The sequence below is a fragment of the Pseudomonas sp. c313 genome, from assembly GCF_055407145.1.
On sequence record NZ_JBUZRD010000001.1, the window covers coordinates 677,206 to 731,715 of the forward strand.

A 54,510-nucleotide genomic window follows, 5' to 3' on the forward strand; every position below is an offset into this window, starting at 1 on the left:
GATGGCCCTCGGCCTGCTGTTGATCGCCGCCGTCGACGTCCCGGTGCAGTTGTGGGAAAGCCACAAGAAACTGCTGATGACCAAGCAGGAGGTGCGCGACGAGCACAAGGACCAGGAAGGCCGGCCGGAAGTGAAACAGCGCATTCGCCAACTGCAGCGCGAGATGTCCCAGCGCAAGATGATGTCGTCGGTTCCCGATGCTGATGTGGTCATCACCAACCCGACTCACTACGCCGTGGCCCTCAAGTACGACCCGGAGAAGGGCGGCGCACCGATGCTGCTGGCCAAGGGTAGCGACTTTACCGCCCTGAAAATCCGCGAAATCGCCGTGGCCAACGACATCCTGCTGCTGGAATCGCCGGAACTTGCCCGGTCGATTTTCTACTCCACCGACCTGGATCACGAAATCCCTGCCGGTCTTTATCTGGCCGTGGCCCAAGTATTGGCTTACGTCTATCAGATCCGCCAATACCGCGCTGGCAAGGGCAAGCGCCCAGACCCCCTCAAGGATCTGCCGATCCCGCCGGATTTGCGCCGCGATTCTTGAGGCTTCTGTTGCCAGCAATGACCCTTTCTAAGTCAGGCCCCCCGTCGTAGATACCGTCTTGAACCTCATCGGGCGAGAGAACGATCTGCACCTTCAAGCAAAAGTTGGAAGGCTTCTTGCAATGACGCCTTCACGTCGCCTTCTGGCGTCAAAAGTTTGCTTCAAGGAAACGAGGAATGCCGGTGGATCGTTCTCAAATGCTCAACAATGCCCGAGGCACGCTGACAGACCTTTCACGAGGCAATCTGGGCGTACCGTTGTTGCTGTTGGTCATGCTGGCAATGATGATGTTGCCAATGCCGCCGTTCCTGCTCGACGTGTTCTTTACCTTCAACATTGCCCTGTCCATCGTCGTGCTGCTGGTTTGCGTCTACGCCCTGCGGCCCTTGGATTTCGCGGTTTTCCCTACTATTTTGCTGGTCGCCACCTTGCTGAGGCTGGCGCTCAACGTGGCCTCCACGCGGGTGGTCATGCTTCACGGCCAGGACGGCCACGCCGCTGCGGGCAAGGTGATCCAGGCCTTCGGCGAGGTAGTGATCGGCGGTAACTACGTGGTCGGTATCGTGGTGTTCTCGATCCTGATGATCATCAACTTCGTGGTGGTGACCAAGGGCGCCGGGCGGATTTCCGAGGTGAGCGCGCGTTTCACCCTCGACGCCATGCCCGGCAAGCAAATGGCTATCGACGCCGACCTCAACGCCGGCCTGATCGACCAGAACCAGGCCAAGAACCGCCGCCTTGAAGTGGCCCAGGAAGCCGAGTTCTACGGCTCCATGGACGGCGCCAGCAAGTTCGTGCGCGGTGACGCCATCGCCGGCCTGCTGATTCTGTTTATCAACCTGATCGGCGGCATGGCGGTTGGTATCTTCCAGCATGGCATGACCTTCGGCGACGCCGGCAGGGTCTACGCCTTGCTGACCATCGGTGACGGTTTGGTGGCGCAATTGCCATCACTGCTGTTGTCCACCGCTGCCGCGATCATGGTGACCCGTGCTTCGGGCTCCGAAGACATGGGCAAGCAGATCAATCGGCAGATGTTCTCCTCGCCCAAGGCTCTGGCGGTGGCGGCCGGCATCATGGCGGTGATGGGTATTGTGCCTGGCATGCCCCATGTGTCCTTTCTTTCCATGGCAGCCCTCGCGGGGGGCGCGGCCTACCTGTTCTGGAAAAAGCAGAGCGGGGTCAAGGTCCAGGCGCTGCAAGAAGTTGCACGTCAGCAGGAACTGCTGCCATCGCCGTCCCGTGCCCAGGAAACCAAGGAGCTGGGTTGGGATGACGTGACGCCTATCGACATGATTGGCCTGGAAGTGGGCTACCGCCTGATTCCCCTGGTGGACCGTAACCAGGGCGGGCAATTGCTGGCGCGGATCAAGGGCGTGCGCAAGAAGCTGTCCCAGGACCTGGGCTTTCTGATGCCCACTGTGCACATTCGTGACAACCTCGACCTGGCCCCCAGCGCCTACCGCCTGACCTTGATGGGCGTGACCCTGGCAGAAGCCGAGATCTACCCGGACCGGGAGTTGGCGATCAACCCCGGCCAGGTCTTCGGCACCCTCAGCGGCATAACCGCCAAAGATCCGGCTTTTGGCCTGGAGGCTGTGTGGATCGAAGCCAGCCAGCGCAACCAGGCGCAGTCCCTGGGCTACACCGTGGTGGATGCCAGCACGGTGGTCGCCACCCACCTTAACCAGATTCTCTACAAGCACTCCCACGAGTTGATTGGCCACGAAGAAGTCCAGCAACTCATGCAGTTACTGGCCAAAGCCTCGCCGAAACTGGCTGAAGAACTGGTGCCGGGAATACTGTCGCTGTCGCAACTGCTCAAGGTGCTGCAAGCGCTGTTGGCCGAACAGGTGCCCGTTCGGGACATTCGCAGCATTGCCGAAGCCGTCGCCAACAATGCCGCCAAGAGTCAAGATACTGCCGCGCTGGTCGCCGCGGTGCGCGTCGGATTGTCCCGCGCCATCGTCCAAAGCATTGTAGGGCTTGACTCCGAGCTACCTGTGATCACCTTGGAACCAAGGTTGGAACAAATATTGCTCAATAGTATTCAGAAGGCAGGGCAAGGCCAGGAAGAGGGCGTTCTGCTGGAGCCAAGCATGGCTGAAAAGCTGCAGCGTTCGTTGATCGACGCCGCACAGCGCCAGGAAATGCAGGGCCAGCCGGTGATTCTGCTGGTGGCAGGCCCCGTTCGGGCGATGTTGTCGCGGTTTGGACGCCTGGCAGTACCGAATTTGCACGTTTTGGCTTATCAGGAAATTCCTGACAATAAGCAAGTGACTATCGTCGCGACAGTAGGCCCCAACGGCTGAGGTAGTGGGTTATGCAAGTGAAGCGTTTTTTCGCCGCCGATATGCGTCAGGCCATGAAACTGGTTCGTGATGAGCTGGGCGCCGACGCCGCGATTATCGGTAACCGTCGCATTGCCGGCGGTGTCGAGCTGACGGCTGCCCTGGATTACCAACCCTCGGCGCTGGCGCCGCGCGTACCGAACATGGAACTGGAAGACGAGCTGCGCAAGACTGCCTCGCGCATTGTCTCGGCCCAGGCCGAATTGAGCATGCGCGGCGACAGCGACGCCACCACCAATCGCCAGTTGTTCGCCGGCCTGCCGCTGACTGCCTCCGAGCCGCTGGTAGAGCCGACCTTTGTCGAGCCACCACGTCCTGCGGCGCCCGCACAGGCGGCGCCGGTCGATCAGCGTGTGTTCGACTCGATGCGTTTTGAACTCAACGGCCTGCGTGAGCTGCTGGAAGTGCAGCTTGGCTCGTTGGCGTGGAACCAATTGCAGGGCAGCAAACCGCAACAGGCCAACCTCTGGCGCCGCCTGCAACGCATCGGCCTGTCCGGCCCGTTGTCCCGCGATCTGTTGGCGCTGACCACCGAAATTGAAGAGCCTCGCCAGGCTTGGCGCATGTTGCTGGCCCATCTGGCGCGGATGATTGCTACCCCGGAAATCGAACCCCTGGAAGAGGGTGGCGTGATTGCCATGGTCGGCCCTGCCGGCATGGGCAAGACCACCACCCTGGCCAAGCTGGCAGCCCGATACGTGCTCAAGTACGGCGCGCAGAACATCGCGCTGGTGAGCATGGATAGCTACCGCATTGGCGCCCAGGAACAGCTCAAGACCCTGGGCCGCATCCTCAACGTGCCGGTGACCCATGTCGATCCAGGCCAGTCGTTGGCCAACGCCCTCGATCCGCTGCTGCGCAAACGCGTGGTGTTGATCGACACCGCTGGCCTGCAAGCCAGCGATCCGGCCCTGCGCATGCAGCTGGAAAGCCTGGCTGGGCGCGGGATCAAGTCAAAAAATTATCTGGTGCTTGCAACAACCAGCCAAAAACAGGTTCTCACCGCTGCGTATCACAGTTACAAGCGTTGTGGGCTGGCGGGCTGCATCCTGACTAAACTCGACGAAACGGCGAGTCTGGGCGAGGTGCTGAGTTTGGCAATTAGTCATGAATTACCGGTCGCCTACCTGACCGACGGGCCGCGGATTCCGGATGATTTACATCTGCCGCGCCGTCATCAGTTGGTCAGCCGTGCTGTCAGCGTGCAAATGCAGGAAGAACCCAGTGAGGAAGCGATGGCTGACATGTTCGCGGATCTCTACCACAGTCCGGCCAAACGGGTCGGCTGAGGGCAACATGGCCTTCAATTTTAAAACGACAGTGCAAAAAAGTACCTACATCGATGGTCTGCCAGCAGTTCGCGCGACCACCTCATGTAGCCTGCGTCTAAGCAAGACAAGGTAAAGAAATAAAATGGGCAGCATGCATCCCGTACAGGTGATCGCGGTGACCGGCGGCAAAGGTGGCGTCGGGAAAACTAACGTGTCAGTGAATTTGTCCCTGGCCCTGGCAGAGCTTGGCCGCCGCGTCATGCTGCTGGATGCCGACCTGGGACTGGCGAACGTTGACGTTCTGCTGGGACTGACGCCCAAACATACATTGGCCGATGTCATCGAAGGCCGCTGTGAGCTGCGCGACGTGCTGTTGCAGGGGCCCGGCGGGGTTCGCATCGTGCCGGCTGCCTCTGGCACCCAGAGTATGGTGCATCTGAGCCCGGCGCAGCATGCGGGCCTGATTCAGGCCTTCAGCGATATTGGCGACAACCTCGACGTGCTGGTGATCGACACCGCCGCCGGGATTGGTGAGTCCGTGGTCAGCTTTGTGCGCGCAGCGCAAGAAGTGTTGCTGGTGGTCTGCGACGAGCCCACCTCGATCACCGACGCCTACGCCCTGATCAAACTGCTTAACCGCGACTACGGCATGAACCGCTTTCGCGTGCTGGCCAACATGGCCCAAAGCCCGCAGGAAGGACGCAACCTGTTCGCCAAGTTGACCAAGGTCACGGATCGCTTCCTCGATGTCGCCTTACAATATGTTGGCGCAGTTCCCTATGACGAGTGTGTGCGCAAGGCTGTGCAAAAGCAGCGTGCAGTCTATGAAGCATTCCCTCGTTCGAAGTGCGCACTGGCGTTCAAGGCTATTGCTCAGAAGGTCGATACTTGGCCGTTGCCCGCCAATCCCCGGGGGCATCTGGAGTTTTTCGTCGAGCGATTGGTGCATCAGACGAGCGCAGGACCGGTGTTATGACAGCCAGCGGCTATAACCTTTACAAGAGTTCGGCTCGTGATAGCCAAGGCGAATTGATTGAGCGCTATGCGCCCTTGGTCAAGCGCATTGCCTACCACTTGCTGGCACGCTTGCCTGCCAGCGTCCAGGTCGAAGACCTGATCCAGGCAGGCATGATCGGCTTGCTCGAAGTGTCGACCAAATATGACGCGAGCAAGGGTGCGAGTTTCGAGACGTATGCGGGTATCCGTATCCGTGGCGCGATGCTCGACGAAGTGCGTAAAGGTGATTGGGCGCCGCGTTCGGTCCACCGCAATACCCGCATGGTAAGTGACGCAATTCGCTCAATTGAAGCAAAAACCGGTCGTGACGCTAAAGATCACGAAGTTGCGGCCGAACTCCAATTGAGTCTCGACGATTACTACGGGATTTTGAACGATACCTTGGGCAGTCGCTTGTTCAGTTTCGACGACCTGTTGCAGGACGGCGAACATGAAGGGCTGCATGAGGACGGCGCGAGTGCTCATCTTGAACCGTCGCGCGATCTGGAAGATGAACGCTTCCAGGGCGCACTGGCGGACGCGATTGCCAATTTGCCGGAGCGTGAGCGACTAGTGTTGGCGCTGTACTACGACGAAGAGCTGAACCTCAAGGAAATCGGTGAGGTCCTGGGGGTCAGCGAATCGCGGGTCAGCCAGTTACACAGCCAGTGCGCGGCCCGCTTGCGGGGGCGTTTGGGAGAGTGGCGAGCGCGCTGACAGGCAGTGTGGGGACACTGCGAACGACACCGTCCATGCTCTTGGTGTGGGCGGGTTAGCCCGTGGTGTACCCCAGCAGTCCTTTTTGTGTAACGCCTGTTGATTGAAATGGCGCGCCAGGTGCTGGACGCGTTTAAGACTGCTTGGAGGTCGAATTGGACAAGAACATGAAAATCCTCATCGTTGATGACTTCTCAACGATGCGGCGGATCATAAAAAACCTGTTGCGTGACCTTGGGTTCACTAACACGGTCGAGGCGGATGACGGCATTACAGCGATTCCGATCCTCAACAGCGGGAGCATCGACTTTCTGGTAACCAACTGGAACATGCCGGGCATGACCGGTATCGATTTGCTGCGTCATGTGCGCGCTGATGAAAAACTGCGCAGCCTTCCCGTGCTGATGGTGACCGCCGAAGCCAAGCGTGAACAGATCATCGAAGCCGCCCAGGCCGGGGTCAACGGCTACGTGGTCAAGCCATTCACCGCATTGGCCTTGAAAGAGAAGATCGAAAAAATCTTCGAACGCATCAACCATTGATGTCGCCACGGGGGAGCTATGGAGCATAACGAATCATCGCAGGCCGATTTCGAATCGACCCTGAAAAAACATGCTCACCAGTTGGTCGAAAGCCTTGAAAAAGGCCGGTTCGGCGATGCGGTGCAGTTGATCCATGAGCTTAACCAGACCCGTGATCGCGGCCTGTACCAGGAAGTGGGCAAACTCACCCGTGAGTTGCACAGTGCAATCGTCAATTTTCAGATTGACCCGCACATGCCCCAGGCCGAAGAAATCTCGCAAATCACCGATGCCACCGAACGCCTGTCCTATGTGGTCAGGCTGACTGAGGCGGCGGCGAACCGCACCATGGATCTGGTGGAAAACGCCACGCCTCTGGTCAACGGCATGTCCAATGAAGCCAAGGCGCTGGGCACCGACTGGGGCCGTTTCATGCGCCGGGAAGTGGGCGCCGAAGAATTTCGTGAGCTGGCGCGTCGGGTCGAAGGGTTTCTGTCGCGCAGTGAGCAGGAAAACCGCACGGTTTCCAGCAACCTCAACGACATTCTGCTGGCCCAGGATTACCAGGACCTCACCGGCCAGGTGATCAAACGAGTGACCCAACTGGTCACTGAAGTGGAAAGCAATTTGCTCAAACTGGTGCTGATGGCCGGGCAGGTGGATCGTTTTGCCGGTATTGAACATGACCGCGAAGCGATCCTCTCGGAAAAAGATCCACAAAAACACCTCGCCAAGGGTGAAGGTCCGCAGATTCATGCCGATAAACGTGAAGACGTTATGTCAGGGCAAGATGACGTAGACGATTTGCTGTCCAGTCTTGGATTTTAGGAGCACACGTACATGAGCTTCGGCGCCGATGAAGAAATCCTTCAGGATTTTCTTGTAGAGGCCGGCGAAATTTTGGAGCAACTGTCCGAGCAACTGGTTGAGCTGGAAAGCCGACCGGATGATGCGAACCTGCTCAATGCAATTTTTCGCGGTTTTCACACTGTAAAAGGGGGCGCCGGCTTCCTCCAGCTCCATGAGCTGGTGGAGTGCTGTCACATCGCCGAGAACGTGTTCGACATCCTGCGCAAGGGTGAGCGGCACGTCGACTCGGAATTGATGGACGTGATTCTGGAAGCATTGGACGCGGTCAACGGCATGTTCAGTGAAGTGCGCGAACGTGCACCGATCACTGCCGCCACCCCGCAATTGCTGGCCGCTCTGGCGCGCCTGGCAGAACCGGCTGCCAATGCACCTGCACCTGCACCGGTGGCTGAACCTGTGGCCGAGCCTGCGGGTGATGTCACTGACAGCGAATTTGAACAACTGCTTGACTCGCTCAATGCCGTCAAGGCCCAGGCTGAGGCTCCGGTAGCCGCGACACCAACAATGGTGCCGACTACCGAAGACATTACCGACGACGAGTTCGAGTCGTTGCTCGACCAGTTGCATGGCAAGGGCCAGTTTGCCCCCGACGCCGTGGCGGCGACGCCCGCTCCAGTGAAAGCGGCTGCACCTGCCAGCAATGAAATCACCGACGACGAATTCGAAGCATTGCTGGATCAGTTGCATGGCAAGGGCTCGTTTGCCGCTGAAGCGCTGCCGGCAGTCGCTGCGGCTGCTGCGCCAGCCGCACCCGCTGCCGATGGCCTGATCTCTGATCACGAGTTCGAATCCCTGCTCGATGACCTGCATGGCAAGGGCAAGTTCTCCGACGTCGCACCTGCCGCTGCTGCCACGGCCACGGCCGCTGTTGCCACACCGGCTCCGGTTGCCGCCAAGGCCGCTGCGCCAGTGGCTGCGAAACCTGTGCCTGCCCCGGCCCCAGCGCGAGCACCTGCTGCCCCCACCCCGGACAAGCAACCCGTCAGTGAAGCCGAAACCACCGTACGGGTTGATACCGCACGGCTGGACGACATCATGAACATGGTCGGCGAGCTGGTGCTGGTGCGTAATCGTCTGGTGCGCCTGGGGCTTAACAGCGGCGATGAAGCCATGCAAAAGGCTGTATCGAACCTCGACGTGGTCACCGCTGACCTGCAAACCGCCGTCATGAAGACCCGGATGCAGCCGATCAAGAAAGTCTTCGGCCGCTTCCCGCGCCTGGTTCGCGACTTGGCTCGGCAGTTGAAGAAAGAGATCAACCTGGAACTGGTGGGCGAAGAAACCGACCTCGACAAAAACCTTGTCGAGGCCCTGGCCGACCCGCTGGTCCACTTGGTGCGCAACGCAGTTGACCACGGCATCGAAACCCCGGAAGAACGTGAAGCAACGGGCAAGACCCGTGGCGGCAAGGTGATTCTGGCGGCGGAACAGGAAGGCGACCATATCCTGCTGTCCATCTCTGATGACGGCAAAGGCATGGACCCGAACATTCTGCGGGGCATCGCGGTCAAGCGCGGCGTGATGGACAAGGACGCCGCCGACCGCCTGACGGACACCGAGTGCTACAACCTGATTTTCGCACCGGGTTTCTCGACCAAGACCGAGATTTCCGACGTGTCCGGCCGTGGCGTGGGCATGGACGTGGTGAAAACCAAGATCAGCCAGCTCAATGGCTCGATCAATATTTACTCGACCAAGGGCCAGGGCTCGAAGATCGTCATCAAGGTGCCGTTGACCCTGGCGATCATGCCTACCCTGATGGTGATGCTGGGCAACCAGGCCTTCGCTTTCCCGCTGGTCAACGTCAACGAAATCTTCCACCTCGACCTGTCGCGCACCAACGTGGTGGACGGCCAGGAAGTGGTGATCGTGCGCGACAAGGCGTTGCCACTGTTCTACCTCAAACGCTGGCTGGTGGCCTCGGCCAAACATGAAGAGCAGCGCGAAGGCCATGTGGTGATTCTCTCCGTGGGCACCCAGCGTATCGGCTTTGTCGTCGATCAACTGGTAGGCCAGGAAGAAGTGGTCATCAAGCCTTTGGGCAAAATGCTGCAGGGAACCCCGGGCATGTCGGGTGCGACCATTACCGGTGACGGTCGGATCGCACTGATTCTCGATGTTCCGAGCATGCTCAAGCGTTACGCCGCACGGCGTATTTGATTCTGGCTGGGCGGGGCGGTTGTCCCTCGCCCCGCCTAACGGAGTGGTTATGGTAGTCAAGGTTCTGGTGGTGGATGATTCGGGTTTCTTCCGCCGCCGCGTCTCGGAAATTCTTTCAGCGGATTCCAATATCCAGGTGGTCGGTACGGCCACCAACGGCAAAGAGGCGATCGATCAAGCTCTGGCGTTGAAGCCGGACGTGATCACCATGGACTACGAGATGCCGATGATGGATGGCATCACCGCTGTGCGGCACATCATGCAGCGCTGCCCGACCCCGGTGTTGATGTTCTCCTCGCTGACCCACGAAGGCGCGCGAGTGACCCTCGATGCGCTGGACGCTGGCGCCGTGGACTTCCTGCCGAAGAATTTCGAAGACATCTCGCGTAACCCCGAGAAGGTCAAGCAGATGCTCTGCGAGAAGGTGCACAGCATCTCGCGCAGTAATCGCAGCAGTTTCAGGGCTGCGGCGCCTGCCCCGGTGGCAGCACCTCCCGTGGCGCCGAGCACGTTCGGTCGCGCGGCACCTGCACCGGTTGCGCGCGCTGCCGTGGCGCCGGCTCGTGCAGCGGCCCCCAGCACCCATTCGGCGGCCCCTAAGCGCAAGGCTTACAAGTTGGTTGCCATCGGTACGTCCACCGGCGGTCCGGTAGCCCTGCAACGGGTGTTGACTCAACTGCCGGCGAACTTCCCGGCACCTATCGTGCTGATCCAGCACATGCCTGCCGCGTTCACCAAGGCCTTCGCCGAGCGCCTGGACAAGCTGTGCCGCATCAGCGTCAAGGAAGCCGAGGATGGCGACATCCTGCGCCCTGGCCTGGCCCTGCTGGCCCCAGGCGGCAAGCAAATGATGATCGACGGCCGTGGCGCGATCAAAATCCTGCCCGGTGACGAGCGCCTGAACTACAAGCCCTGCGTGGATATTACCTTCGGTTCCGCCGCCAAGTCCTACGGCGACAAAGTTCTGGCGGTGGTGCTCACCGGCATGGGCGCCGACGGTCGTGAAGGTGCGCGCCTGCTCAAACAGGGCGGCAGTGCGATCTGGGCCCAGGATGAAGCCAGCTGCGTGATCTATGGCATGCCCATGGCCATCGTCAAGGCTGACCTGGCCGACGCCGTCTACAGCCTGGACGACATCGGCAAGCACCTGGTGGAGGCCTGTCTCTGATGGATGTGTTGAGCCTGTTGGGCATCATCCTCGCATTTGTCGCCATCATCGGCGGCAACTACCTGGAAGGCGGCCATCTCGGCGCCCTGGCCAACGGCCCGGCGGCGTTGATCGTGATAGGCGGTACCGTGGGGGCGGCGTTGTTGCAGTCGCCCCTGAGTTCGTTCAAGCGCGCCATGCAGATCCTGATATGGATTATTTTTCCGCCGCGTGTGGATTTGCCAGGCGGCATCGACCGGGTGGTCAACTGGAGCCTCACGGCGCGCAAGGAAGGCCTGCTGGGCCTTGAGGGCGTGGCAGATGCCGAGCCCGACAACTACGCGCGCAAAGGCCTGCAATTGCTGGTGGATGGCGCCGAGCCGGAAGCCATTCGCAGCATCCTGGAAGTGGACTTCTGCACCCAGGAAAGCCGCGACATCAATGCTGCCAAAGTCTTTGAAAGTATGGGCGGCTACGCGCCGACCATTGGTATCATCGGTGCGGTCATGGGCCTGATCCATGTGATGGGCAACCTGGGCGACCCTTCGCAACTGGGCAGCGGTATCGCCGTGGCGTTTGTCGCCACCATCTATGGCGTGGCCAGTGCCAACCTGCTGCTGTTGCCGGTGGCCAGCAAGCTCAAGTCTATCGCCATGCGCCAGTCCCGTTATCGCGAGATGCTGCTCGAAGGCATCCTGTCGATTGCCGAGGGCGAGAACCCGCGCTCCATCGAATTGAAGCTCCAGGGCTTCATGGATTGATGGGAGGTATGTGTTGTGAGTCGTCGTCGCCGCGAGCCTGAAGAACACGTCAACCATGAACGCTGGCTGGTGTCCTACGCCGACTTCATCACCTTGCTGTTCGCTTTTTTCGTGGTGATGTACTCCATCTCGTCGATCAACGAAGGCAAGTACAAAGTTATCTCCGAAGCGCTGGTGGGCGTGTTCAACGACTCGGACCGCGCCCTCAAGCCCATCCCCATTGGTGACGAACGCCCGAAGACCGTGACCCCGGCCAAGCCCCTGGTCAAGGATAGCGATGAAACCGACGCCGGCGTCAGTGGCGGCAGCGATCCGCTCAAAAGCATCGCCGATGACATCAGCGCCGCCTTTGGCGACCTGATCAGCTCCAACCAGATGACTATTCGCGGCAACGAGTTGTGGGTCGAAATCGAGCTCAACTCCAGCCTGCTGTTCGCCAGCGCCGACGCCATGCCCAGCGATATGGCCTTCACCATTATCGACAAGGTGGCGACGATTTTGAAACCTTTCGACAACCCGATCCACGTCGAAGGTTTTACCGATAACCTGCCCATCAGCACGGCGCAGTACCCGACCAACTGGGAGCTGTCCTCGGCCCGCTCGGCGAGCATTGTGCGGATGATGGCGATGCAGGGTGTGAACCCTGGGCGCCTGGCGTCTGTGGGTTATGGCGAGTTCCAGCCAGTGGCCAATAACGCCACTGCCGAAGGTCGCGCGCGCAACCGCCGGGTGGTGTTGGTGGTGTCGCGCAACCTGGATGTGCGCCGCAGCTTGACCGGCACCGGCACCGCCAATGCGCGACCGGATGCCGCATTGAAGCGGGCTGGCACACAAACTGCACCGACGCCTGTAAAGCCGCCGGGTCGAGAGAGTGCCGTCAATTCTCCGTCACCGGTTCTATAACCCCATGCTATTTCTCGGTCGAGCCTGTGCCTGCCGGGAGGAACAATCCGAATGAGAGTCTGGGCAGTTGCCAATCAAAAGGGTGGAGTCGGCAAGACCACCACCTCCATCGCCTTAGCCGGCTTGCTGGCCGAGGCGGGCAAGCGTGTGGTCGTGATCGACCTGGACCCCCATGGCTCGATGACCAGCTATTTCGGCTACGATCCCGACGCTCTGGAGCACAGCTGCTACGACCTGTTCCTGCACAAGGGCAGCGTACCCACCGGCTTGCCGGGGCAACTGCTACTGCCCACCAGTCATGACAAGGTTTCCCTGTTGCCGTCCAGCACCGCCCTGGCCACCCTTGAGCGCCAGTCGCCGGGGCAGAGCGGCTTGGGCCTGGTCATCGCCAAGACCCTGGCGCAACTGTGGCAAGACTTCGACTACGCCATTATCGACAGCCCGCCGTTGCTCGGCGTGCTGATGGTCAACGCCCTGGCGGCGAGCCAGCAACTGGTGATTCCGGTACAGACCGAGCACCTGGCAGTCAAAGGCCTGGAGCGGATGGTCAGCACCCTGGCGATGATCAACCGTTCGCGCAAACAGGCGCTGCCCTACAGCATTGTCCCGACGTTGTTTGACCGTCGCACCCAGGCGTCCCTTGGCACCTTGCGCGTTTTACGCGATGCCTATCCAGAGACCATCTGGCAAGGCTATATCCCGGTGGACACCCGGTTGCGCGATGCCAGCCGTGCCGGGCTTGTACCTTCGCAGTTCGACGGTAAAAGCCGTGGCGTGCTGGCGTATCGGGCATTGCTCAAGCACTTGCTGTCGCAGCAGCTTGTTGCGCAGGTGGCGTGAGATGACCGTGAATTCAAGTCTGCGGGCCATTGTGCCGATAACCTTTGAATACAGGGTTAACGGGGCTTGCGCGTGGGCATACAGATGAATCGTCCTGTCGACCTCAAGACTCGGCCGCAGCTGGCTTTGCAGTCCTATCTGGACGCGTTGTTGCAGGATGCGACCGAGGATGAACTGCCTGAGCCGATCCTGGTGCTGGACGAAGTCGTCGAGCTGCCAAGCGTCGAGCCGGAAACCGTCCTGGATGAGTTTCAACTGGCCGTATTGGAAGAGCAGGCCCGTGATGCCCTGGTTGTTCCGGTTCCGGTCCTGGTTCCAGTGACGAAACCTGCCAAGGAGGCGCCTGCGCCTTTGGCACTGGTGCCGTCTGTTGTGGTGACACCGGTGGCTGATGTTCACCTGCCGCCGAGCATCACCCCGCCGCCAGTAGAGGGCGATGGCCGGCCAGCCTGGGCCGCCGAGCCGTTCGAGTGCCTGCTGTTCGACGTGGCTGGTTTGACCCTGGCGGTGCCGTTAGTGTGCCTGGGTTCGATTTACTCGCTGGAAGGCCAGGAGCTGACACCGCTGTTCGGTCAGCCAGAATGGTTCCTCGGCATTTTGCCGAGCCAGGCAGGCAACCTGAAGGTGCTGGACACCGCGCGCTGGGTCATGCCTGACCGGTATCGCGATGATTTTCGCCAGGGCCTGCAATACGTGATCTCGGTCCAGGGCTACGAGTGGGGGCTGGCGGTGCATCAAGTCAGCCGCTCGCTGCGCCTGGACCCCAACGAAATCAAATGGCGCAGCCACCGTGGCCAGCGGCCATGGCTGGCGGGCACCGTGATCGAACATATGTGCGCGTTGCTGGACGTCGCCGAACTGGCGGAGCTGATTGCCAGCGGCGCGGTTAAAGCTATGCCGGGTAACAAACGTACTTGAATAAAAAAGCGCAGCACCGTTGTGCTGCCTACGAACACACACCGTTATCAACGGTTCTTGAAGGGGTCAGGGTATGAACAAGTCAGCGTCCGCACAGGGTTTGGATGATCCGATCCTGCAATGGGTTACCTTCAAACTGGACAACGAGTCCTACGGCATCAACGTGATGCGCGTGCAGGAAGTGCTGCGCTACACTGAAATCGCCCCGGTGCCGGGCGCGCCAAGCTACGTGCTGGGTATCATCAACCTGCGCGGCAACGTGGTGACGGTCATCGACACCCGCCAGCGCTTCGGCTTGATCCCGACCGAAGTCAACGACAACACCCGTATCGTTATCATCGAAGCCGACAAGCAAGTGGTCGGGATCATGGTCGACAGCGTCGCTGAGGTGGTTTACCTGCGTCAATCGGAAGTGGAAACTGCGCCGAACGTCGGTAACGAAGAATCTGCCAAGTTCATCCAGGGTGTGTGCAACAAGAACGGCGAACTGCTGATTCTGGTTGAGTTGGACAAGATGATGAGCGAAGAAGAATGGTCGGATCTGGAGAACATCTGATTGATCCTTGAGGTAGCGGTGATCGTCCTGGCCCTGCTGTGGGTCGGGACACTGGTTATTTTGCTGCGCTACATGCGCCAGCAACGCGAATTGACCCTGCAACAGGCCGAGCGCGATGCTGTGCGCGACCAGCGTATGCGTGAACTGGCCAAGCGAGTCGACAACTACCAGCAAAGCGCTGTGCGCGTCGGGGAGGACGTGCACGAGTTGCGTTCAGTGCTGGCGCCATTGCCGGACAAACTGGCTGCGCTTGAACAGCGCGATCCGTCGAACCTGTCTTTTGCCCAAGCGGCGAAGTTGGTGGGCATGGGCGCTACGGTCGATGAGCTGACCCAGTCCTGCGGCTTGACCCAGGCTGAGGCACAGTTGATGAGTAAGTTGCACAAGAGCTGACATGGATTTTTGGTTGTAACGATCAAATTGTCGACAAAAAAACCGCTGACCAGACTGGCTCAGCGGTTTTTTTATTGTTGATCATTCAATCCGGGCAAATCGCTCTATTTTTGGTTGCTCCCGATGCTCCGCCTGCCACAGGTCGTAACCACTTTGCATCGACAGCCACAATCGCGCGGTGCTGATGCCTGCTCGTTCCAGCCTTACCGCAAGGTCAGGGCTGACTGGGGCATGACCATGCAGGATTCTTGAGAAAGTTTCTCTGGCGAAGCCGAGACGACGAGCCACTTCCGTGATGGTCATTCCCAATCCGGGGATCACGTCCTCAAGAAGAATTTCTCCTGGGTGAGGAGGGTTGTGCATACCCATATAGGTACCTCTACTCAGTGGTAGTCAAGATAATCAACGAGTTCGACCTGGTCATCGAGCATGCGAAAAATGATGCGCCAGTTGCCACTGATACTCACAGACCAGTAGTCGACAAGGTCGCCTTTCAGCCGATGAAAGCGCCAGCCTGGTAATGCCAAGTCACTCCAGTGGCCGGCGCTGTTCAGAATCAGCAAGGCGCGACGCAAGCGATTTGCATGGTTCGCGTTGATTCCTTTAGTTGAGCCAGTCTCATAAAACGCCCTGAGGCCTTTATGCTTCCAACTGACGATCATGGCGCAATTGTGATGTGATACATCACGCCGTGCAATGACCGCTTATCTGATTGGGTGGACAGGTTCATAACGCCCCGCTGCTGATGTGATTCAAACTACTGAGGCTAGAGGGGCGGGTTCTGAGCGACAACCCTATATGCCTGTCGGAAGACTCCGGGTTGGCCGTCAGCGAGCGCACTCTGAGTCTTCCTGGAGTTATTACCATTGCGCTGGACCTGCTGGTTTTAGGCTTTCTTACCCGTCAGTAAGTTATGTCCTACATGCAGTACAGGGCTCTCCCATTATGTTTCCATCTTGATCAATCAAGGTGGTCCATATGCCTACTAATAGTCTTGGGAATATACCGGTCGCACATCCTGCTGCTTGGGTGCCTGACAGTATCGATAGCAAACAACGCAGTGACGATCTGAGGCTTAAGAGCAACACCGCAAATGGCCATTTGGGCTGTGGCCTCCATGACGCAGGATTGGCTTACATCAACCAAGACAACTCCCGGTCAGTGTTGAGCAATCTGCTAAAGCTTGCGCGCGGCGAAAATACCTATAACGCCCGCCTGGCTTGCCTGAAAGCAGATCCCAGCATCGAGTCATGGCAGGCACTTACCCGCGATCCCGAGGCGCTGAAGGCTCTGCAAAAAAGCGACTGGGGTGGCTTTACAGCGCGCTTGATGGGCCCCGGCGTCTGGCTGCCGGAAGTCGATAGCCTCAATGCCAATATTCTGAAAAACCTCACCACCACATTGAGCAGCCAATACGCGGCAACCTTCCAGTCATTGCTGCTCGGCCCGGACCCCATCGAGAAAAAAGACATTGCGATTGTTCGGGGTGCGCCTTCGGCGGGTAAAACGTCGTTCCTGAAGGGCCGATTTGCCTTGGGCGCCGACGATGTCAAAAACATGATCCAAAATCGTCTGCCAGGCCTGACGATGCCCCAGGTTCACACCCAGGGGGCCGCTCTTTTGCAAAGTTTTCTGGGTTCAATGGAGCGCAAGTTTGATCAGGCGCTGACCCGCGATGCGCTTTATCTGTGGCCCAAAGACTTTGATGGCAAGCTGGGCGTAGCGGTATCCAGAGGCGAGCAAAAAGTGGCAGTGCACGATATTCAGGTGGACTTGGCTACCTTGTGTTGTCGCATCCTCAAGCGCTCCACGGATGAGGCGTTGATGAACTTCGATACCTTGAGCATTTTTTTCAAGGCCTCCCTGGAAAACAGGCAAGGGACTATAGAGTCGGTGGAGAACAACCGCGATGTCGTCAGCGAGTACTCGTTAACCGCCTGGGATGGCACCAAGCCGGTAACGGTCGCCGAACGTGTTCCTGGCTCAAACACCATTGAAGTCAAGGATGCAGCGTTATTTGCCGAGCATGTTGCCCGTGATCCAGCCGCGATATCGGCAGAAATACAACGGGTGCGCGATACCGTGATCGCCCCAGGGTTTATCAACCTGTTTGTTCGCGATCTGGATCCGGCAACGGCGAAGGTATTCACTCAGGCGCTGAGCCGCTATGAAGGCAAGACGTTGAGCCAGGCGCTGGAGTTGCACGCCAACAAGGCACATGTGCCGACTTCGATTGCGGCAAGGGTACTGGAGCAAGTGCTACCGAGTGGATTGCACTGCGGGAGGGCTCAATAATCGTCCCCACGCTCCGTCACATCCCGCTCCACCGGCCTCGCATCCGGGTCGTACCCCACCGGGAACTTGCCCTTCAACGTCCAGGCAAACGCAATGATCTCAGCGATGGTGCGATACAACTCCTCGGGGATGCTGTCGCCCAATTCCATCCGCGCCAGCAATTTGACCAGTTCGGCATTTTCATAAATCGGTACTTCATTTTCTCGCGCCAACCTGAGGATGGCTTCGGCGAGGGCGTCGTCGCCCTTGGCGGTCAGGGTTGGCGCGGCTTTGCCGTCGTATTTGAGGGCGATGGCCTGGCGCGGCGGGGTGGGGTTTTTCATGCGGTTTCATCCACCCAGCGTTGCTCAAGCCCGGTTTTCGGGCCACGGGGCGGGGTGCCGAGGTGGCAATCGAGGTCGCCGACGTTGAGCCCAGACGACACCAGGCGCTCGCGCAGGTTACCCAGGTGGCTTTCGATCAGGCTGGCGGTGTAGGGGCGGGTGGCCCAGAGCTGGCTGGAGAGTTTGCCCTGGGTCAGTTGCGCCTGGACCTGCAATGGGCCCAAGGGCTCCATGTCGAAGGCCAGTTCCACGCGCCAGAGCATCTTTTTCGCGTCCCGTTCGATCTTGCGTTCGGGCTGTTCCTTGTCCGGCGCCGGTTCTTCACGCTGGAACTTGACCTGCAAGGGCACGATGTCTTGCAAGGTGCGCATGGGGATTTCCAGTTGCCAGGTGGTTTGCAGCCGCCCATCGGCGGTGGTGCCGGTTTGTTCCAGGCTCGACAGTTGATGGCTCTGCAAGCGGGAGATGGCGCCAGCAGCCAGGCGCAGCAAATTTTCCAGGCTGCCTTCGCCTTCCAGGCGTTGCATCAACCGTTCAGGCAAGGGAAAGCCGCCGGGGGAGGGCTTCGCACCAACCTGGCCGAGGGTGCCTAACGGGCTGCGTACGAAGCTGGGCAGCATTTGGGCCAGAGTGTTGGCCGCCAGGATCGCATTGAGGTTGGTGCTGGCGGGCAGGGCTGGCATCAACTCTGCCACCAGCCGCAGCAGGCTGCCTTTCATGTCGAGGGGCGGCACCTGTGGATTCTGTCCCGCCAGTAATTTTGCTTCGAGAAACACACCGCTGTTCTGTAGCAACTGAGCCAAGGCCTTGGGATTGCTGACTTGCGCCAAGTCCGGCAACCCGGCCAGTAAACGCTCCACGGCAGCGCGCAGTTCCACCGGCGTGTCGTCGCTGCGGGGCAGGTTTTGCAGGGCCTTGAGCACGCCCTCCAGGGAGCCCTGGCGGCTCTGCTGGGTGGCGAGTTGTTGGCTGACGGCCAGTTGATCCCGGCGATTACTCAGGGGCACGAAACTCAAGGTCTGCGCATCCTGGATCACGGCGCTGAGCAGACTGCCAACCCGTAGCGGCTGTGGGCTTTCGAGGGTCAGGGTCGCGCCGCTCAGGGCATTGTTGAGCACCGAGATCAGCGAACGAAAGAGCGCAGGCTGCCCGGCACCCTGGGGCAAGGCCTGGCTGGTCAGCACTTTGGCTTGCAGCAATGTGCCTACTGGCAATTGGTTGGTGTCGATGCGGGTGAGAGCGGCTACGTTGGCGCTGAGGGCCTGTTGCAGGCTGATGGCCAGGTCGCCCGATGAGGTCTGGCTCACTGCCACATTGCTGCCCAACGGCAGCGGTTGGGTGCTGTTGGCCTGCACCAGGGTTTGTCGGCCGCCCTCCAGGGTCAGCTTGAGCAACAACTGAAAGGCTTCGCCACCTTGCTTGAGGGCCAGGACCTCGGCGTTCACAGTTTTTCCGGCATCGATCAGCCCGGTCTGGGGCTCCAGCAGTTTCAGCAATTCACCGACCGCCGGGGCAGGGCGAGGCCCGGCCGGGGCCGCTGGAGGAAGCGTTGGAAGGTTGATGTCACCGGTCATCGCACGCGCCGTCTCAAGGAAATTGCCCTCTTTAGAGTAGGGCATCGCATGTATAATGCCGCCCGTCTTCAAAGAGAGTGTCAAAAACATCACAACTGATTGATCCAACTCTCTAAAACAGGCGGCCAATGCATTTACTCTGCATCTCTATAACGGCCGATCCATTGCCGACTTGAACCGTAAAGGCCCGCGATCTCTTGACCAGCCCTCTTCTAGAAGCCGTAGCGCTCGCTTGTGAGCGCGACCTGCGGATGCTCTTCGAACACCTCGAACTGCGTCTGGCGGCCGGCGACATGGTGCAGATCAGCGGACCCAACGGCAGCGGCAAGACCAGCCTGTTGCGCCTGTTGGCCGGGTTGATGGCGCCAACGGCGGGCGAAGTGCGGCTCAACGGCAAACCCTTGGTCGAACAACGCACAGAGCTGGCCCGCAATCTGTTGTGGATTGGCCATGCTGCGGGGATCAAGGACGTGCTGACGCCCGAGGAAAACCTCAGTTGGCTCAGCGCCCTGCATCACCCGGCAACCCGCGAGTCGATCTGGCAGGCCCTGGCCGCTGTTGGCCTGAAGGGCTTTGAAGATGTTCCCTGTCATACCCTGTCCGCCGGCCAGCAGCGCCGCGTGGCCCTGGCCCGCCTGTATCTGGACGGCCCGCTGCTGTGGATTCTCGACGAACCCTTCACTGCCCTCGATAAACAGGGCGTGGCTCAGTTGGAAGAACACCTGGCCAACCACTGCGAATTGGGCGGCATGGTGATCCTGACCACCCACCATACGCTGACGCGGATGCCGTCCGGTTACCGTGACCTGGACCTGGGACGGTGGTCGGTATGAGTGTCTTCGCCCTGTTGGTCGCCCGTGAAGCGCGGCTGTTGTGTCGCCGTCCGGCAGAACTGGCCAACCCGCTGGTGTTTTTCGCGATTGTCATTGCCTTGTTCCCGTTGGCGGTCGGACCCGAGACTAAACTGTTGCAAACCTTGTCTCCGGGACTGGTCTGGGTAGCAGCCCTTTTGTCCGTCCTGCTCTCGCTGGACGGGCTGTTTCGCAGTGATTTCGAGGATGGTTCCCTGGAGCAGTGGGTCCTTTCGTCGCACCCCCTGCCTCTTCTGGTTCTGGCCAAGGTACTGGCACACTGGGCGTTTTCCGGCCTGGCGTTGGTTTTGCTCGCGCCACTGCTGGCGATGATGCTGGGATTGCCCGCCGAGTGCCTGCCGGTGTTGCTCATGTCATTGTTGCTTGGCACGCCGGTATTGAGTCTTTTGGGAGCCGTCGGTGCGGCACTGACCGTCGGCCTGAAACGGGGAGGCCTGCTGCTGGCCCTGCTGATTTTACCTTTGTATATCCCGGTGTTGATCCTGGGCAGCGGTGCTTTGCAAGCTGCGCTCATGGGCATGCCGGCAACCGGTTACCTCTTGTGGCTTGGTAGCCTGACCGCCCTGGCGGTAACCCTGACACCTTTTGCTATAGCCGCCGGCCTGAAAATAAGTGTCGGCGAATAATGAGGTCTGGCTAATATTTAGCCAGTAAAGACCCTTGGCTTCTTGAACTGCCTTGAAGCAACCGTGATGGACACAGCAATGAACTGGATCTGGTTTCACAAGCTCGGCTCGCCCAAGTGGTTCTATGGCATCAGTGGCAAAATGCTGCCATGGCTCAGCGTCGCCGCCGTTTTGCTCATTGGCACCGGCCTGGTCTGGGGCCTGGCCTTCGCGCCGCCGGACTACCAGCAAGGCAACAGCTTTCGCATCATCTACATTCATGTTCCTGCCGCGATGCTGGCCCAGTCCTGCTATGTGATGCTAGCGGTGTGCGGTATCGTCGGCCTGGTGTGGAAGATGAAACTGGCCGACGTCGCCCTGCAATGCGCTGCGCCCATCGGCGCCTGGATGACCGCCGTGGCGCTAGTCACCGGAGCGATCTGGGGCAAACCGACCTGGGGCTCGTGGTGGGTGTGGGATGCTCGACTAACGTCCATGCTGATCCTGCTGTTTCTGTACTTCGGTCTTATTGCGCTGGGCAACGCCATCAGCAATCGTGACAGCGCCGCCAAGGCCTGCGCGGTGTTGGCGATTGTTGGCGTGATCAATATCCCGATCATCAAGTACTCGGTGGAGTGGTGGAACACCCTGCACCAGGGCGCCACCTTCACCCTTACCGAAAAGCCGGCGATGCCCGTGGAAATGTGGGCGCCTTTGCTGCTGATGCTGCTGGGTTTCTACTGCTTCTTCGGCGCCGTGCTGCTGATGCGCATGCGCCTGGAAGTGCTCAAGCGTGAACCCCGCGCCAGTTGGGTCAAGGCCCAAGTACAAAATAGCCTGGGAGCCCGTGGATGAGTTTCGCCTCTTTCAGTGAATTTCTCGCCATGGGCCATCACGGCCTGTATGTCTGGACGGCCTATGGCATCTGCCTGGCGGTGCTGGCCCTCAACGTCGTCGCGCCGATCCTGGCCCGCAAGCGTTACCTGCAACAAGAGGCGCGTCGTCTGCGCCGGGAGACCGATAAGTGAAACCGCTGCGTAGAAAGCGTCTTTTGATCATCCTTGCCATTCTGGTAGGCGTCGGCGCTGCCGTCGGCCTGGCCCTGAGTGCCTTGCAGCAGAATATCAATCTGTTCTACACCCCGACCCAGATTGCCAACGGCGAAGCGCCGCAGGACACCCGCATCCGCGCCGGTGGCATGGTCGAGGCCGGCTCCCTGAAACGTACTGGCGACTCCCTGGACGTCCAGTTCGTGGTCACCGACTTCAATAAGTCCGTAACCATCACCTACCGCGGCATCCTCCCGGACCTGTTCCGCGAAGGCCAGGGCATCGTTGCCCTGGGCAAGCTCAACGCCGACGGCGTGGTGGTGGCCGATGAAGTGCTGGCTAAGCACGATGAAAAGTACATGCCGCCGGAAGTGACCAAAGCGTTGAAAGACAGCGGTCAATCGGCCCCAACCCCTGCCAAGGAGGGCTAAGCGATGACGTCAGCACTTTATATTCCAGAGCTGGGCCAACTGGCGATGATCCTCGCCCTGTGCTTCGCCGTGGTCCAGGCTATCGTCCCGTTGCTGGGCGCCTGGCGCGGTGATCGCCTGTGGATGAGCCTGGCCCAGCCAGCCGCTTGGGGCCAGTTCGCCTTTCTCGCCTTTGCCTTTGGCTGCCTGACCTACGCGTTCATGACTGACGACTTTTCTGTCGCCTACGTCGCCAGTAACTCCAACACCGCCTTGCCCTGGTACTACAAGTTCAGCGCTGTATGGGGTGCCCACGAAGGCTCTCTGCTTCTGTGGGCACTGATCCTCGGCGGCTGGACCTTTGCCGTGTCGATATTCTCCCGGCAGTTGCCCCAAGTGATGCTGGCCCGGGTGCTGGCGGTGATGGGCATGATCAGCATCGGCTTCCTGCTGTTTTTGATCATGACCTCCAACCCGTTCACGCGGCTCCTGCCGCAAATTCCGACGAACGGGAACGACCTCAACCCGCTGTTGCAAGACATCGGTCTGATCGTCCACCCGCCGATGCTCTACATGGGTTATGTCGGTTTCTCCGTGGCCTTCGCCTTCGCCATTGCCGCACTCTTGGGCGGGCGTCTCGATGCAGCCTGGGCGCGCTGGTCGCGGCCATGGACCATCGTCGCCTGGGCCTTCCTCGGCATCGGCATTACGTTGGGCTCCTGGTGGGCCTACTACGAACTCGGCTGGGGCGGCTGGTGGTTCTGGGACCCGGTGGAAAACGCGTCCTTCATGCCCTGGCTGGTGGGTACGGCGCTGATTCACTCGTTGGCCGTCACTGAAAAACGTGGCGTGTTCAAGAGCTGGACCGTGTTGCTGGCCATCGCCGCGTTCTCCCTGAGCTTGCTGGGAACTTTCCTGGTGCGTTCCGGTGTGCTGACCTCCGTCCACGCTTTCGCATCCGACCCCGAGCGCGGCGTGTTCATCCTGATCTTCCTGCTGTTCGTGGTCGGCGGCTCATTGACCCTGTTTGCCTTGCGCGCGCCGGTGGTCAAGAGCCACGTCGGCTTCAACCTCTGGTCGCGGGAAACCCTATTGCTAGGCAACAACCTGGTGCTGGTGGTAGCAGCATCGATGATCCTGCTGGGCACCCTGTACCCGCTGGTGCTCGATGCCCTGACCGGCGCCAAGCTGTCCGTCGGCCCGCCGTACTTCAACGCGTTGTTCATCCCATTGATGGGCCTGCTGATGGTGGTGATGGCGGTCGGCATGCTGGTGCGCTGGAAAGACACCCCAGTGAAATGGCTGGTGGGCATGTTGACCCCGGTGCTGCTGGGCAGCGCCGCGCTGGCAGTGGTGGCCGGGATTGCCTACGGCGACTTCAACTGGGCGGTACTGGCGACCTTCATGCTCGCCGCATGGGTATTGCTGGCCGGCGTACGCGACATTTTCGACAAGACCCGCCACAAAGGCCTGATCAAAGGCTTGCCAAGCTTGACCCGCAGCTACTGGGGCATGCAGGTCGCACACATCGGCATCGCCGTTTGCGCCCTGGGCGTGGTGTTGTCCAGCCAGAACAGTGCCGAGCGTGACCTGCGCCTGGCGCCGGGCGAATCCATGGACCTGGGTGGTTACCAGTTTGTCTTCGAGGGTGCCAAGCACTTCGAAGGGCCAAACTTCACTTCCGACAAGGGCACCGTGCGCGTAATTCGCAACGGCAAGGAAATTTCGGTACTGCACCCGGAAAAACGTTTGTACACCGTGCAAAATTCGGTGATGACCGAGGCAGGGATCGACGCCGGATTCACCCGTGACCTCTACGTCGCCCTGGGCGAGCCGTTGGGCGATGGCGCCTGGGCCGTGCGGGTCCACGTCAAACCGTTCGTGCGCTGGATCTGGTTCGGCGCCCTGCTCACCGGGTTCGGTGGCTTGCTGGCAGCGATGGACCGGCGTTACCGAGTCAAGGTCAAGAGCCAGGTGCGTGAAGCTCTTGGTATGCAGGGAGCCGCAGTATGAAGCGTTGGTTGATGGTGTTGCCGCTGGCGGTGTTCCTGCTGGTGGCGGTGTTCCTGTATCGCGGGCTGTATCTGGACCCGACCGAGTTGCCTTCGGCGATGATCGGCAAGCCGTTCCCGGCGTTCTCGTTGCCTACGGTGCAGGGTGACAAAACCCTGACCCAGGCCGACCTGGTCGGCAAGCCTGCGCTGGTCAATGTCTGGGCCACCTGGTGCATTTCCTGTCGTGTCGAGCACCCGGTGCTGAACAAACTGGCCGAGCAGGGCGTGGTGATCTACGGCGTCAACTACAAGGATGACAACGCGGCGGCCTTGAAGTGGTTGGCAGAGTTCCACAATCCGTACCAGATGGATATACGCGACGAAGATGGCAATCTCGGCTTGAACCTCGGTGTCTACGGTGCCCCGGAAACCTTCTTCATCGACGCCAAGGGTGTGATCCGCGACAAGTTCGTCGGCGTGATCGACGAAGTGGTCTGGCGCGAACAGCTGGCCGCCAAATACCAGGCGCTGGTGGATGAGGCCAAGCCATGAAGCGTTGGTTAGCCGCTGCTGTATTGGGCTTGAGCATGGCCGGCGTGGCCCACGCCGCCATCGATACCTACGAATTTGCCAAGGACGGCGACCGCGAGCGCTTTCGCGAACTGACCAAGGAACTGCGCTGCCCCAAGTGCCAGAACCAGGACATCGCCGACTCCAACGCGCCAATCGCTGCCGACCTGCGCAAAGAGATCTTCCGCATGCTCGGCGAGGGCAAGGACAATCAGCAGATCATCGACTTCATGGTCGACCGCTACGGTGAGTTCGTGCGCTACAGACCGGCCCTCACCGGCAAGACCGCGCTGCTCTGGTTCGGCCCTGCCGGGCTGTTGCTGGGCGGGCTGGTGATCATTGTCGTGATCATCCGCCGCCGTCGCGCCGCCCCGGCCGAAGGGTCGGACACGCTTTCCGTCGATGAGCGTCAACGCCTCGACCAACTGCTGGACAAAAAAACTGATGATTGATTTCTGGCTCGCAGCAGGTCTGTTGCTTTTGGTTGCCTTGAGCTTCCTGTTGATCCCGGTTTTGCGCGGCCGCCGTGCCCAGCGTGAAGAGGACCGCACTGCGCTGAACGTGGCGCTCTACCAGGAACGCGTGGCGGAACTGCAAACCCAGCAGGACGAAGGTGTGCTCAATGCGGCGCAACTGGATACCGGTCGCGCTGAAGCTGCCCGTGAGTTGCTGGCGGATACCGAGGGCGTTGAAAAGCCTCGGGAATCGCGTCTGGGCAAGCCGTTGCCGTTGTTGGCCGCTTTTCTCGTGCCGGTGTTGGGCGTTGCGCTGTACTTGCATTACGGCGCCAGCGACAAGGTCGAACTGACCCGCGAATTTTCCCAGCCACCGGTGTCCATGGAAGACATGATCCAGCGCCTGGAGCGGGCTGCCGAAGCGCAGCCGGATTCGCCGGAAGGCTTGTACTTCCTCGGCCGCGCCTACATGGCCCAGGACCGTTCGGCAGATGCCGCGAAAGTCTTCGAACGTACCGTCGCATTGGCGGGCCGTCAGCCGGAACTGCTGGGGCAATGGGCTCAGGCGCAGTACTTTGCCGACAACAAACAATGGTCGCCCAAGATTCAGGCCTTGACCGATGAAGCGTTGAAGCTGGATCCGAAGGAAGTCACCAGCCTCGGCCTGCTCGGTATTGCCGCCTTTGAAGGCCAGCGTTATCAGGAGGCGATGGATTACTGGAACCGCCTGCTGGCCCTACTGCCACCGCAAGACAACTCCCGTGCGGCGCTGCAAGGTGGGATTGATCGCGCGGCAGAGAAGTTGAAAGAGGGCGGCGGGGCCGTGGCACCGGTCAAGGTTGGCGCGGTGCTCAAGGTTCGCGTCGATCTATCTGCTGATGTGAAGGCCAAGGCCTTGCCGGGCGACAGCGTGTTCATCTTCGCCCGCGCCGTTAAAGGTCCGCCTGCGCCATTGGCGGCCAAGCGTGTCACCGTGGCCGACCTGCCGATCACCGTCGAACTGGGCGACGCCGACGCGATGATGCCGCAGTTGAAACTGTCCAACTTTCCCGAAGTCCAACTGGTTGCGCGCATCTCCCGGGCCGGTCAACCGACTGCCGGCGAATGGATCGGCCGCAGCCAACCCTTGGCCAGCAGCACCACGGCGACGCAGCAGCTGACCATCGACCGTCCGGATAAGTAATTTCGAGGAAACGCCCATGACCGCCATCGCTCGTATCACCCTGCTCAGCCTGGTTCTGGGGTTGAGCGCTTGCGCGGTTCATCGGCCTCCCGCGCCCACCGGCCCGACCATCCCGCCGTCGGGGCCGTCGACCCAGCCGGGCACCAAACCTTCCGGGCCAGTAATTGCACCGCCCAAGGCGCCGCCGAGCAAGTCGGCCACCTTCGCCCCGCCGCCGGGAGCAGCCAGCCATTGGGACGGGAAGATGCAGGTGTATGTGCTGGAAGAGCAGTCAGATACGTTCTACCGCCAGCGCACCTACTACCGCTGGAGCAACGGCTGGAGCCGCTCTATCAGCCCGAACGGGCCTTGGGAAGAGACCGATATCCACGGCGTACCGCCGGGGTTGAGCAAGCAATACGCACAATGAAAAAAGGCGACCTTCGGGTCGCCTTTTTCATTACTGGCTGGAGTGCAACCTGATGATGGGCAAGCCCCCTCGCCACAGGTTGCTGGCTCCCCATCCCAACCTTTCATCAAACCTTAACCAAACCGTTTCATCCCCGTCATGTGCAAGTCATAGGCCTGACACACCCCGCGCTTATTGTCGTTTGAACTCAAATACAGCCACGGACGGCTGTTCAACCAGACAGAGAAGCCCATGACTACAGCTATCCATGTCGATCATCTGAACAAGACCTTTGCGAAGAAGTCCGCATTGGTCGACCTCGAACTCACCATCGCATCCGGTGAGATGGTCGCGCTGATTGGCGCTTCCGGTTCCGGCAAGTCCACGTTGCTGCGCCACCTCGCGGGCCTGGCCTGTTGCGACAAGAGCAACGGCGGCAGCGTCAAGGTACTGGGCCGGGAAGTGCAGGCCAGCGGGCGGTTGAATGGCAAGGTGCGGCGGTTGCGGGCTGATATCGGCTATATCTTCCAGCAGTTCAACCTGGTCAACCGCCTGAGCGTGCTGGACAACGTGCTGCTAGGTTGCCTGGGCCGCATGCCGCGCTGGCGAGGCAACCTCGGCTTGTTCAATACCGAGGAAAAACAGTTCGCCATGGAATCCCTGGCCCGCGTCGGCCTTGCTGATCTGGCCGCTCAGCGCGCCTCCACCCTGTCCGGCGGCCAGCAGCAGCGTGTGGCGATTGCCCGTGCATTGACCCAGCGTGCCGAAGTGATCCTCGCCGACGAACCCATCGCCTCTCTCGACCCGGAGTCAGCGCGCAAGGTCATGGAGATTCTCGCCGATATCAACCGCCGCGACGGCAAGACGGTGGTGGTGACCCTGCATCAAGTCGATTACGCCATGCGTTATTGCCCGCGAGCCGTGGCGCTCAAGGGCGGGCGGATTCATTTCGATGGGCAAGCCTCGCAGATGAGCAGCCAGTTCCTCAATGATTTGTACGGTGCCGACGTCGACACCAGCCTGATGTTTTCCGACCAGTCCCGCCGCACCGAGATCACCCCTCGGCTGGCGCTGGCGCGCGCTTGAAACCCCATCCACGACCCACAGGAATCCCTTCCATGTTGAACCGCATCGGCCACGTGTTTCTGTCCGCCGTCTTGTTGGCAAGTGTCGCGATGGGCAATGCCCAGGCGGCCGACAAAGCCATCAACTTCGGCATCATGTCCACTGAGTCTTCGCAAAACCTCAAGAGCATCTGGCAGCCGTTTCTGGATGACATGCACAAGAAGACCGGCCTGACCATCAACGCCACATTCGCCTCCGACTACGCCGGCCTGATCCAGGGCATGCGCTTCAACAAGGTCGACGTCGCCTGGCTGGGCAACAAGGCCGCCATGGAAGCGGTGGACCGCTCCAACGGCGAGATCTTCGCCCAGACCGCCGCTGCCGATGGTGCCGCCGGTTACTGGAGTGTGCTGATCGTGCGCAAGGACAGCCCGATCAACTCTGTGGAAGACATGCTCAAGAATGCGAAGAACCTGACCTTCGGCAACGGTGATCCGAACTCCACCTCGGGCTATCTGGTGCCGGGCTACTACGTGTTCGCCAAGAACCACGTCGACGCCGCTACTGCCTTCAAACGCACCCTCAACTCCAGCCATGAGGTCAACGCCTTGAGCGTTGCCAAGGGGCAGTTGGACGTTGCCACCTTCAACACCGAGAGCTGGGGCCGCCTGGAAGCAACCCAGCCGGACAAGGCCGCGCTGCTCAAGGTGATCTGGAAGTCGCCGCTGATCCCTGCCGACCCGCTGGTGTGGAGCAAGGCGTTGACCGACAGCGAGAAAACCAAGATCCGCGACTTCATCTTCAACTACGGCGACACCGATGAAGAGAAGGTCGTGCTGAAGAACATGCAACTGGGCAAGTTCCTTGCTTCCAGCGATGACCAACTGTTGCCGATCCGCCAGCTGGAACTGTTCAAACAGCGCACGACCATCACCGCCGATGCCAAGCTGGATGCCGCCGACAAGGCCAAGAAACTCGCCGATATCGACGCCGACCTCGCCAAGTTGCAGCAGCGCATTACCGAGTTGGACAAGAAGACCGCAGCCAACGGCTGATCCCCTGGCGCGGCGCAAAAAAAAGCGCCGCGCCGCCTTCTGAGAGAGACCCATGACCACTCTGCACGCTGAAGCTGTCGGCAAGCGCACCTGGCCCCAGTACCTCGGTTGGGGCTTGTTCCTGATCGTGCTGGCCTGGGCCTGGAACGGCGCCGAAATGAACCCGCTGGCGCTGTACCGCGATTCCGGAAACATGGCGACCTTCGCCGCCGACTTCTTCCCGCCGGACTTCCATGAATGGCGCTCCTACCTCAAGGAGATGATCGTCACCGTGCAAATTGCCCTCTGGGGCACGGTGCTGGCGATTGTCTGCTCGGTGCCGCTGGGCATTCTCTGCGCCGACAACATCACGCCATGGTGGATTCACCAACCGCTACGCCGGGTGATGGACGCCTTCCGCTCGATCAATGAAATGGTCTTCGCCATGTTGTTTGTGGTGGCGGTCGGCCTCGGTCCTTTTGCCGGTGTTCTGGCCTTGTGGATCAGCACCACTGGCGTCCTCGCCAAGCTGTTTGCCGAAGCCGTCGAAGCCATCGACCCAGGCCCGGTGGAAGGCGTTCGGGCTACCGGTGCCAGTGCCTTGCAAGAGGTGATCTACGGCGTGATCCCGCAAGTGATGCCGCTGTGGGTGTCCTACGCGCTCTACCGCTTTGAAGCCAACGTGCGCTCGGCGACGGTGGTGGGGATGGTCGGTGCTGGCGGGATCGGCGTGATCCTCTGGGAGAATATCCGCGCCTTCCAGTTCGTGCAGACCTGCGCGGTGCTGCTGGTGATCATCGTGGTGGTGAGCATGATCGATGTCCTTTCCCAGCGCCTGCGCAAGCGGTTCATCTGACCCGGAGGGGTGCCCTTGGGCGCTTTTTTTTAATCATGCAGTTGTCTAGACAAGATGAACCGGTGTACCGCGAACTCGCAGACATCCTGCGCCGCGAGCTGAGTGACTACCTGGCCGGCGACTTCCTGCCCGCCGAGGTGCAGTTGGCCGAACGCTTCGGCGTCAACCGTCACACCCTGCGCCGCGCCATTGATGAACTGGTGTTCGAAGGCAGCCTGTTGCGCCGCCAAGGCAAAGGCACCCAGGTGCTGGAGCGGCCGCTGATTTACCCGATGGGCGCCGACACCGCTTACAGCCAGTCACTGTCGGCCCAAGGCTTGGGCGTGGAAGCGGTGCTGCTCAAGCGTCGCTATTGCTTCGCCAGTCGCGAAGAAGCCGAGCATCTGGGCATCGCCGAGATGGCGCCGATGATCGAGTTGCAAACCCTGCGCAAGCTTGATCACCAGCCCGTCAGCCTGATCCGCCATCGCTACTGCGCCAGCCGCGCACCGCTGCTGGCGGACTACGTCGGCGGCTCCCTGCGCCATTACTTGCGTGAACGCGACCTGCCGCTGACCCGCACCCTGAGTCTGATCGGTGCCCGTTTGCCCAGCCGCGACGAAGCCGCGCTGCTGATGATGCCTCGGCATTTACCCGCGCTGAGTGTGTTCACCCTTTCCCGCGATCGCGACGGCCACCCGGTGGAGCTTGCGCAGTCCACCAGCCGTTCGGATCGCTTCCAGTACCAGGTAGTGACCTGATGGAGACCCAGATGAACCCGTCCAAGCGACAATACTGGATCGGCGTGCTCGCCCGCGCCCGCCTCTGTGAACTGCAACCTCACGAAGACGCCTTGCGTGATGTGGACTACCAACTGATTCGCGCTCCCGAAGTCGGCATGACCCTGGTGCGTGGCCGCATGGGTGGCAATGGCGCGCCGTTCAACGTCGGCGAAATGAGCGTGACCCGCTGCGTGGTGCGCCTGGCCGATGGCCGTACCGGCTACAGCTATCTGGCGGGGCGCGACAAGGTCCACGCCGAGTTGGCGGCCCTGGCCGACGCGCATTTGCAGGGTGCGCAGCCGAGCCTTTGGCTCAGTGAGTTGATCACTTCTTTAGCCAATGCCCAGGCCACACGTCGGGCGCAGAAAGAGGCAGAAACCGCTGCCACCAAGGTGGAGTTCTTCACCCTGGTCCGAGGAGAAAACTGATGAATGCCCAACTGTTGCAACCGGCGTTTGTTGATCCTGTGTTGGATGCCCAGCGGGGTTTTCGTGGGGCTCTCAAGGCCCTGGCCGAACCGGGCACGATCCAGGCCTTATCCACCGCACCGAGCCTCGACGGCCTGGCGCCCGCTACTTACGCCTTGTGCCTGGCTTTATTGGATGTGGACACGCCGCTGTGGCTGGCGCCGTCCTTCGACACGCCGCTGATTCGCGCCAACCTGGCGTTCCATTGCGGTTGCCCGCTGACTGCGCGCCGGGAAGAAGCATCGTTTGCCTTGCTTGATGCCCAGGACCTGCTGGACCTGAGCGGTTTCGATCACGGTAATGATCGCTACCCCGATCAGTCCTGCACGCTGCTGGTCCAGTTGCCCGAACTGGAGGCCGGTCGCCCGCTGAATTGGCGCGGTCCGGGGATCAAGAGCCAGCGCCGGGTCAGCCTGCCGCTGCCCCACGGCTTCTGGCTGGAACGCCAGCGTCGCGAGGCCTTCCCCCGTGGCCTGGACGTGCTGTTCGCCGCCGGTCACCACCTGATCGGCCTGCCCCGCAGCACCCGAATCGCAGAGGAGCTTGCCTGATGTACGTAGCCGTCAAAGGTGGCGAACAGGCCATCGACAATGCCCACCGCCTGCTGGCGAAAAAACGCCGGGGCGATACCACTATTACCGAACTTGGCGTCGAGCAGATCCGCCAGCAACTGCCCCTGGCTGTGGCTCGGGTGATGAGCGAAGGCTCACTGTACGACGAAGAACTGGCCGCGCTGGCGATCAAGCAAGCGGCGGGGGATCTGGTGGAAGCGATCTTCCTGCTGCGGGCCTACCGCACCACGTTGCCACGCTTCAGTCCGAGCCTGGCGATTGATACCTCGGCAATGCAACTCAGTCGGCGCTTGTCGGCGACGTTCAAGGATGTGCCCGGCGGCCAATTATTGGGTCCCACGTTTGACTACACCCATCGTCTGCTGGATTTCGCATTGCTGGCCGAAGGTGAGTATCCGGGGCCGCAGACCACTCCCGGCGCGAGCCTGGAACCTTGCCCGCGAGTGCTGGGATTGTTGGCGAAAGAAGGCCTGATCAAAAACGAGTCCGACAACGAAGACACCGTCGCCGACATCACCCGCGACCCACTGGAATACCCGGCCAATCGCGCCCAACGCCTGCAGGCCCTGGCCCGTGGCGACGAAGGTTTTCTGCTGGCCCTGGGTTACTCGACCCAACGCGGTTACGGCCGTAATCACCCATTTGCCGGGGAAATTCGCATCGGCGACGTCGAGGTGTGGATCGAGCCCGAAGAGCTGGGTTTTGCCATCTGCCTGGGCAGCATTGAAGTGACCGAGTGCGAGATGGTCAACCAGTTCGTTGGCTCTGCCACGGAGCTGGCGCAGTTCACCCGCGGCTACGGTTTGGCTTTCGGTCACGCCGAGCGCAAGGCCATGGGCATGGCGCTGGTGGACCGCTCGTTGCGGGCTGAGGAGTTCAACGAAGAAATCGTCTCACCGGCGCAGCGCGAAGAGTTTGTCCTGGCTCACTGCGACAACGTCGAGGCCGCAGGTTTTGTCTCGCACCTCAAATTGCCTCACTACGTGGACTTCCAGTCCGAGCTGGAGCTGATCCGCAAACTGCGCCAACCGGCTGAGGGCACCCGCCATGAATGACCTGACCCAGACACCCGTGCGTGACCCGGCGTACAACTTCGCCTACCTCGACGAACAGACTAAACGCATGATCCGCCGTGCCTTGCTCAAGGCCGTGGCGATCCCCGGTTACCAGGTGCCATTCGGCGGGCGCGAGATGCCGTTGCCTTATGGCTGGGGCACCGGCGGCATGCAATTGACCGCCGCAATTTTGGGTGCTGACGACGTGCTTAAGGTCATCGACCAAGGCGCCGATGACACCACCAACGCGGTCTCCATTCGTCGCTTTTTCGCCCGCACCGCTGGCGTCGCCACCACCGAAAGTACGCCGGACGCGACGGTGATACAGACCCGCCACCGCATCCCGGAAACCCCGTTGCAGGCCGACCAGATCATGGTTTATCAGGTGCCGATTCCGGAGCCGCTGCGCTTTATCGAACCCTCGGAAACCGAGACCCGCACCATGCACGCCCTCAACGATTACGGAGTGATGCACGTAAAACTCTACGAGGACATCGCCACCTTTGGCCATATCGCCACCAGCTACGCCTACCCGGTGATGGTCGACGAACGCTACGTGATGGACCCGTCTCCGATCCCCAAATTCGACAACCCGAAACTCGACATGAGCCCGGCGCTGATGCTGTTTGGTGCTGGCCGGGAAAAGCGTTTGTACGCGGTGCCGCCGTACACCCAAGTCACCAGCCTCGACTTTGAGGATCACCCGTTCGAAGTGCAGAAGTGGGAGCAGTGCTGCGCCATTTGCGGCAGCCGCGATTCCTTCCTCGACGAGCTGATTCTTGACGACGCCGGTACCCAGAGCTTTGTCTGTTCCGACACCTGGTACTGCGCCCAACGGGTCAAGGAGAGCAACCAATGAATCAGCCCATGATGAAACCACAACCTGTCGAACCACTGTTGCAAGTGCGCGATTTGTCGCTGCTGTATGGCCCGGAAAAGGGCTGCCAGGGTGTGAGCTTCGACCTGTACCCCGGCGAAGTGCTGGGGATTGTCGGCGAGTCCGGCTCGGGCAAATCCACCTTGCTCTCGCTGCTCAGCGGGCGCTTGCCGCCGCAGGCCGGGAGCATTGCCTATCGCTTAAAAGAGAGCCGCGGCAAGGGTGGCGAATGGCTCGACTTGTACAGCGCCAGTGAAGCTGAGCGGCGCACTTTGCTGCGTACCGAATGGGGCTTCGTCGAACAAAATCCACGGGATGGCCTGCGCATGGGCGTCTCGGCTGGTGCCAACATCGGCGAGCGTCTGATGGCCCAAGGTGTGCGCAATTACCAGCAACTGCGGGGCGCCGGGCTCGATTGGCTAAGCCAGGTTGAAATCGACCCGCTGCGCATCGACGATTTGCCCCGGACATTCTCCGGCGGTATGCAACAACGCCTGCAAATCGCCCGCAACCTCGTTTCGAGCCCGCGCCTGGTGTTTATGGACGAACCCACCGGCGGCCTCGACGTTTCTGTACAGGCGCGCTTGCTCGACTTGTTGCGTGGCCTGGTGCGCGAGCTGGACCTGGCGGTGGTGATTGTCACCCACGACCTGGCGGTGGCGCGCCTGCTGGCTGACCGCTTGATGGTGATGCGCCGCTCACGGGTGGTGGAAACCGGGCTGACGGACCAGATCCTTGATGATCCGCAGCACCCTTACTCTCAACTGCTGGTGTCTTCGGTACTGCAGCCATGATGAACGCCTTGATCGAGGTCCGTGACCTCTCGAAAACCTTCACTTTGCACCAGCAAAATGGCGTGGTCCTCAACGTGCTGCGCGGGGTGAATTTCAGCGTAAAGGGCGGCGAATGCCTGGTGCTGCACGGCCAGTCCGGAGCCGGTAAAAGCACCTTGCTGCGCACCTTGTACGGCAACTACCTGCCGGCTGGCGGCAGCATCCGTGTGCAGCATGCCGGTGCGTGGCTGGAGCTGGTGGGCGCCGCACCTCGGGACATTCTCCAGGTGCGCCAGCAGACCCTCGGCTACGTCAGCCAGTTCTTGCGGGTGATCCCTCGGGTGGCGTGCCTGGATGTGGTGATGGAGCCAGCCCTGGCCCGTGGCTGGTCCAAGTCGTTGGCGCGCTCGCGTGCCGAGTTGTTGCTCACTCGCCTGAACATCCCCGAGCGCCTGTGGCAGTTGGCCCCGGGCACCTTCTCCGGTGGCGAGCAGCAGCGGGTCAACATCGCTCGCGGCTTCATGGTGGAGTGGCCAGTGATGCTGCTGGACGAACCCACCGCGTCCCTGGACGACAGCAATCGCCAGGTGGTGCTGGAACTGATGAACGAAGCCAAGGCTGGCGGCGCTGCGCTGATCGGCATCTTTCATGACCGCGCCGCCCGTGAAGCAGTGGCCGACCATCATTTCGACATGACCCCCACCGCCGTCGCTGAAGAGGAATACGCCCATGCTCGCTGAACAGATCCTCAGCAATGCCCGCTTGGTCACCGCTGACCGGGTGCTTCTCGGCTCCCTGGTGCTGCGTGACGGGGTGATCGTCGACATCGCTGAAGGCCGCAGCCAGTTGCCTCAGGCCCAGGATTTGAATGGCGATTTCCTGCTGCCGGGGCTGGTGGAGTTGCACACCGATAACCTGGAAAAACACATGACCCCGCGCCCCGGCGTGGATTGGCCATCCACCTCGGCGGTGCTTAGCCACGACGCACAGATCATCGCCGCCGGCATCACCACGGTGTTCGACGCGGTGTCCATCGGCGACGTCAATCCCAAGGGCAACCGCATGCAGAAACTGCCGGCGATGCTCGATGCCATTGCCTCGGCTGAAAGCGCCGGCCTGACCCGCGCCGAACACCGACTGCACCTGCGCTGCGAACTGTGCCATCCCGATACGTTGAGTGTGTTCCGCGACCTGGTGGAAAACCCGCTGGTGCAACTGGTGTCGGTGATGGACCACTCGCCGGGCCAGCGCCAGTTCGTGCTGCAATCCAAGTACCGTGAGTACTACATGGGCAAGTACCATTTGAACGACGAGACGATGGACGCCTTCATCATCCTGCAAATGACCAACTCACGGGAGTACAGCGACCGCTACCGCGCCGCCATCGTCGAGCATTGCCTGGCTCGCGGCCTGTCGGTGGCTAGCCATGACGACGCCACGCTGGCCCATGTCGAGGAATCGGCACGCTACGGCATGACCATCGCTGAATTCCCCACCACCCTGGAAGCGGCTCGTGGCTGCCAGCAAGTGGGCATGAAGGTGCTGATGGGCGCACCGAACATCGTGCGCGGCGGTTCCCACTCGGGTAATGTGGCCGCCGCTGGCCTGGCCGCCGAGGGATTGCTGGATATACTTTCCAGTGACTACTACCCGGCCAGTCTGCTGCAAGCGGCCTTTGCACTGGCCGCGCTGGACAACGACTGCGATCTGCCCCAGGCGGTCAAGATGATCAGCCTGGCGCCTGCACAAGCAGCGGGCTTGAGCGATCGCGGCGAAATTGCCATTGGCCTGCGGGCAGACCTGGTGCAAGCCAGGACGCAAGACGGGCTGCCAGTGGTCCAACAAGTCTGGCGACAAGCGAAGAGGGTGTTTTGATGGCGGGCAGGTTGATCTATCTCATCGGACCATCGGGTTCGGGCAAGGACAGCCTGCTGGATGCCGCGCGAACGCGGTTGGCCGAACGCGGCTGCCGCATCGTGCGCCGCGTCATCACCCGTTCGGCAGAAGCCGTGGGTGAAGCCGCCCAAGGCGTCAGCCCTGAACAGTTCACTGCCCTTGAAGCCGAGGGCGCGTTTGCCCTCAGTTGGCACGCCAACGGATTGTCTTACGGCATCCCACGGGAGATCGACGATTGGCTGACGGCGGGGGAGGACGTGCTGGTCAACGGCTCTCGTGCTCATCTGGCGCAAACCCGGCGACATTATCCGACGCTGCTGGTGGTGTTGCTGACGGTTGATCAAGCGGTGTTGCGCCAGCGTTTGCTGGCGCGGGCGCGCGAATCCCTGGCCGACATTGACGATCGACTGGCGCGCAATGCCCGATTCAGTGAGGGCTTGATTGCTGCACCGGGAGTGTTCCTGCTCGACAACTCCGGCCAGTTGGATCTCACGGTCGAGCGCCTGCTGGGCTGCCTCGACGGACAGCCCACATGCGCCTGACCCTGCTGGGCACCGGCGACGCCCGCCAAGTCCCGGTCTATGGCTGCGAATGCGCCGCTTGCGGTCTTGCCCGCAGCGATGAAAACCTGCGTCGCCGGCCGTGCAGCGCGCTGATCGAATGCGGTGACCAGCGTTGGCTGATCGACAGCGGTTTGCCCGACCTCACCGAACGCTTCCCGCCACGCAGCTTCAACGGGATTTTCCAGACGCACTACCATGCCGATCACGCCCAAGGCCTGCTGCACCTGCGCTGGGGCCAGGGGCTGGTGATTCCGGTGCATGGGCCGATGGATTCGCAAGGCCTGTCCGATCTCTACAAACACCCCGGCATCCTCGATTTCAGCCAGCCGTTTGCCGAGTTCGAAACCCGCCAGTTTGGTGAGCTGACCGTCACCGCGTTGCCGCTGCAACACTCCAAACCGACCCTTGGTTATCTGCTTGAAGGGGAAGGCCGCCGCATCGCCTATCTGACCGACACTGTTGGCTTGCCACCCGCCACTAGCGCCTGGCTACAGCGTGCGCCCCTGGATGTGCTGGTGCTCGACTGCTCCATGCCGCCGCAACCCCTGGCGCCGCGTAATCACAATGATCTGACGCTGGCGTTGCAGTGCATTGATGAAGTGGGCGCGCAACTGGGGGTATTGACCCATGTGGGGCATACCCTGGATGCCTGGCTGTTGCAGCATCGAAGTGAGTTGCCGCGCCACGTGACGGTCGGATGGGATGGACGGGTGGTTTAGCCGCACGCCTCAATTCCAAACCTGCCGGCCAACTCTTTTCGCCCCTTGAGTGTCAATCCAAGAGCCCGGCTATCAAGGTCCTGTGTCACCCATTTACGGCTGATGACGCTTTGCAGGAAAGCGGCCCCCAGCGCTCCAGCCAGATGAGGGCGGCGCATGCTCCAGTCCAGGCACGAGCACGCGAAACGACGCCGCTGCGCCTGAAGTATTTCTACATCAACACCTAACTCGGTCATCGCTTTTTCGCCGCCGGGAGTGAGTTGATAGATGCCGTCGCCAATCAGCCAGCCGGAGTCGATGAAGTGGTCATGCAGGCGCACCGCCAAGGTCCCCGCCATGTGGTCGTAGCACGTGCGTGCGAACTGCAATCTATTGGGCGTTGTTGAGACGAACGGTCTTGAGGTGTTTTTGCTGATCACCATCAGGGCTTCAATCGCCTGGGCCACATGAGGGCCGGCCAGGCTGTAGTAACGATGCCGCCCCTGGGTATGCAGCTTGACCAGGCCATCTTCTTTGAGCCTTGCCAAGTGTGCACTGGCGGTGGATGCACTCACGTCGGCAATGACCGCCATTTCGGTACTGGTACGGGCGTGACCGTCCATCAGCGAGCAGAGCATTTTCGTCCTGGCAGGTTCGGCAATCGCGCCTGCTACTTGAGATATCGCGGAGTCATCGTCGTGGGCATTCATATTTCGTTCCTGAACGAATCGTTGCCGTGAGAGGTGGCTGATAGTACCGGTTCTTTATGAACAGGACGTCCTGAATGACACCACTAGAAGCTGCTACTCATGCTGACCCCTATGGTTATTACTCACGCCTGAGGCTCAACAACGAACTGCTGTTCGATGCCGGCCTTGGTTTGTGGGTAGCCAGCAGTGCCAAGGCGGTCGAGGCCATTCTGGAGCATTCCGACTGTCGGGTGCGTCCACTGCGGCAGCCAGTTCCTCCCGCTATTGCGCAAGGCGCGGCAGGGTATGTATTCGCTCGGTTGATGCGCATGAATGAGGGAGCAAGCCATCGTTGCCCCCGAGCGGTGATCGAACCTGCGTTGGCCTCTGTGAGTCTCGCGGATGCCGTTGCACGAGTCGTCGGTCCCGTCGATAACCTGAACACGTTCATGTTCACGTTACCCGTGTCTGTGATTGCGCTTTTGCTGGGATTTCCACCCGCTCAGTTACAAGAAGTCGTCGAGTTGACATGTGACTTTGTGGCTTGCCTGTCGCCGCTGAGCAGCGAGGTTCAATTGCATGACGCCAATGCCGCAGCGACTGGGCTAAGGCAGAGGTTCAGTGCGTTGCTGGAGGAAACAGAGACGCACAGCGGTTTGCTGACTCACATCTGCCGCGACTACGAAGCCAGTGCCTGGGGAGACCATGAGGCATTGATCGCCAATCTGATCGGCTTGCTGTCACAGACTTGCGAAGCCACCGCAGGCCTTATTGGCAATACTCTGGTTACGCTCCATCGGCGACCTGATCTATTTGAAGAACTTCAGCGCACACCGACCCTCGCGGTCGCGCTGGTGGAGGAGGTGGCACGCTATGATTCTCCGGTGCAAAACACCCGGCGATTTGTTGCGAGGCGCTGCACGATTGGCTCCAGTGTTCTGGAGGCGGGAGATACCGTTCTATTGTTGCTGGCATCTGCTAACCGAGACCCCGGTGCGAACCCGGAACCCGATAGCTTTTTACTCGAACGAGCACAACGACGAACCTTCAGTTTTGGCTCAGGAAAACATCAGTGCCCAGGCCAAAAAGTCGCATTAACCATTGCCTCGCAGACCCTCCTGGAATTACTGCATCGTCAACCGACCTTACTGGCCCGTCCTTGTCAGTTTAGTTATTGGCCTTCTCTTAACGGCCGTATCCCTCGCTTCCACGATGCTCAGGAGCGCGCGCAATGATCGCCGTTATTTTTGAAGCCTGGCCTCACGAAGAGCAGTACGACCGCTATTTGGATATGGCGGCCGAACTGAAGCCACTGCTGGTGGAAATCGAGGGTTTCATTTCCATAGAGCGTTTCCAAAGCCTGAGTGAGCCAGGGAAAGTGCTATCGCTTTCCTTTTGGCGTGACGAGGAGGCCATCCAGCAATGGCGCAGTGTTGAGTTGCACCGTACTGCCCAAGTTGCAGGGCGCAAGCGAATTTTTGATGACTATCACCTGCGCATTGCCCACGTGGTGCGAGATTACAGCCTTGAAGACCGTGCTCAGGCGCCGACGGATAGCCGCAGGACTCATGGGTGAAAACGTGTGAGTTCTAAACCAGTAATCCCTCCACATACTCGACAAACGCCAGCACCATTTTAACAATCAGTAAAACAGCCGCCAGTCGGTCTGATGATTTCTGTGCTTGAGTAAAGGTAACTCTAGGGTTATTTTTATTCGGCCGGGAGCAAGGAGACTGTGGTGCAAAGCAGGCTATTGATAAAGGAGTTGCAAGAGGCAGGCTGGGTGCTGGATCGGGTCACGGGCAGTCATCATATTTTCACCCACCGCTATAGCCCGTACACGATACCGGTACCCCATCCCAAGAAGGATCTTCCCTTGGGTACCGTCAGGAGTATCAGGAAGCGTGCCGGGCTGTTTTCGTTTTAGGTCGGTTTTTCAGGAGGTTTTTCATGCAATACCCAATCTGTATCGAATGGGGCGACGATCATATCGCTACCGGTATTCAGATCCCCGATATCCCAGGTGCGGTAACGGCCGGGGACAGTTTTGAAGAGGCTTACAACGCGGCAATTGAAGTGGCGCACATCATGCTGCAAGAGATCGCCGCAGAAGGCCGGGCCATTCCCATGCCGACGTCGGTTGCCGCGCACCACAGCAATGAGGAATACGCTGGGATGGGCTGGGGGATGCTGGAGTTGGATATCACGCCTTATCTGGGCAAGACCGAAAAGGTCAACGTGACCTTGCCCGGTTATGTCATTCAGCGCATTGACCGGTATGTGCGTGAGCATAAGGTCAAAAGCCGCTCGTCATTTCTGGCGGATGCGGCGTTGGAGAAGTTGGTTCGGTTGTAAGGGCTTACGCCGCCGCTACAACCCCTTGCCTGGAGGCACTCAAAAACCGCAACAGTGCCACTAGCGGGAACGCGCTGCCCAGCAGCACCACCCCCAACCAGCCGCCCTGTTCATACACGCTGCTGGCAATCGCCGAACCGAAGGCGCCGCCGATGAAGATGCTGGTCATGTACAGCGCGTTCAGGCGGCTGCGGCTGTTGGCGTCGAGGGCGTAGATGGCGCGTTGGCCGAGGACCATGTTCATCTGTACGCAGAAGTCCAGGACCACACCTGTCACCGCCAAGCCAATCACGCTGTAGATCGGATGTACGAAGGCTGGCAGGAAGCTCAACGCGGCAAACAACATCGCCAGCAGCGAGGCGCGATGGGTGTGGCCGGCATCCGCCAGGCGTCCGCTGATGGGGGCGGCGATGGCGCCCAGGGCACCGACCAGGGCGAACAGGGCGATCTGGCTTTGGGTCAGGCCGTGGTTGCGTGAGAGCTCCAGGGGTACTGCGGTCCAGAACAGGCTGAACGTGGCAAACATGCATCCCTGATAGAACGCCCGCTGACGTAGCAGCGGTTGCTGGCGCAGCAAGGTGCCCAGGGAGCGCAGCAACTGGCCATAGCTGGCAGAGTGATCCGGTTGGCGCTTGGGCACGGTCAACAGCAGCACGACGCTGATGGCGGCCATCAGTGCGGCGGCCACCATGAACATCGCTCGCCAGCCGAAGTGATCGGCCACCACGCTGGACACCGGCCGTGCCAGCAAAATGCCCAACAGCAGGCCGCCCATGATGCTACCGACTACCCGGCCACGGGACTCGGCCGGCGCCAGGTGCGCGGCCAATGGAATCAGGATTTGCACCGATACCGAGCTGAAGCCGATCAGCAGCGACACCAGCAGGAACAGGTTCGGCTGTTCGGTGAACGCCGCGCCCAGCAGGCTGGCGATGGCCACCACGGTGGTGATGATCATCAGCCGGCGGTTTTCCAGCAGGTCGCCCAGGGGAACCAGAAAGAACAGGCCCAAGGCGTAACCGACCTGAGTCAGGGACACGATCAGGCTGGCCATGGCCGGCGTCAGGCCGATGTCCGGGGCGATCAGCTCGATGATCGGTTGCGCGTAGTAGATGTTGGCGACGATGGCGCCGCAACAGAACGCAAACAGCATCACCATGCCTCGGGTCATGGTGTTTGTACTTTGCGGAGTAGCGTTCATGGCGTTCTCATAAAAGCGAAGGAAAGTGGCGTGCGAGAATAAAGACAAGGCCCAGGCGGGAGTAGGCCGTTTACGGTGATAACACTCATGCCGGGTATTAATGACTGAAACGTTAACTTTCGGGCCGAATGTCAATGATACATTTAGTCGCAACTGCAAAAACAGGAAGTCGACTGCCATGAAGGCCGGACGTTGACCGTCAAATACAAGGGCAGTGAGCAGAAGATCGTCGGGCCGGATGATGTGCCGATCGTCAACCTGGAACCGGGTGATCGGAGTTTGTTGGAGGCGGGGGTCAAGGTGGTGTTGTTTGCGTCACAGGGTGCAGACGGAACCATTACCGCGCAGGCTGTTTCGGCAGGCAAGGATGGCGTGACGCCGCCGATGTAATTGCTACGCCAAGTCTTGCGATAGCGATGCAGGCAAGTGCAACACTTGCCTGCATTTCTTCTGTTAGAGCGGATTACTGCCCGGTGTAGATCTGATCAAACACCCCACCATCATTGAAGTGGGTTTTCTGCACATCGCGCCAGTTGCCGAAGGTCTTCTCAACCGACAAAAAGTCGACTTTCGGGAAGCGGTCGGTGTACTTGGCCAGCACTGCCGGGTCACGTGGACGCAGGTAGTTGTTGGCGGCGATTTCCTGGCCTTCTGGCGACCACAGGTACTTCAGGTATTCCTCGGCAGCGGCGCGAGTGCCTTTCTTGTCGACGACTTTGTCGACCACCGACACTGGCGGCTCGGCTTCGGCGGAGACGCTTGGGTAGATCACTTCGAACTGATCACGGCCGAATTCACGGGCGATCATTTCCGCTTCGTTTTCAAAGGTCACCAGCACGTCGCCGATCTGGTTGGTCATGAAGGTGGTGGTGGCTGCACGGCCGCCGGTATCGAGCACCGGCGCTTGTTTGAACAGCTTGCCGACAAAGGCCTTGGCCTTGTTCTCGTCGCCGCCGTTCTTCAGTACGTAACCCCAGGCCGACAGGTAGGTGTAGCGGCCGTTGCCGGAGGTTTTCGGGTTGGGCACGATCACTTGCACGCCATCCTTGAGCAGGTCCGGCCAGTCTTTCAGGGCCTTGGGGTTGCCCTTGCGCACGATAAACACGGTGGCGGAGGTGAACGGTGCGCTGTTGTTCGGCAGGCGGGTGACCCAGTTGTCCGGCACCAGTTTGCCGTGGTCTGCGAGGGCATTGATGTCGGTGGCCATATTCATGGTGATGACGTCAGCCGGCAGGCCGTCGATCACTGAGCGCGCCTGTTTGCTGGAGCCGCCGAAGGACATCTGCAGGGTAATCTTTTCCTTGTGCTCGGCTTCCCAATGTTTCTGGAAGGCGGCGTTGTAGTCCTTGTAGAAATCGCGCATCACGTCGTAGGAGACGTTGAGCAGGGTGGTCGGTGCAGCCTGGACGACGCCAGCCAGTGCGAGGCCGGCGGCCAGAAGAGAGGCGCTAACGAGTTTTTTCACTGCTCATTCCTTGTTGTAGGGTGAAGTCGACTTGTTAAGTAAGGGCAATATGCCAGCGACTATAGCTGGGGCGGCATAGACGCTTAAAGATTAAAAAGAACTTTGCTTATTCCATTTTTTTGAAAAGGCTATTACCGCATCGTGAGCAAAACGCCGCGTTGGGTTCATGGCTGTTTTTCTTGCACACCGGGCAATCCTTTTGCAGCTGTTCGCCGCGCATGGCGTTGGCAAGTTCCGCGGTGAAAATCCCGGTGGGCACGGCAATGATCGAATAACCGGTGATCATTACCAGCGACGAAACTACCTGGCCCAGCGGTGTCTTGGGCACGATGTCGCCAAAGCCCACGGTGGTCAGGGTGACGATCGCCCAATAGATGCCCTTAGGGATGCTGGTGAAACCATGTTCCGGGCCTTCGATCACGTACATCAAGGTGCCGAATACCGTCACCAATGTGCAGACGCTGAGCAGAAACACCACGATTTTCTGCTTGCTGCCGCGCAGCGCCGACATCAGGTAATTGGCTTGCATGAGGTAGGGGCTGAGCTTGAGCACCCGGAAGATCCGCAGCATGCGGATGATGCGGATAATCAGCAGGAACTGGGCGTCGCTGTAATACAGGGCGAGGATGCCGGGGACGATGGCCAGCAAGTCCACCAGCCCGTAGAAACTGAAGGCATAGCGCAACGGCTTGGGCGAGCAATACAGCCGCAACACATACTCGATGGCGAAGATGATGGTGAAGCCCCATTCAATGTAGGCCAGCACGCTCGCGTAGTTCTGGTGCACCTCGTCGATGCTGTCGAGGATTATGACCACCAGGCTTGCCAGGATGATCAGCAGCAGGATGCTGTCGAAACGGCGCCCGGCTGCGGTGTCGCTTTGGAAAACCATGACGTAGAGCCGCTGACGCCAATTGTTGTTGCTGTCCATGGAGGTCGCCTGAATCAATATTCAGCGAAGCCTAGGGGGATTCGAACGGGCTGTCCACGCTGGCCCTTTGTATAACCCTGCGACTGGCGTGCACCAGCCAGCAGGCGAGGATAAATGGCGCGGTCAGAGGGGGCAGGTTCAGGGCCGCAAAGCCAGGGGTGAGGACGATTGCCAGGAGGATGCCCATCAGTGGCAGCCAGGGTTGGCGACGCTGCTGGCTCAATGCTAAAGCCGCTAGCGCCGGGTTATAGCTGTGCAGGCCAAGCAGGGCGCTGGCGGATTCGTCCAGCAACAGGGCGAGTACTACGCCAGCGCTGGCGCCGATCAATGCCCACAGCGCGACGCGACGATTGGCGAGCAATAGACCGAGCAGGATTAACAGACCAGCCAGGGGTTGATCCAGCAGGATAATTTGCGCAAGTCCTGTAAACGGTGCACTGAGCAATGCCCAAGTGCCGGGTTCACTCCATGCAACAGTCGTTGGCGCAGTAGTGCCTAGCAACAGCCAGCCCAGCCCAACAAAGGGCGCGGTGTAGGCCAGCAGGTCATCGGGGTTTGCCGCGCGCTTGAGCCATTGCCGGGTGAGGATCGCGCTGAGGCCGCCACAGGCCAGAATCAACGGCGGCAACAGGGCCGACCAGACGAAATGCTGGCTAATCAGTAAGCCCAGCAGCACGCCGTTATAGCTGTAGAGTCCGGCTTGGCGTTCGGCCTTGGGATAGCCCCGGCGCTGGGCCGTCAGCAGACCCGCGACACCGCCCAGCAATGCGCCGCCGAGTAGCGCCGGCGCGCACGACAGAATCGCCAGCAGGCACAGCAAGCCACATAGCGGATGGCGCTGGAGGAAGATCTGGCTGAAGCCGTTGAGAAGGGCTTCGGCCCAGTCGGGGCATTGGGTAATGTTCTGCATGATGTTTGCCATGTCGTAGCAGCGGTCGAGTGAAACGAGGCCGCGTCCGGCTGCGAAGCAGCCGTAAACCAGGCGCCCCGGTGTTTCAGCCAAACTGCGAGCACAGGTTTTACGAGGACTGTGTCCTCGGACGCAGCCTCGTTTCACTCGACAGCTGCTACGCAAGGGGTGGTTGAAAAAGTGGGTTAGATCAACGTCTCGATACGCAACGAGTTGGTCGACCCCGGCAGCCCAAACGGCACCCCCGCGGTAATCACCAACGTATCCCCACGCTTCGCCATCCCTTGTGCCTGGGCAATCTCCAGTGCCGTGGAGCACACCTCATCCACCTGCCGCAGCCGATCGTTGACCACCGAATGTACGCCCCAGGCCAGGCTCAAGCGCCGCGCCGTTGACAGGTTTGGTGTCAGGTTGAGGATGGGTACCGATGGCCGCTCCCGAGCCGCCCGCAGGCTGGAGGTGCCGGACTCGCTGTAGTTCACCAGCACCGCCACCGGCAGGATGCTGCTGATACGGCGGATCGCACAGCTGATGGCGTCCGATACCGTGGCGTCGGCCTTGGGCCGGCTGACGTCCAGTTGCGTCTGGTAATCCGGGCCGTTTTCCACCTGGCGGATGATCTTGCTCATCATCTGCACCGCTTCCAGCGGGTATTCCCCGGAGGCGGTTTCTGCCGACAACATTACTGCATCAGCGCCCTCAGCCACGGCGTTGGCCACGTCGGTGACTTCGGCGCGGGTCGGCGCCGGTGAGAAACGCATGGATTCGAGCATCTGCGTGGCCACCACCACCGGCTTACCCAGTTGGCGGCAGGTGGTGATGATATCTTTCTGGATCTGCGGCACGCTCTCAGCCGGCACCTCCACCCCCAGATCCCCTCTGGCGACCATGATCGCGTCGCTCAGTTCGGCGATTTCCTGCAAGCGCTGCACTGCCGAGGGCTTCTCGATCTTGGCCATCAGGAAGGCCTTGTCGCCGATCAGTTCACGGGCTTCGCGGATATCTTCCGGACGTTGCACAAAGGACAGCGCCACCCAGTCCACCCCCAACTCCAGGCCGAAGCTCAAGTCGCGGCGGTCCTTGGCGGTCAGCGGGCTCAGTTCCAGCAAGGCTTGTGGCACGTTCACGCCTTTGCGGTCCGACAGTTCGCCACCGTTGAGCACGGTGGTGTCGATGGCATCGGCGTACTTGGTGATCACCCGTAAACGCAGCTTGCCGTCGTCCAGCAACAGGTCCATGCCGGGCTCCAGGGCCGCGATGATTTCCGGGTGGGGCAGGTTGACCCGACGTTGATCGCCGGGAGTACTGTCCAGATCAAGGCGCAGGGCCTGGCCACGAATCAACTGCACCTTGCCCTCGGCAAAACGCCCGACTCGCAGCTTCGGCCCTTGCAGGTCCATGAGGATGCCGAGGGGATAGTTGAGTTGTTTCTCCACCTCGCGAATCCACTGGTAGCGCAGGGCATGATCGGCGTGATCGCCGTGGCTGAAGTTCAGGCGAAAGATGTTGACCCCAGCTTTCACCAACTCGCGGATGTCATCGATGCCGTGGGTAGCCGGTCCCAGGGTGGCGAGGATTTTGACCTTCTTGTCAGGCGTCATGGTCAGGAGACTCTCTGTCAGGGCTTTCAAGGATCACAATGGCGCGAAAATCATTGACGTTGGTGCGGGTCGGCTCAGTGATGATCAGCCCGTCGAGCGCGGCGAAGTAACCGTAGCCATTGTTGTTGTCCAACTCATCGCTGGCGCTCAGGCCCAGGGCTTCGGCACGGGCGTAGCTACAGGGGGTCATGATCGCCCCGGCATTGTCTTCGGAGCCGTCGATGCCATCGGTGTCACCGGCCAGGGCGTAGACACCGGGTAGGCCCTTGAGGCTGTCGGTCAGGCTCAGGAGGAATTCGGCGTTGCGCCCGCCACGGCCATTGCCGCGTACGGTGACGGTGGTTTCGCCGCCGGAGAGAATCACGCACGGCGCCGCCAGCGGCTGGCCGTGCTGGACGATTTGCCGGGCGATACCAGCGTGGACTTTGGCCACGTCCCGCGCTTCGCCTTCCAGGTCGCCGAGGATCAGCGGGCTGAACCCGGCTTGGCGTACTTTTACCGCCACCGCCTCCAGGGATTGTTGCGGGCGGGCGATCAGTTGGAAATGGCTGCGGGCCAGACACGGATCGCCGGGTTTGACGGTTTCCGACTCGGGGTTTTGCAGCCAACTGCGCACCGAGGCGGGGACTTCAATCTGGTAGCGCTTGAGAATCGCCAGTGCCTGTTGCGAGGTGCTTGGGTCGCCGACGGTGGGGCCGGAAGCAATGACCGTGGCCTGGTCGCCCGGCACATCGGAAATCGCGTAGGTGTAGATCGTCGCCGGCCAGCATGCCTTGGCCAGGCGCCCGCCCTTGATCGCCGAGAGGTGCTTGCGCACGCAATTCATCTCACCGATGGTGGCGCCGGATTTGAGCAGGGCCTTGTTGATCGATTGTTTGTCGGCCAGGGTGATGCCGGCGGCGGGCAGGGCCAGCAAAGCAGAGCCTCCGCCGGACAACAGAAAGATGACGCGGTCGTCTTCCTCCAGGTTGCTGATTAGCTCCAGCACGCGCTTGGCGACGGCTTGGCCAGCGGCGTCCGGCACCGGGTGGGCGGCTTCGACTACTTCGATTTTTTTGCAGGGTGCGCCGTGGCCGTAGCGGGTGACCACCAGGCCTGAGACTTCACCTTGCCAGCAATTTTCGACAACCTGGGCCATGGCAGCGGCCGCCTTGCCCGCGCCGATGACAATGATGCGGCCGGTGCGGTCGGCGGGCAGATGAGGTTCGAGGACTTGCTGGGGGTGGGCAGCGTCGATGGCTGTGGCAAACAGCTCGCGAAGCAGGTGTTGCGGATCGACCGACATAAGCGGGCTCCCGGGGATTTTTGTTATTAGGTGTGCATCATTTTCAAATTTGAAATGCGATTAAGTGTGGGAGCAGGCAAGCCAGTTCCCACAAGGGATTGCATTCCAACAGGGGAGGTTATTTATCGCGAATCGAAAAATTCGCCATATGCTCCAGCCCCTTGATCAGCGCCGAATGGTCCCAGTTGCTGCCGCCAATGGCCGCGCAGGTGCTGAACACTTGCTGGGTGCTAGCGGTGTTGGGCAGGTTGATCCCCAACTCTTTCGCACCGGCCAGGGCCAGATTCAGATCCTTCTGGTGCAGGCTGATGCGAAAGCCCGGATCAAAGGTGCCCTTGATCATCCGCTCGCCATGCACTTCCAGGATCTTCGAGGAGGCAAACCCGCCCATCAGCGCTTCACGCACCTTGGCCGGGTCGGCGCCGTTTTTCGAGGCGAACAACAACGCTTCGGCCACCGCCTGGATGTTCAGGGCAACGATGATCTGGTTGGCCACCTTGGCGGTCTGGCCGTCGCCATTGCTGCCTACCAAGGTGATGTTCTTGCCCATGCTCTGGAACAGCGGCAAGGCCCGTTCAAAGGTTCGTGGCTCGCCACCGACCATGATGCTCAAGGTGCCGGCCTTGGCACCAACTTCACCACCGGACACTGGGGCGTCGAGGTATTGCGCGCCGGTCTCGTTGATTTTCGCGGCGAAGGCCTTGGTGGCCGTTGGCGAAATCGAGCTCATGTCGATGACGACTTTGTTCGGCCCCAAACCTGCGGCAACCCCATCGGCGCGGAATAACACGTCGTCGACCTGCGGGGTGTCGGGCACCATGATGATGATGAATTCAGCTTCCTGGGCCACTTGCTGCGGGTTGGCCAGGGCCACGGCACCCGCGGCGATCAGTTCTTCTGGCGCTTTGCCGAAGTGCTCGGAAAGGAACAGTTGATGACCTGCCTTTTGCAGGTTAGCCGCCATGGGCTGGCCCATGATGCCGGTACCGATAAATCCGATTTTAGCCATGAAGAAATCCTCTTTTTATTCGATGTTGATTGTTCCCATGGGGAGGGCGGGAACGATCAGTCAGATGGCATTGTGGCTTTTCAGCCAACCCAAACCCGCTTCGGTAGTGGTCAACGGCTTGTACTCACAGCCGACCCACCCCTGATAACCAATGCGATCCAAATGTTCGAACAGGAACCGGTAGTTGATCTCACCGGTGCCCGGTTCATTGCGCCCTGGGTTGTCTGCCAGCTGGATATGGTTGATTTCGCCCAAGTGCGCGGCCATGGTCCGGGCCAGGTCGCCTTCCATGATTTGCATGTGATAGATGTCGTATTGCAGGAACAGGTTGGCGCTGCCCACCTGCTCGCGAATCGACAAGGCTTGCGCTGTGTTGTTGAGGTAGAAGCCGGGAATATCGCGAGTATTGATGGCTTCCATCACCAGTTTGATACCCACCGCTTGCAGCTTGTCGGCGGCGTATTTGAGGTTGGCGACGAAGGTCTTTTCCAGTGTGGCCTCATCGACACCTTGTGGACGAATCCCTGCCAGGCAGTTGATCTGGGTGTTGCCCAGCACTTGGGCGTAGGCGATGGCCAGCTTCACCCCGGCGCGGAATTCCTCGACCCGACCCGGATCGCAGGCAATGCCCCGATCGCCCTTGGCCCAGTCACCGGCCGGCAGGTTGAACAGCACTTGGGTCAGGCCATTGGCATCCAGTTGCGCCTTGATTTCGGCAGAGCTGAATTCGTAGGGGAACAGGTATTCCACGCCACTGAAGCCGGCGTCGGCAGCCGCTTTGAAGCGGGCAAGAAAGTCCTGTTCAGTGAACAGCATGGACAGGTTGGCAGCAAAACGCGGCATGGCGGTTTCCTCAAAAGCGTCATCGTTCCCGCGGATTACGCGGGAACGAACAATCATTAATCGAGCAGCGAAATTGCGGTGGGTGCGTCATTGCCCACCAGCGCCAGGTCTTCGAATTCGTTGACGGCGTTGATCTCGGTGCCCATGGAAATATTGGTCACCCGCTCCAGAATAATCTCAACGATCACCGGCACCTTGAATTCTTCGAGCATTTCCTGGGCGCGGCGCAAGGCCGGCTGGATCTGATCTGGCTCGAATACCCGCAGGGCCTTGCAACCCAGACCTTCGGCGACAGCCACGTGGTCGACGCCATAACCGTTGAGTTCCGGTGCGTTGAGGTTGTCGAAGGACAGCTGCACGCAGTAGTCCATTTCGAAACCGCGCTGGGCCTGGCGAATCAGCCCCAGGTAGGAGTTGTTCACGACTACGTGGATGTACGGCAGCTTGAACTGCGCGCCCACCGCCAGCTCCTCGATCATGAACTGGAAATCATAGTCGCCGGACAGTGCCACGACCTTGCGGGTCGGGTCAGCCTTGACCACGCCGAGCGCCGCCGGAATGGTCCAGCCCAACGGGCCTGCCTGGCCACAGTTGATCCAGTGCCGAGGCTTGTAGACATGCAGGAACTGCGCGCCGGCAATTTGCGACAGGCCGATGGTGCTGACGTAGCAAGTGTCTTTGCCGAACACCTGGTTCATCTCTTCGTACACCCGTTGCGGCTTGACCGGCACGTTGTCGAAGTGGGTCTTGCGGTGCAGGGTGGCTTTGCGCTGCTGGCAATCGTGGAGCCAGGCGCTGCGGTCCTTGAGCTTGCCGGCGGCTTTCCACTCGCGGGCTACTTCAATAAACAGGGTCAGGGCGCAGCCGGCGTCGGAAACGATGCCCAGGTCCGGGGTGAATACACGGCCGATTTGCATGGGCTCGATATCGACGTGAATGAATTTGCGGCCCTCGGTGTACACCTCCACCGAACCGGTGTGGCGGTTGGCCCAGCGGTTGCCGATGCCCAGCACCACGTCCGATTTCAACATTGTTGCGTTGCCGTAGCGGTGGGAAGTTTGCAGCCCGACCATGCCGACCATCAGCGGGTGATCGTCGGGGATGGTGCCCCAGCCCATCAGGGTTGGGATCACCGGGATGCCGGTCAATTCGGCGAACTCCACCAGCAGGTCGCTGGCGTCGGCGTTGATCACGCCGCCACCGCTGACCAGCAATGGGCGCTCAGCCTGATCCAGCAGGGCCAGGGCTTTTTCCACCTGGATGCGGGTCGCCAATGGCTTGGTCAGGGGCAGCGGTTGATAGGCGTCGATGTCGAATTCGATCTCGGCCATCTGCACGTCGAACGGCAAGTCGATCAACACCGGGCCGGGGCGGCCGGAGCGCATTTCATGGAAAGCTTTCTGGAAGGCATAGGGCACCTGGCCAGGTTCCAGGACAGTGGTCGCCCATTTGGTCACCGGCTTGACGATGCTGGTGATGTCCACGGCCTGGAAGTCTTCCTTGTGCATCCGCGCCCGTGGTGCCTGCCCGGTAATGCACAGGATCGGGATCGAATCGGCTGAGGCGCTGTACAACCCAGTGACCATATCAGTACCGGCTGGCCCCGAAGTGCCGATGCACACACCGATGTTGCCCGCCTTGGTGCGGGTGTAACCCTCGGCCATGTGCGAGGCGCCTTCAACGTGGCGAGCAAGGACGTGATCGATGCCGCCGAGCTTCTGCAAGGCCGAATACAGCGGGTTGATCGCGGCGCCCGGGATGCCAAAGGCCGTGTCGACCCCTTCGCGACGCATCACCAGAACGGCGGCTTCGATTGCTCTCATTTTGCTCATGGTTTTGGTGCCTCTTGCGTTTTGTAATTGTATACAAGTGGTGTTTCGTCAAAGTGTATTCACGGCGAGCGGCGCAGGTCAATCCATTTTATTCGTTGGCCTTTACGTTCGTCGGAAGCCTTTTAGACGGGATTATTTCGACGTGTGGTGCGAATGTTTTGAAATATTGTATACAAAAAACTAATCTATTGTGTTCTATTTGTTTTGTCCGGCTTCTGATCATTCAGAGCCCCACGGCTTTCCCAATAACAAGATAAGGACGGCACCCATGAGCGCTTTAACCTTGAAAGTCGCAGTCAACCTGGCCAGCCAGGCCATCGCCGCAGGCCGCACTATTGCCGCTGCACCACTGACCATCGCGGTGCTCGACAGCGGCGGGCACTTGATCACCCTGCAGCGCGAAGACGGTGCGAGCCTGCTGCGCCCACAGATCGCCATCGGCAAGGCCTGGGGGGCGATTGCCCTGGGCAAGGGCTCGCGGTTGTTGGCGTTGGATGCGCAGCAGCGGCCGGCGTTTATTGCGGCGTTGAACAGCCTGGGGCAGGGCAGCGTGGTGCCGGCGCCGGGAGGGGTGTTGATCAAGGATCAGGATGGGGTGGTGCTGGGGGCGATTGGGATCAGCGGGGATACTTCGGACATTGATGAGCAGTGTGCGATCAGTGCGATCGAGGGGGTGGGGTTGCTGGCGGATGCGGGGGTGTCAGCCTGACTTGAGGTGACTGGAAGGGCCCCATCGCGAGCAAGTCGAATCGTCGCACCGCCGCTCCCACATGTTGAATGTGTTCACAGATCAAAAATGTGGGAGCGGACTTGCTCGCGATGGGGGCAGGCGCTGCGGTCCATCAGTCCGGCTCACAGCCCTTGAGCACCAACCGAATAATCGTCTGCGCTGCCGCTTCATAGTCGGCCTCGTCCAGCTTTTCTTTTCCGGTCACCACCGAGATTTGCCAGTCGAAGTCGGCATACGTCTGCGTTGCGGCCCAGATGCTGAACATCAGGTGGTTGGGGTCGATGGCGGCGATCTGTCCGCGATCTACCCAGGTCTGGATGCACGCGATGTTGTGTTTGGCCTGGGCGTTGAGCTGTTCCACCAGGTCGGGGCTCAGGTGTGGCGCGCCGTGCATGATTTCGCTGGCGAAGACCTTGGAGGCGAAGGGCAGGTCGCGCGAGATACAGATTTTCGAGCGGATGTACGCCGTCAACACTTCCCTGGGATCGCAGTCGGAATTGAATGGCGTGGAGGCGGCCAGGATCGGCTCGATAATGCTTTCGAGCACCTCGCGGTAGAGGTTGTCCTTGGACTTGAAGTAGTAATAGACGTTGGGTTTGGGCAGCCCGGCCTTGGCGGCGATGTCACTGGTTTTGGTTGCGGCGAACCCCTTGTCGGCAAACTCCTCGCTGGCAGCCCGCAGGATCAGTTCTTTGTTGCGCTCGCGAATGGTGCTCATAGACCAGGAGTTTCCTTGCCAAGACAGGCGGTTGCGCATGGTAGCACCGGCTATCCGCGAGCCTCAAGAATGTGCCCGCAATGCCTTGCGCCGCGCTATGCTCGCCACTATCCCACATTAAGGACGCCTGATTCATGGCAGGAAGCAGCTTACTGGTACTGATCGACGACATCGCCGCCGTTCTCGACGACGTCGCGCTGATGACAAAAATGGCCGCCAAGAAAACCGCTGGCGTGTTGGGCGATGACTTGGCCCTTAACGCCCAGCAAGTTTCCGGTGTGCGCGCCGAGCGCGAAATTCCGGTGGTATGGGCGGTAGCCAAGGGCTCGTTTGTCAACAAACTGATCCTGGTACCCACCGCATTGCTCATCAGCGCCTTCGTACCCTGGGCTGTCACGCCGCTATTGATGCTCGGTGGCGCTTACCTGTGTTTCGAAGGCTTTGAGAAACTGGCCCACAAGTTCCTCCATAGCAAGGCCGAAGACCAGGCCGAACATGCGCAACTGGTGCAGGCAGTGGCCGATCCGGCCACTGATCTGGTGGCCTTCGAGAAGGACAAGATCAAGGGCGCGATCCGCACCGACTTTATCCTCTCGGCAGAAATCATTGCCATCACCCTGGGCACCGTGGCCGATGCGCCGCTGATGCAGCAAGTCATCGTCTTGTCGGGCATTGCCCTCGTCATGACTGTCGGCGTGTATGGGCTGGTAGCTGGCATCGTCAAGCTCGACGACCTGGGCCTGTGGCTCACCCAAAAGCCCGGCCAGGTGGCCCGCAGTATTGGCGGGGCAATTTTGCGCGCCGCGCCCTACATGATGAAAAGCCTGTCAGTGATCGGCACGGCTGCAATGTTCATGGTCGGTGGAGGCATCCTCACCCATGGCGTGCCGGTGGTGCATCACTGGATTGAAACCGTCAGCCAGAGCACCGGAGGTTTGGCCTGGTTGATGCCGACCTTGCTCAATGCGGTGGCGGGGATTATTGCCGGGGCGCTGGTGTTGGGTGTTGTCAGCGTTGTCGGCAAGACCTGGAAAGCAGTGAAAGCCTAGGACCTCGCCGCCATAAAAAAGGCCATTCAATCGAATGGCCTTTTTTGTGCGCGCTTGCCGTTACTCGGCAATCTGCAACTTGCGTGACTCGGTGTACACGTAGCGCACTTTCTCATACTCAAACGGCGAGTTCATCTGACCGTAGCGGAAGCTGGTCTGGTAGCGCTTGTCGACGGCGCGCAGGGCCCAGATTTCCGGGTGGTTTTCGCTGACCTTGGACACATTGAGGAAGTTGATCTGGGATTCGGCGCTGTAGTCCACCAGCAGGCCGCTGGTGTCTCGCAGGTTCGACGGGCCGAAGATCGGCAGCATCAGGTAGGCGCCGCCCGGCACGCCGTAGAAACCCAGGGTCTGGCCGAAGTCTTCGCTCTGGCGCGGCAGGCCCATGGCGGTGGCCGGGTCCCACAGGCCGGCGATGCCGAGGGTGGTGTTGAGCAGCAGGCGCCCGGTGGTCTCCAGGGAGCGATGGCCCTTGAGCTGCAGCAGGCTGTTCATCAGGTTGGGCACGTCACCCAGGTTGTTGAAAAAATTGCTGACGCCGGTGCGCAGGAAACTCGGGGTGACATAGCGGTAACCGTCGACCACCGGCAGGAACACCCATTGGTC

At 60.4% G+C, this 54,510-nt stretch carries 61 protein-coding genes and 1 pseudogene (2 of these 62 cut by a window edge); 46 read left to right on the top strand and 16 right to left on the bottom strand.

Translation table 11 applies throughout. The annotated features are described in order from the left end of the window. From flhB to ACZRKZ_RS03390, 15 genes are all read left to right on the top strand, one after another. Positions 1-547 carry the 3' portion of a flagellar biosynthesis protein FlhB gene (gene flhB / locus ACZRKZ_RS03320; RefSeq protein WP_463980699.1) on the top strand. Its footprint begins 590 nt before the window's first position, so 547 of the gene's 1,137 nt are visible here — the last part of the coding sequence; its start codon lies off the left edge, out of view; its stop codon occupies positions 545-547. Positions 548-723: 176 nt separating this feature from the next. Then, the gene (gene flhA / locus ACZRKZ_RS03325; protein ID WP_463969628.1) at positions 724-2,859 is read left to right on the top strand and encodes a flagellar biosynthesis protein FlhA; all 2,136 of its coding nucleotides are present in this window, start codon (positions 724-726) and stop codon (positions 2,857-2,859) included. Positions 2,860-2,870: 11 nt separating this feature from the next. Continuing rightward, the gene (gene flhF, locus ACZRKZ_RS03330) at positions 2,871-4,187 is read left to right on the top strand and encodes a flagellar biosynthesis protein FlhF (protein WP_463969629.1); all 1,317 of its coding nucleotides are present in this window, start codon (positions 2,871-2,873) and stop codon (positions 4,185-4,187) included. Positions 4,188-4,311: 124 nt separating this feature from the next. After that, positions 4,312-5,145 carry a flagellar synthesis regulator FleN gene (fleN, locus tag ACZRKZ_RS03335; RefSeq protein WP_460134917.1) on the top strand — a complete coding sequence of 278 codons (834 nt, stop codon included), beginning with the start codon at positions 4,312-4,314 and terminating at the stop codon, positions 5,143-5,145. Then, the gene (gene fliA / locus ACZRKZ_RS03340) at positions 5,142-5,882 is read left to right on the top strand and encodes an RNA polymerase sigma factor FliA (protein ID WP_133099133.1); all 741 of its coding nucleotides are present in this window, start codon (positions 5,142-5,144) and stop codon (positions 5,880-5,882) included. Before fleN ends, fliA begins: the two co-directional genes overlap by 4 nt. Before the next feature lie 167 nt (positions 5,883-6,049). Beyond that, positions 6,050-6,424 (top strand): chemotaxis response regulator CheY, encoded by a 375-nt coding sequence (locus tag ACZRKZ_RS03345; RefSeq protein WP_463980700.1) that lies wholly within the window; start codon positions 6,050-6,052, stop codon positions 6,422-6,424. 18 nt (positions 6,425-6,442) lie between these two features. Beyond that, a complete protein-coding gene (locus ACZRKZ_RS03350; protein WP_463969630.1) occupies positions 6,443-7,231 on the top strand; it encodes a protein phosphatase CheZ in 789 nt (262 codons plus the stop codon). Between the two features lie 12 nt (positions 7,232-7,243). Next, positions 7,244-9,433, top strand: coding sequence for a chemotaxis protein CheA (locus tag ACZRKZ_RS03355; protein ID WP_463980701.1), 2,190 nt, complete (start codon positions 7,244-7,246; stop codon positions 9,431-9,433). A 49-nt stretch (positions 9,434-9,482) separates the two neighbouring features. Then, positions 9,483-10,601, top strand: a complete 1,119-nt coding sequence (locus ACZRKZ_RS03360) for a protein-glutamate methylesterase/protein-glutamine glutaminase (RefSeq protein ID WP_463980702.1) — start codon at positions 9,483-9,485, stop codon at positions 10,599-10,601. Then, positions 10,601-11,341, top strand: coding sequence for a flagellar motor protein (locus ACZRKZ_RS03365; RefSeq protein WP_463969633.1), 741 nt, complete (start codon positions 10,601-10,603; stop codon positions 11,339-11,341). Before ACZRKZ_RS03360 ends, ACZRKZ_RS03365 begins: the two co-directional genes overlap by 1 nt. 15 nt (positions 11,342-11,356) lie before the next feature. Then, positions 11,357-12,244 carry a flagellar motor protein MotD gene (gene motD / locus ACZRKZ_RS03370; RefSeq protein WP_463969634.1) on the top strand — a complete coding sequence of 296 codons (888 nt, stop codon included), beginning with the start codon at positions 11,357-11,359 and terminating at the stop codon, positions 12,242-12,244. Between the two features lie 51 nt (positions 12,245-12,295). Next, positions 12,296-13,084 carry a ParA family protein gene (locus ACZRKZ_RS03375; RefSeq protein WP_149411402.1) on the top strand — a complete coding sequence of 263 codons (789 nt, stop codon included), beginning with the start codon at positions 12,296-12,298 and terminating at the stop codon, positions 13,082-13,084. Between the two features lie 84 nt (positions 13,085-13,168). Next, positions 13,169-14,002, top strand: coding sequence for a CheW domain-containing protein (locus tag ACZRKZ_RS03380; protein ID WP_463980703.1), 834 nt, complete (start codon positions 13,169-13,171; stop codon positions 14,000-14,002). Positions 14,003-14,075: 73 nt separating this feature from the next. Continuing rightward, positions 14,076-14,558, top strand: a complete 483-nt coding sequence (locus ACZRKZ_RS03385) for a chemotaxis protein CheW (protein WP_017849392.1) — start codon at positions 14,076-14,078, stop codon at positions 14,556-14,558. Continuing rightward, positions 14,559-14,951 (top strand): DUF2802 domain-containing protein, encoded by a 393-nt coding sequence (locus tag ACZRKZ_RS03390; protein ID WP_149411404.1) that lies wholly within the window; start codon positions 14,559-14,561, stop codon positions 14,949-14,951. An 81-nt stretch (positions 14,952-15,032) separates the two neighbouring features. Here the strand turns inward: ACZRKZ_RS03390 and ACZRKZ_RS03395 are convergent, their stop codons facing one another. Together ACZRKZ_RS03395 and ACZRKZ_RS03400 are read right to left on the bottom strand one after the other, a co-directional pair. Further along, on the bottom strand, positions 15,033-15,320 hold the full coding sequence (locus tag ACZRKZ_RS03395; protein ID WP_133099122.1) for a HigA family addiction module antitoxin: 288 nt from the start codon (positions 15,318-15,320) through the stop codon (positions 15,033-15,035). 14 nt (positions 15,321-15,334) lie between these two features. Continuing rightward, positions 15,335-15,613, bottom strand: a complete 279-nt coding sequence (locus ACZRKZ_RS03400) for a type II toxin-antitoxin system RelE/ParE family toxin (protein ID WP_463980704.1) — start codon at positions 15,611-15,613, stop codon at positions 15,335-15,337. Positions 15,614-15,929: 316 nt separating this feature from the next. On the opposite strand from ACZRKZ_RS03400, the gene ACZRKZ_RS03405 reads away from it, so the two are divergent. Beyond that, on the top strand, positions 15,930-17,246 hold the full coding sequence (locus tag ACZRKZ_RS03405; RefSeq protein WP_463980705.1) for a hypothetical protein: 1,317 nt from the start codon (positions 15,930-15,932) through the stop codon (positions 17,244-17,246). On the opposite strand, the gene ACZRKZ_RS03410 is transcribed toward ACZRKZ_RS03405, so the two are convergent. Together ACZRKZ_RS03410 and fliK are read right to left on the bottom strand one after the other, a co-directional pair. Continuing rightward, positions 17,240-17,569, bottom strand: a complete 330-nt coding sequence (locus ACZRKZ_RS03410; protein WP_149411405.1) for an EscU/YscU/HrcU family type III secretion system export apparatus switch protein — start codon at positions 17,567-17,569, stop codon at positions 17,240-17,242. The genes ACZRKZ_RS03405 and ACZRKZ_RS03410 overlap by 7 nt on opposite strands. Then, positions 17,566-19,143 (bottom strand): flagellar hook-length control protein FliK, encoded by a 1,578-nt coding sequence (gene fliK, locus ACZRKZ_RS03415; protein ID WP_463969638.1) that lies wholly within the window; start codon positions 19,141-19,143, stop codon positions 17,566-17,568. Before fliK ends, ACZRKZ_RS03410 begins: the two co-directional genes overlap by 4 nt. A 197-nt stretch (positions 19,144-19,340) precedes the next feature. Here fliK and ccmA point away from each other — a divergent pair, with 197 nt between their 5' ends. The 23 genes from ccmA (at position 19,341) to phnP (ending at position 37,307) form a co-directional block, all read left to right on the top strand. Beyond that, positions 19,341-19,976 (top strand): cytochrome c biogenesis heme-transporting ATPase CcmA, encoded by a 636-nt coding sequence (gene ccmA / locus ACZRKZ_RS03420; RefSeq protein ID WP_463980706.1) that lies wholly within the window; start codon positions 19,341-19,343, stop codon positions 19,974-19,976. Then, on the top strand, positions 19,973-20,641 hold the full coding sequence (gene ccmB, locus ACZRKZ_RS03425; protein ID WP_133099117.1) for a heme exporter protein CcmB: 669 nt from the start codon (positions 19,973-19,975) through the stop codon (positions 20,639-20,641). Before ccmA ends, ccmB begins: the two co-directional genes overlap by 4 nt. A 78-nt stretch (positions 20,642-20,719) precedes the next feature. Beyond that, entirely contained in the window at positions 20,720-21,475 is a 756-nt protein-coding gene (locus tag ACZRKZ_RS03430) for a heme ABC transporter permease (protein ID WP_463980707.1), read from the top strand. Beyond that, a complete protein-coding gene (gene ccmD / locus ACZRKZ_RS03435) occupies positions 21,472-21,648 on the top strand; it encodes a heme exporter protein CcmD (RefSeq protein ID WP_133099115.1) in 177 nt (58 codons plus the stop codon). The genes ACZRKZ_RS03430 and ccmD overlap by 4 nt, the downstream gene beginning before the upstream one ends. Further along, positions 21,645-22,100 carry a cytochrome c maturation protein CcmE gene (gene ccmE, locus ACZRKZ_RS03440; protein WP_149411409.1) on the top strand — a complete coding sequence of 152 codons (456 nt, stop codon included), beginning with the start codon at positions 21,645-21,647 and terminating at the stop codon, positions 22,098-22,100. Before ccmD ends, ccmE begins: the two co-directional genes overlap by 4 nt. Before the next feature lie 3 nt (positions 22,101-22,103). Beyond that, positions 22,104-24,092: a heme lyase CcmF/NrfE family subunit gene (locus ACZRKZ_RS03445; protein ID WP_463969641.1), complete on the top strand. Its 1,989-nt coding sequence runs from the start codon at positions 22,104-22,106 to the stop codon at positions 24,090-24,092. After that, positions 24,089-24,625: a DsbE family thiol:disulfide interchange protein gene (locus ACZRKZ_RS03450; protein ID WP_463969642.1), complete on the top strand. Its 537-nt coding sequence runs from the start codon at positions 24,089-24,091 to the stop codon at positions 24,623-24,625. Before ACZRKZ_RS03445 ends, ACZRKZ_RS03450 begins: the two co-directional genes overlap by 4 nt. Beyond that, the gene (locus ACZRKZ_RS03455; RefSeq protein ID WP_463969643.1) at positions 24,622-25,095 is read left to right on the top strand and encodes a cytochrome c-type biogenesis protein; all 474 of its coding nucleotides are present in this window, start codon (positions 24,622-24,624) and stop codon (positions 25,093-25,095) included. Before ACZRKZ_RS03450 ends, ACZRKZ_RS03455 begins: the two co-directional genes overlap by 4 nt. Then, complete coding sequence (gene ccmI, locus ACZRKZ_RS03460) at positions 25,088-26,281, top strand: c-type cytochrome biogenesis protein CcmI (protein WP_463980708.1); 1,194 nt, start codon at positions 25,088-25,090, stop codon at positions 26,279-26,281. The genes ACZRKZ_RS03455 and ccmI overlap by 8 nt, the downstream gene beginning before the upstream one ends. Positions 26,282-26,297: 16 nt before the next feature. Then, positions 26,298-26,690, top strand: a complete 393-nt coding sequence (locus ACZRKZ_RS03465) for a hypothetical protein (RefSeq protein ID WP_463980709.1) — start codon at positions 26,298-26,300, stop codon at positions 26,688-26,690. Positions 26,691-26,921: 231 nt separating this feature from the next. Then, entirely contained in the window at positions 26,922-27,755 is an 834-nt protein-coding gene (gene phnC, locus ACZRKZ_RS03470) for a phosphonate ABC transporter ATP-binding protein (RefSeq protein ID WP_463969646.1), read from the top strand. Positions 27,756-27,787: 32 nt separating this feature from the next. Next, positions 27,788-28,789, top strand: a complete 1,002-nt coding sequence (phnD, locus tag ACZRKZ_RS03475) for a phosphonate ABC transporter substrate-binding protein (protein WP_463969647.1) — start codon at positions 27,788-27,790, stop codon at positions 28,787-28,789. A gap of 52 nt (positions 28,790-28,841) precedes the next feature. After that, a complete protein-coding gene (gene phnE / locus ACZRKZ_RS03480; protein WP_463969648.1) occupies positions 28,842-29,624 on the top strand; it encodes a phosphonate ABC transporter, permease protein PhnE in 783 nt (260 codons plus the stop codon). Between the two features lie 35 nt (positions 29,625-29,659). Continuing rightward, positions 29,660-30,364 carry a phosphonate metabolism transcriptional regulator PhnF gene (gene phnF, locus ACZRKZ_RS03485; protein ID WP_178114422.1) on the top strand — a complete coding sequence of 235 codons (705 nt, stop codon included), beginning with the start codon at positions 29,660-29,662 and terminating at the stop codon, positions 30,362-30,364. Between the two features lie 11 nt (positions 30,365-30,375). Further along, the gene (phnG, locus tag ACZRKZ_RS03490) at positions 30,376-30,813 is read left to right on the top strand and encodes a phosphonate C-P lyase system protein PhnG (protein WP_463980710.1); all 438 of its coding nucleotides are present in this window, start codon (positions 30,376-30,378) and stop codon (positions 30,811-30,813) included. Further along, positions 30,813-31,403 (top strand): phosphonate C-P lyase system protein PhnH, encoded by a 591-nt coding sequence (gene phnH / locus ACZRKZ_RS03495; protein ID WP_463980711.1) that lies wholly within the window; start codon positions 30,813-30,815, stop codon positions 31,401-31,403. The genes phnG and phnH overlap by 1 nt, the downstream gene beginning before the upstream one ends. Next, positions 31,403-32,479, top strand: a complete 1,077-nt coding sequence (locus ACZRKZ_RS03500) for a carbon-phosphorus lyase complex subunit (RefSeq protein ID WP_463980712.1) — start codon at positions 31,403-31,405, stop codon at positions 32,477-32,479. The genes phnH and ACZRKZ_RS03500 overlap by 1 nt, the downstream gene beginning before the upstream one ends. Then, positions 32,472-33,338, top strand: a complete 867-nt coding sequence (locus ACZRKZ_RS03505; protein ID WP_463980713.1) for an alpha-D-ribose 1-methylphosphonate 5-phosphate C-P-lyase PhnJ — start codon at positions 32,472-32,474, stop codon at positions 33,336-33,338. Before ACZRKZ_RS03500 ends, ACZRKZ_RS03505 begins: the two co-directional genes overlap by 8 nt. Then, complete coding sequence (gene phnK, locus ACZRKZ_RS03510; protein ID WP_463969652.1) at positions 33,335-34,150, top strand: phosphonate C-P lyase system protein PhnK; 816 nt, start codon at positions 33,335-33,337, stop codon at positions 34,148-34,150. The genes ACZRKZ_RS03505 and phnK overlap by 4 nt, the downstream gene beginning before the upstream one ends. Further along, positions 34,150-34,869: a phosphonate C-P lyase system protein PhnL gene (gene phnL / locus ACZRKZ_RS03515; protein ID WP_463980877.1), complete on the top strand. Its 720-nt coding sequence runs from the start codon at positions 34,150-34,152 to the stop codon at positions 34,867-34,869. The genes phnK and phnL overlap by 1 nt, the downstream gene beginning before the upstream one ends. Next, positions 34,859-36,004, top strand: coding sequence for an alpha-D-ribose 1-methylphosphonate 5-triphosphate diphosphatase (locus ACZRKZ_RS03520; RefSeq protein ID WP_463980714.1), 1,146 nt, complete (start codon positions 34,859-34,861; stop codon positions 36,002-36,004). Before phnL ends, ACZRKZ_RS03520 begins: the two co-directional genes overlap by 11 nt. Further along, positions 36,004-36,567 carry a phosphonate metabolism protein/1,5-bisphosphokinase (PRPP-forming) PhnN gene (gene phnN / locus ACZRKZ_RS03525; RefSeq protein WP_463980715.1) on the top strand — a complete coding sequence of 188 codons (564 nt, stop codon included), beginning with the start codon at positions 36,004-36,006 and terminating at the stop codon, positions 36,565-36,567. The genes ACZRKZ_RS03520 and phnN overlap by 1 nt, the downstream gene beginning before the upstream one ends. Continuing rightward, positions 36,558-37,307, top strand: a complete 750-nt coding sequence (gene phnP, locus ACZRKZ_RS03530) for a phosphonate metabolism protein PhnP (RefSeq protein WP_133099097.1) — start codon at positions 36,558-36,560, stop codon at positions 37,305-37,307. The genes phnN and phnP overlap by 10 nt, the downstream gene beginning before the upstream one ends. Here the strand turns inward: phnP and ACZRKZ_RS03535 are convergent. Then, the gene (locus tag ACZRKZ_RS03535) at positions 37,304-37,996 is read right to left on the bottom strand and encodes an ArsR/SmtB family transcription factor (RefSeq protein WP_463980716.1); all 693 of its coding nucleotides are present in this window, start codon (positions 37,994-37,996) and stop codon (positions 37,304-37,306) included. The genes phnP and ACZRKZ_RS03535 overlap by 4 nt on opposite strands. Positions 37,997-38,070: 74 nt before the next feature. Here ACZRKZ_RS03535 and ACZRKZ_RS03540 point away from each other — a divergent pair, with 74 nt between their 5' ends. From ACZRKZ_RS03540 to ACZRKZ_RS03555, 4 genes are all read left to right on the top strand, one after another. Then, the gene (locus ACZRKZ_RS03540; RefSeq protein WP_463980717.1) at positions 38,071-39,210 is read left to right on the top strand and encodes a cytochrome P450; all 1,140 of its coding nucleotides are present in this window, start codon (positions 38,071-38,073) and stop codon (positions 39,208-39,210) included. Beyond that, complete coding sequence (locus tag ACZRKZ_RS03545) at positions 39,207-39,551, top strand: antibiotic biosynthesis monooxygenase family protein (protein WP_463980718.1); 345 nt, start codon at positions 39,207-39,209, stop codon at positions 39,549-39,551. Before ACZRKZ_RS03540 ends, ACZRKZ_RS03545 begins: the two co-directional genes overlap by 4 nt. 162 nt (positions 39,552-39,713) lie before the next feature. Further along, positions 39,714-39,902, top strand: coding sequence for a type II toxin-antitoxin system HicA family toxin (locus ACZRKZ_RS03550; RefSeq protein ID WP_463980719.1), 189 nt, complete (start codon positions 39,714-39,716; stop codon positions 39,900-39,902). Between the two features lie 23 nt (positions 39,903-39,925). After that, positions 39,926-40,330, top strand: a complete 405-nt coding sequence (locus ACZRKZ_RS03555; protein WP_133099095.1) for a type II toxin-antitoxin system HicB family antitoxin — start codon at positions 39,926-39,928, stop codon at positions 40,328-40,330. 4 nt (positions 40,331-40,334) lie between these two features. Here the strand turns inward: ACZRKZ_RS03555 and ACZRKZ_RS03560 are convergent, their stop codons facing one another. After that, positions 40,335-41,489 (bottom strand): MFS transporter, encoded by a 1,155-nt coding sequence (locus tag ACZRKZ_RS03560; RefSeq protein ID WP_463980878.1) that lies wholly within the window; start codon positions 41,487-41,489, stop codon positions 40,335-40,337. A 225-nt stretch (positions 41,490-41,714) separates the two neighbouring features. Here ACZRKZ_RS03560 and ACZRKZ_RS03565 point away from each other — a divergent pair. Next, positions 41,715-41,921: pseudogene (locus tag ACZRKZ_RS03565) on the top strand (hypothetical protein); the annotation flags it as partial. 73 nt (positions 41,922-41,994) lie between these two features. Here the strand turns inward: ACZRKZ_RS03565 and ACZRKZ_RS03570 are convergent. The 8 genes from ACZRKZ_RS03570 to gcl all read right to left on the bottom strand — a co-directional run bounded on the left by ACZRKZ_RS03570 (position 41,995) and on the right by gcl (position 51,407). After that, a complete protein-coding gene (locus ACZRKZ_RS03570; protein ID WP_149411430.1) occupies positions 41,995-42,996 on the bottom strand; it encodes a sulfate ABC transporter substrate-binding protein in 1,002 nt (333 codons plus the stop codon). Between the two features lie 106 nt (positions 42,997-43,102). Then, positions 43,103-43,927, bottom strand: coding sequence for an ion transporter (locus tag ACZRKZ_RS03575; RefSeq protein ID WP_463980720.1), 825 nt, complete (start codon positions 43,925-43,927; stop codon positions 43,103-43,105). 31 nt (positions 43,928-43,958) lie between these two features. After that, positions 43,959-44,837, bottom strand: a complete 879-nt coding sequence (locus tag ACZRKZ_RS03580) for an urea transporter (protein ID WP_463980721.1) — start codon at positions 44,835-44,837, stop codon at positions 43,959-43,961. 185 nt (positions 44,838-45,022) lie between these two features. Further along, positions 45,023-46,438 (bottom strand): pyruvate kinase, encoded by a 1,416-nt coding sequence (gene pyk, locus ACZRKZ_RS03585; protein ID WP_463969658.1) that lies wholly within the window; start codon positions 46,436-46,438, stop codon positions 45,023-45,025. Continuing rightward, entirely contained in the window at positions 46,428-47,723 is a 1,296-nt protein-coding gene (locus ACZRKZ_RS03590; protein ID WP_463969659.1) for a glycerate kinase type-2 family protein, read from the bottom strand. The genes pyk and ACZRKZ_RS03590 overlap by 11 nt, the downstream gene beginning before the upstream one ends. A 118-nt stretch (positions 47,724-47,841) precedes the next feature. Further along, positions 47,842-48,732 (bottom strand): 2-hydroxy-3-oxopropionate reductase, encoded by an 891-nt coding sequence (locus tag ACZRKZ_RS03595; protein WP_463980722.1) that lies wholly within the window; start codon positions 48,730-48,732, stop codon positions 47,842-47,844. A gap of 60 nt (positions 48,733-48,792) precedes the next feature. Continuing rightward, on the bottom strand, positions 48,793-49,575 hold the full coding sequence (gene hyi / locus ACZRKZ_RS03600) for a hydroxypyruvate isomerase (RefSeq protein WP_463969661.1): 783 nt from the start codon (positions 49,573-49,575) through the stop codon (positions 48,793-48,795). Between the two features lie 56 nt (positions 49,576-49,631). Continuing rightward, positions 49,632-51,407, bottom strand: coding sequence for a glyoxylate carboligase (gcl, locus tag ACZRKZ_RS03605; protein ID WP_463980723.1), 1,776 nt, complete (start codon positions 51,405-51,407; stop codon positions 49,632-49,634). A gap of 268 nt (positions 51,408-51,675) precedes the next feature. Here gcl and ACZRKZ_RS03610 point away from each other — a divergent pair, with 268 nt between their 5' ends. After that, a complete protein-coding gene (locus ACZRKZ_RS03610) occupies positions 51,676-52,116 on the top strand; it encodes a GlcG/HbpS family heme-binding protein (protein WP_463969663.1) in 441 nt (146 codons plus the stop codon). 133 nt (positions 52,117-52,249) lie between these two features. Here ACZRKZ_RS03610 and ACZRKZ_RS03615 read toward each other — a convergent pair whose 3' ends face one another. Continuing rightward, on the bottom strand, positions 52,250-52,855 hold the full coding sequence (locus ACZRKZ_RS03615; protein ID WP_463969664.1) for a TetR/AcrR family transcriptional regulator: 606 nt from the start codon (positions 52,853-52,855) through the stop codon (positions 52,250-52,252). A gap of 134 nt (positions 52,856-52,989) precedes the next feature. On the opposite strand from ACZRKZ_RS03615, the gene ACZRKZ_RS03620 reads away from it, so the two are divergent. Further along, positions 52,990-53,904 (top strand): DUF808 domain-containing protein, encoded by a 915-nt coding sequence (locus ACZRKZ_RS03620; protein ID WP_463980724.1) that lies wholly within the window; start codon positions 52,990-52,992, stop codon positions 53,902-53,904. A 60-nt stretch (positions 53,905-53,964) separates the two neighbouring features. On the opposite strand, the gene ACZRKZ_RS03625 is transcribed toward ACZRKZ_RS03620, so the two are convergent. Continuing rightward, positions 53,965-54,510, bottom strand: partial view of an MlaA family lipoprotein gene (locus tag ACZRKZ_RS03625; protein WP_463980725.1) — the 3' portion only. The gene runs 243 nt beyond the window's last position; the window shows 546 of its 789 coding nt (coding positions 244-789); its start codon lies off the right edge, out of view — the gene reads right to left on this strand; it ends in the stop codon at positions 53,965-53,967.

Bases quoted from the DNA above. Each gene is read 5' to 3' on its own strand.
- ACZRKZ_RS03595 (WP_463980722.1), bottom strand. From the start codon at position 48,732: ATGGCTAAAATCGGATTTATCGGTACCGGCATCATGGGCCAGCCCATG.
- flhA (WP_463969628.1), top strand. From the start codon at position 724: ATGCCGGTGGATCGTTCTCAAATGCTCAACAATGCCCGAGGCACGCTG.
- phnH (WP_463980711.1), top strand. From the start codon at position 30,813: ATGAATGCCCAACTGTTGCAACCGGCGTTTGTTGATCCTGTGTTGGAT.
- ACZRKZ_RS03455 (WP_463969643.1), top strand. From the start codon at position 24,622: ATGAAGCGTTGGTTAGCCGCTGCTGTATTGGGCTTGAGCATGGCCGGC.
- ccmD (WP_133099115.1), top strand. From the start codon at position 21,472: ATGAGTTTCGCCTCTTTCAGTGAATTTCTCGCCATGGGCCATCACGGC.
- ACZRKZ_RS03380 (WP_463980703.1), top strand. From the start codon at position 13,169: ATGAATCGTCCTGTCGACCTCAAGACTCGGCCGCAGCTGGCTTTGCAG.
- ACZRKZ_RS03365 (WP_463969633.1), top strand. From the start codon at position 10,601: ATGGATGTGTTGAGCCTGTTGGGCATCATCCTCGCATTTGTCGCCATC.
- phnL (WP_463980877.1), top strand. From the start codon at position 34,150: ATGAACGCCTTGATCGAGGTCCGTGACCTCTCGAAAACCTTCACTTTG.
- ACZRKZ_RS03400 (WP_463980704.1), bottom strand. From the start codon at position 15,613: ATGATCGTCAGTTGGAAGCATAAAGGCCTCAGGGCGTTTTATGAGACT.
- ACZRKZ_RS03355 (WP_463980701.1), top strand. From the start codon at position 7,244: ATGAGCTTCGGCGCCGATGAAGAAATCCTTCAGGATTTTCTTGTAGAG.
- phnK (WP_463969652.1), top strand. From the start codon at position 33,335: ATGAATCAGCCCATGATGAAACCACAACCTGTCGAACCACTGTTGCAA.
- ACZRKZ_RS03620 (WP_463980724.1), top strand. From the start codon at position 52,990: ATGGCAGGAAGCAGCTTACTGGTACTGATCGACGACATCGCCGCCGTT.
- ACZRKZ_RS03555 (WP_133099095.1), top strand. From the start codon at position 39,926: ATGCAATACCCAATCTGTATCGAATGGGGCGACGATCATATCGCTACC.
- ACZRKZ_RS03615 (WP_463969664.1), bottom strand. From the start codon at position 52,855: ATGAGCACCATTCGCGAGCGCAACAAAGAACTGATCCTGCGGGCTGCC.
- ACZRKZ_RS03385 (WP_017849392.1), top strand. From the start codon at position 14,076: ATGAACAAGTCAGCGTCCGCACAGGGTTTGGATGATCCGATCCTGCAA.
- ACZRKZ_RS03395 (WP_133099122.1), bottom strand. From the start codon at position 15,320: ATGGGTATGCACAACCCTCCTCACCCAGGAGAAATTCTTCTTGAGGAC.
- ACZRKZ_RS03540 (WP_463980717.1), top strand. From the start codon at position 38,071: ATGACACCACTAGAAGCTGCTACTCATGCTGACCCCTATGGTTATTAC.
- ACZRKZ_RS03545 (WP_463980718.1), top strand. From the start codon at position 39,207: ATGATCGCCGTTATTTTTGAAGCCTGGCCTCACGAAGAGCAGTACGAC.
- ACZRKZ_RS03505 (WP_463980713.1), top strand. From the start codon at position 32,472: ATGAATGACCTGACCCAGACACCCGTGCGTGACCCGGCGTACAACTTC.
- pyk (WP_463969658.1), bottom strand. From the start codon at position 46,438: ATGACGCCTGACAAGAAGGTCAAAATCCTCGCCACCCTGGGACCGGCT.
- hyi (WP_463969661.1), bottom strand. From the start codon at position 49,575: ATGCCGCGTTTTGCTGCCAACCTGTCCATGCTGTTCACTGAACAGGAC.
- ACZRKZ_RS03405 (WP_463980705.1), top strand. From the start codon at position 15,930: ATGCCTACTAATAGTCTTGGGAATATACCGGTCGCACATCCTGCTGCT.
- ACZRKZ_RS03500 (WP_463980712.1), top strand. From the start codon at position 31,403: ATGTACGTAGCCGTCAAAGGTGGCGAACAGGCCATCGACAATGCCCAC.
- phnN (WP_463980715.1), top strand. From the start codon at position 36,004: ATGGCGGGCAGGTTGATCTATCTCATCGGACCATCGGGTTCGGGCAAG.
- ACZRKZ_RS03375 (WP_149411402.1), top strand. From the start codon at position 12,296: ATGAGAGTCTGGGCAGTTGCCAATCAAAAGGGTGGAGTCGGCAAGACC.
- phnG (WP_463980710.1), top strand. From the start codon at position 30,376: ATGAACCCGTCCAAGCGACAATACTGGATCGGCGTGCTCGCCCGCGCC.
- ACZRKZ_RS03520 (WP_463980714.1), top strand. From the start codon at position 34,859: ATGCTCGCTGAACAGATCCTCAGCAATGCCCGCTTGGTCACCGCTGAC.
- ACZRKZ_RS03535 (WP_463980716.1), bottom strand. From the start codon at position 37,996: ATGAATGCCCACGACGATGACTCCGCGATATCTCAAGTAGCAGGCGCG.
- ACZRKZ_RS03360 (WP_463980702.1), top strand. From the start codon at position 9,483: ATGGTAGTCAAGGTTCTGGTGGTGGATGATTCGGGTTTCTTCCGCCGC.
- ACZRKZ_RS03590 (WP_463969659.1), bottom strand. From the start codon at position 47,723: ATGTCGGTCGATCCGCAACACCTGCTTCGCGAGCTGTTTGCCACAGCC.
- ACZRKZ_RS03560 (WP_463980878.1), bottom strand. From the start codon at position 41,489: ATGGTGATGCTGTTTGCGTTCTGTTGCGGCGCCATCGTCGCCAACATC.
- phnC (WP_463969646.1), top strand. From the start codon at position 26,922: ATGACTACAGCTATCCATGTCGATCATCTGAACAAGACCTTTGCGAAG.
- ACZRKZ_RS03350 (WP_463969630.1), top strand. From the start codon at position 6,443: ATGGAGCATAACGAATCATCGCAGGCCGATTTCGAATCGACCCTGAAA.
- ccmI (WP_463980708.1), top strand. From the start codon at position 25,088: ATGATTGATTTCTGGCTCGCAGCAGGTCTGTTGCTTTTGGTTGCCTTG.
- ACZRKZ_RS03610 (WP_463969663.1), top strand. From the start codon at position 51,676: ATGAGCGCTTTAACCTTGAAAGTCGCAGTCAACCTGGCCAGCCAGGCC.
- ACZRKZ_RS03345 (WP_463980700.1), top strand. From the start codon at position 6,050: ATGAAAATCCTCATCGTTGATGACTTCTCAACGATGCGGCGGATCATA.
- phnD (WP_463969647.1), top strand. From the start codon at position 27,788: ATGTTGAACCGCATCGGCCACGTGTTTCTGTCCGCCGTCTTGTTGGCA.
- phnE (WP_463969648.1), top strand. From the start codon at position 28,842: ATGACCACTCTGCACGCTGAAGCTGTCGGCAAGCGCACCTGGCCCCAG.
- ACZRKZ_RS03430 (WP_463980707.1), top strand. From the start codon at position 20,720: ATGAACTGGATCTGGTTTCACAAGCTCGGCTCGCCCAAGTGGTTCTAT.
- ccmB (WP_133099117.1), top strand. From the start codon at position 19,973: ATGAGTGTCTTCGCCCTGTTGGTCGCCCGTGAAGCGCGGCTGTTGTGT.
- ACZRKZ_RS03410 (WP_149411405.1), bottom strand. From the start codon at position 17,569: ATGAAAAACCCCACCCCGCCGCGCCAGGCCATCGCCCTCAAATACGAC.
- fliK (WP_463969638.1), bottom strand. From the start codon at position 19,143: ATGACCGGTGACATCAACCTTCCAACGCTTCCTCCAGCGGCCCCGGCC.
- ACZRKZ_RS03445 (WP_463969641.1), top strand. From the start codon at position 22,104: ATGACGTCAGCACTTTATATTCCAGAGCTGGGCCAACTGGCGATGATC.
- phnP (WP_133099097.1), top strand. From the start codon at position 36,558: ATGCGCCTGACCCTGCTGGGCACCGGCGACGCCCGCCAAGTCCCGGTC.
- ACZRKZ_RS03575 (WP_463980720.1), bottom strand. From the start codon at position 43,927: ATGGACAGCAACAACAATTGGCGTCAGCGGCTCTACGTCATGGTTTTC.
- flhF (WP_463969629.1), top strand. From the start codon at position 2,871: ATGCAAGTGAAGCGTTTTTTCGCCGCCGATATGCGTCAGGCCATGAAA.
- phnF (WP_178114422.1), top strand. From the start codon at position 29,660: ATGCAGTTGTCTAGACAAGATGAACCGGTGTACCGCGAACTCGCAGAC.
- gcl (WP_463980723.1), bottom strand. From the start codon at position 51,407: ATGAGCAAAATGAGAGCAATCGAAGCCGCCGTTCTGGTGATGCGTCGC.
- ACZRKZ_RS03580 (WP_463980721.1), bottom strand. From the start codon at position 44,837: ATGCAGAACATTACCCAATGCCCCGACTGGGCCGAAGCCCTTCTCAAC.
- ACZRKZ_RS03465 (WP_463980709.1), top strand. From the start codon at position 26,298: ATGACCGCCATCGCTCGTATCACCCTGCTCAGCCTGGTTCTGGGGTTG.
- fliA (WP_133099133.1), top strand. From the start codon at position 5,142: ATGACAGCCAGCGGCTATAACCTTTACAAGAGTTCGGCTCGTGATAGC.
- fleN (WP_460134917.1), top strand. From the start codon at position 4,312: ATGGGCAGCATGCATCCCGTACAGGTGATCGCGGTGACCGGCGGCAAA.
- ACZRKZ_RS03450 (WP_463969642.1), top strand. From the start codon at position 24,089: ATGAAGCGTTGGTTGATGGTGTTGCCGCTGGCGGTGTTCCTGCTGGTG.